Raw genomic sequence first — 55,619 nt, 5'->3', positions numbered from 1 at the left:
CACTACGATCGGCGGGTCCGTCCGGCGTACGGGGGAAGGCGAGGCCGTGCGGACGTCAGGAGCAACGTGAGGACCAACGACGCATGACCAACCGCCCCGAGGGTGACGCACGCGCCGCGCGCAACGAACGACGAGAGGCCGCACGGCAGCGGGCCCAGCGAGCACGGACCCAGCAGAAGCGCCGGCAGCGCGGCACACGCCTGGGACTGCAGATCGGGCTCGGGGTCGTGCTCCTCGCCGCGGTGGCGGTCGTCACGCTGGTGCTGGTCGACTCGGTGAAGCCCGCCGGCCCCGGACCGTCCACGATGTCGCAGGGCGGCATCACGATCGGCGAGGGCCTGCGCCCGGTCGGGGCGTCCTCGTCGTCCCCGACGCCCGACGCGACCGACGCGTCCGACCCGGTGCGGATCACCATGTACGTCGACTACCTCTGCGACACCTGCGCGCAGTTCGAGGACGCCAACAGCGAGTACATCGCGAGCCTGGTCGACTCCGGCGCCGCGACGGTCGACATCCACCCGGTCGCCGTGCTGACGAACCGGTCGCAGGGCACGAAGTACTCGCTGCGCGCCGCGAACGCCGCGGCCTGCGTTGCGGACCGGTCGCCCGACCAGTTCTACGCCGTGAACCAGGCGCTCTTCGCGCGGCAGCCCGACCAGGGCACCTCCGGCCTCACCGACGCGCAGCTCGAGCGGCTCGTCACCGGGGTCGACGGCGTGCAGGACGCGGCTGCGATCCGCGACTGCATCCAGGACCAGACCTACGCCAAGTGGGTCGACGAGCGCACGGCCGACGTGACCGGCGGCGACATCCCCGGTTCGTCGCTCGACGAGTTCCCCGGGCCGCCCCTGGTGCTCGTGAACGGCAAGCAGTACGAGCTCACCGCGCCGATCACCAACGACGACTTCCGCACCTTCGTGGTGTCGGCGGCCGGGGCGTCGGACGCGACGCCGTCGCCCACCGCGACCCCGACCCCCTCCGCGAGCGCGTCCGCCGGCTGACGTCGCGACCGGTCGGCAGACCGACGGACGGGAGGCTCCCCACCGGACCGGTGGGGAGCCTCCCGTGCGTCCGGGGGCGGCTCGTGACCCGAGCGTGCGTCCGCGGCCCGCGGATCAGAGCTGGGAGCCCGGCACGCTGAACGTGTCGCAGGCGGTGGCCCCGCGCTCGTAGCCCCGCGTGAACCACGCCTGGCGCTGGGCGCTGGACCCGTGCGTGAACGAGTCGGGGTCGACGCGACCCGTGGCCCGTTCCTGGATGCTGTCGTCGCCGACGGCGCTCGCTGCGGACAGCGCGTCGGCGATCTGCGCCCGGGTGACGGGTTCGAAGAACGTCTCGCCGTTCGCGTCGCGGGTGGTCGCGGCCGAGCCCACCCAGGAGCCCGCGTAGCAGTCCGCCTGCAGTTCGACGCGGACACTCCCCGAGGACGCGCCGGTGCCGGAGCGGTCGGTGTCGGCGAAGGTGCCCTCGAGCTGCTGCACGTGGTGGCCCCACTCGTGCGCGACGACGTACATCTGGGCGAGCGGACCGCCGGACGAGCCGTACCGGGACTGCAGGTCGTCGTAGAACGCCGTGTCGAGGAAGATCGAGCGGTCCGGCGGGCAGTAGAACGGGCCGGTCGCCGCCGAGGCCTGGCCGCAGCCGGTGTCCGTCGACCCGTCGAAGAGCACGAAGCCCGGCGTCGTGTACGAGATCCCGAGGTCGGCGGCCTCGGCCGTCCAGTAGGCGTCGAGCGACTCGGCCGCGCCCTCCATGCGGCACTCGACCCGCTGGTTCGCGTCACGGCCGGTGCGGCACTCCTCGGCGGGCTGCACCGTCTCGTCCTGCTGCTGGATCTGGGTGGTGCCGCTGCCGTCGCCGACGATGCCGCTCAGGTCGACCCCGGTGAACTGCGCGATGAGGAACACCACGATCGCCGCGACACCGACGCCGCCACCACCGATCGCCGCCGTCCGCCCGCGGCGCTTCACCTTCCCGCCGCTGAGCTGCGAGTCCTCGTTGAACGTCATGCCGCCGACCGTACCCGCAGCCGACCCGCGTAGCGTCCGGTGCGTCGGCACCGCCGACACCTGTCGTACAACAGCACGATCCACCCGGAAGGAAGCAGCACCATGGCCACTCCGATCAGCACCGTCATGAGCCCCGCCCGCTACGTGCAGGGCAAGGACGCGATCACCCGCGTCGGGGAGTTCGTCGCGCCGATCGGGAAGCGTCCGCTGCTCGTCGCCGACGACGTGGTGTGGGGCATCGTCGAGGACGCCGTCCGCACGAGCTTCGACGCCGCCGGCCTGCCGGTCGAGCGGGTCGGCTTCGGACGCTTCGCCACCCCGCAGGCGATCGACGACCTCACCGCGAAGATCCGCGAGACGGACTCCGACGTGGTCGTCGGCCTCGGCGGCGGGTCCGCGATCGACGCCGCGAAGGCCTCCGGGCACCTCGCCGGGATCCGCTGGGCGAGCGTGCCGACCGCCGCGAGCACCGACGCCCCGACCTCCGCGCTCGCGGTCGTCTACTCGGAGGAGGGGGAGTTCATCGAGTACCGCTTCTTCCCGCACAACCCGGACCTCGTGCTCATCGACACGAAGCTCGTCGCGAACGCCCCCGTGCAGTTCCTCGTCGCGGGCATCGGCGACGCCCTCGCGACCTGGGTCGAGGCCCGTGCCGCGAAGCGCGCGAACGCCGACACCATGGCCGGCGGGCTGCAGACCGAGACCGGTGTCGCGCTCGCGGAGCTGTCGTGGGAGCTCCTGCACGACAACGCGCTCCAGGCGATCGAGTCCGTGAAGGCGAAGGTCGTCACGCCCGCGCTCGAGAAGGTCGTCGAGGCGAACACCCTGCTGTCCGGGCTCGGCTTCGAGTCCGGTGGCCTCGCCGCGGCGCACGCGATCCACAACGGCCTGACCGCGGCCCCGCAGGCGCACGGCCTCGCGCACGGGCAGAAGGTCAACGTCGGGACGATCGCGCAGCTCGTGCTCGAGGGGGCGCCCGCCGACGAGATCGAGGACTTCGTCGTCTTCACGACGAGGGTCGGACTGCCGAACACCCTGACCGAGATCGGGCTGACCGTCGACGACCGGGACGTGCTCCGGGCCGTCGCCGAGGCCGCCACCGTGGAGAGCGAGACGATCCACAACATGCCGTTCCCCGTGACCGCCGAGGCCGTGGTCGACGCGCTCGTGGCGATCGAGGGCATCTCGCGCAGCATCCGTGCCGCCCACGGGCTGCCGGAGCCGGAACTGTACCGCGCCCACTGAGCGCGGACGGAGGGGGTGCGAGCAGCATGGCGGCATGGCCGACCTCGATGAACAGCACCCCCTCTTCCTCCTCGCGATGGACCAGCGGTCCTCGCTCCTGGAGCACACCTACGGCGACGAGTCCGGCGAGCCCGCGGACGAGGCCGACGCCCAGCGCGTCCGTGCCGGCAAGCAGCTCGTGTACCGCGGTGTGCTCACCGCGCTCGCCGCAGGGGCCTCCCGCGCACGCACCGGCGTGCTCGTCGACGAGCGCTACGGCGACGACGTCGCCCGGCTCGTCCGCGAGGCCGGGCTGCAGCTCGCGATGCCGATCGAGCGGTCCGGCCGCGACTGGTTCGAGCTCGAGTACGGCGACGACTGGCTCGCGCACGTGGACTCGTTCGACCCCGACTTCGTGAAGGTCCTCGTCCGCGACAACCCCGCGTTCGACGCCGGTGACCGGCAGGCCCAGGCCGAGCGGCTCGCCGAGGTCTCCCGCGCCCTGCACGACGCCGACCGTGCGTTCCTGGTCGAGCTCCTCGTCCCGGGCACCGTCGACCAGCAGGCGCAGGCGGACGACTACGACCGCGACGTCCGCCCGGGACTCGTCGTCGAGACCATCGGGTACCTGCAGGAGCACGGGGTCGAGCCGGACGTGTGGAAGCTCGAGGGCCTCGACCGCACCGAGGACGCCGAGCGCGTCGTCGCCGCCGTGCGCGCCGGAGGTCGGGACCACGTGCAGTGCATCGTGCTGGGCCGCGACGCCCCCGAGGACCAGCTCGACCGGTGGCTGCGCGTCGCAGCACCCGTCGACGGCTTCGTCGGCTTCGCCATCGGGCGGAGCAACTGGGAGGACGCGCTCGACGACGTCGTGCAGCAGGGGCTCGACCACGAGGCGGCCGAGCAGGTGATCGCCGCCAACTACCGGCACTTCGTCGACACGTGGCTCGAGGCGCGTCCCGACGTCGTCGACGGGGTGGACGCCGGCGCGGCCTGATCCCGTTCCCGTCGACGCCGGGTCGGTGTCGGGCGCGGACCGGCGTCAGGTGCGGACGAGCGGCTCCATCGTCGCCAGGTCCGCTCCGATGCCGACGTCGACGAGCTCGATCCGCCCGGCGAGCGTCGCCCCGGGGCCGGTGAGCAGGCCCGCCTTGACCCCGCCGAAGGTCACGGTGACGTCGGCGTGGAGCACGTGGTCGTCGGCCACCGCGCCGGTGTCGACGTCGATGCCGCTCGGCACGTCGACGGCGACGACGAACGGGGCGCGCTGGTCGCGGGCGAGCTCGCGGATCGCGTCGACGACCTGCCGAGCGGGGGAGCGCAAGGGGGTGCCGCCGCCGGCACCGATGCCGAGGATGCCGTCGAGCACGAGGTCGGCTCCCGCGGCGGCCTCGGCGGCGACCGCCGCCAGGCGCTCGGCGTCCGGGGTCGCGGCGGCCCGCAGGACGTCGGCCGCACCGGCGTCGTCAGGGTCCGTCGGGCCGTCCGGGGCCCACGCCGCCGGTTCCGGAGCGACGCGCCAGCGGCGGTCCGGCCGTGCCGGTGGGGCGAGGCGCGACCCGGCGTCCAGCGCCGCTGCCAGGCCCGCCTCGTGGACACGTGCGCCGACGCGCAGCACCGTCACCTGCCTCCCGTCCGACGCCAGGTGCGCGCCCGCGAACAGGGCGTCACCGCCGTTGTCGCCGCTGCCCACCAGCAGCAGGACCGACCCCGGGCCGTCCTGCGGGCGGACCGCCGGGTCGTCGAGCAGCTCGCCGACGATGCGGGCCAGCCCCGCCGCCGCGCGCTGCATGAGGGGTTCGCCCGCCTCGAGGTGCGGCCGCTCCGCCGCCCGGACCTGATCGCCGCCGTAGCCGTCCATGGCCACCACCATGCCCCGGTAGCCTGGTCGCGCCATGTCACTCGTCCCCGAAGCGCCCCGTCCCCGTGCCGTGATGTCCCCGGACGGCCTGAAGCTCGCGACGTACGACTTCGGCGAGCCGGACGCCCCCGTCGTGGTGGCCGTGCACGGCTTCGCCTCGGGCGCCGTCCTGAACTGGCACGCCTCGGGGTGGACCCGTGACCTCGTCCGAGCGGGCTACCGCGTCGTCGCGCTCGACCAGCGCGGGCACGGTGCCTCGTCGAAGCCGCACGACCCGTCCGCGTACTCGATGGACCTGCTCGTCGCCGACGTCACCACGGTCATCGACACCTACCTGCTCGACGACGTCGCGTTCCTCGGGTACTCGCTGGGCGCCCGTGTCGGCTGGCACACCGCCGAGCAGATCCCGGACCGGATCTCGCGGGCCGTCCTCGGCGGGATCCCGGACGCCGACCCGATGCGCCGCGTGGCGGTCGACCAGGCGAAGGCGTACATCGCCGACGGCACCCCGGTCGAGGACCGGGTGACGAACGGGTACCTGCAGATGGCGGCGAACGTCGAGGGGAACGACCTCCGCGCGCTCGTCGCGATGGTCGAGGGGATGCGGAACAGCGTCGAGCCGACGCCGGAGAACGCCCCCGCGCAGCCGATCCTGATGGCGGCGGGCAGCGAGGACGGGATCCGGGACAGCGCCGTGCGGTTGGCCGAGGCGGCGCCGGACGCGTCGTTCTTCGAGATCCCGCGTCGGAACCACTTCAACGCCCCCACGTCGCGCGACTTCCGTGAGCGGGCGATCGCCTTCCTGTCCGAGGGACGCTGAGGGGGCGGTGCGCACCCCTGACGGGTACTGGCAGGTCCCCGCTGGCGGAGGAGACCGGGCGTAGCGTCCCGGCCATGGACTACAGACTCCTCGGCAACAGCGGGACATCGGTGTCGACGCTGACCCTCGGCACCATGACGTTCGGCAGTGAGGCCGACGAACCCACCTCCCACCAGATCCTCGACACGTTCGTCGCAGCGGGCGGCACGCTCGTCGACACCGCGGACGTGTACTCCGGCAACGAGTCCGAGCGCATCATCGGCCGGTGGCTCGCCGCCCACCCGACCGAGGCGCAGCAGGTCGTCCTCGCGACGAAGGGCCGGTTCCCCCAGGGTGACGGCCCGAACGACCTCGGCCTGTCCCGCCGTCACCTGCGCGTCGCGCTCGACGCCTCGCTCGAGCGGCTCGGTGTGGAGCACATCGACCTCTACCAGATGCACGCGTGGGACGCCCTGACGCCGATCGAGGAGACCCTGCGCTTCCTCGACGACGCCGTGTCCGCCGGCAAGATCGGCACCTACGGGTTCTCGAACTACCTCGGCTACCAGGTGACGAAGGCCGTGTACGAGGCGAAGGCCCACGGCTGGGCACCGCCGGTGACGCTGCAGCCGCAGTACAACCTGCTCGTGCGGGACATCGAGCACGAGGTCGTGCCCGCGTGCCTGGACGCCGGCATCGGTCTGCTCCCGTGGTCGCCCCTGGCCGGCGGCTGGCTCTCCGGGAAGTACCAGCGCGACGAGGCTCCGACGGGCTCGACACGTCTCGGCGAGAACCCGCAGCGCGGCATGGAGGCGTGGGAGGCCCGCAACGGCGACGAGCGCACGTGGAAGGTGCTCGACGCGGTCTCCGCGGTCGCCGACGCGCACGGTGCCTCGAAGTCGCAGGTCGCCCTCGCCTGGCTGCTCGCGCGGCCCGCGGTGACGAGCGTCATCCTCGGCGCCCGGACGGTCTCGCAGCTCGAGGACAACCTCGGCGCGGCCGACCTCGTGCTCACCGACGACGAGCTGCAGGCCCTGACGGACGCGAGTGCCCCGCGGGTCGACGACTACCCCTACGGCACCGCCGGCGTCGCCCAGCGCGAGCGCCGCATCACGGGCGGACGCTGACCGCGGTCGGACACTGATCGCGGTCGGACGCGGAGCACGGCCGTGCGCGTCGGGCATCCGCCCGGCGCGCACACAGCGGGGACGCAGTCCGACCGGCCGGTTCCTGCACATCCGTGCGGGTTCGCGTGGATCGGACCGCAACCGTGGACACGTCACCGGGTGCGGTGACACCATCGAGGGACGACCGGCTGGTTACCGCGTCGAGCGCTCGGAACGCCTCCTGATCCGCGTTCCGCGCGCCGGAGGGCCCGGGACGTCCATCGTCCGGGCCCTCCGTGCTCCCGCCGGAGGGCGGCGGCTCCCGCCGTAGGATCGTCCGGTGCCCAGTCGACGCCACGCCCTCGTGCTCCAGGACCGCCGAGCGGTACGGATCGTCGCCCTCGTCCTGCTCGCACTGGCGGCCGCCTACCAGTGCTTCTGGCGGATCGCGGACGAGAACATCGGCGGCGACGAGTCCACCTACGTCCGCGCCGGCTTCGCGTACGTGCACGGCGCGTTCGACCAGAACCGCGAGCACCCGCCGACGGCGAAGTACCTGTTCGGGCTCGCGCAGCTCGTCGGGGGCGAAGGGGCCACCGCGCCCCGGGTCCTCGTGAGTGCCCTCGTCGTCCTCGGCGCCGCCGTCATGTTCGTGTGGCTCCGCGCCGAGGTCGGCTTCTGGGCGGGGTGGACCGCCGCGGCGCTCTGGACGCTGACGCCCCGGGGTGGATCCGGTGCGCGGCTCGACCGTGTCGCGCTCCTCGACCCGGTGATGGTGTTCTTCGCCCTGGCCGCGCTCTTCGCCGTGTGGACCTGGACACGGACCGGCCGGTGGTGGTGGCTCCCGCTGTCCGCGGTGCTCATGGCCGCCTCGGTGACGTCGAAGGCGTCGACGCTCGTGCTGGTGCCCGTGTTCCTGCTCGCCCCGCTGCTGTTCCGGCAGTGGCGTCGGCTCGTCGTCGGCGGCGTCGTCTGGGCCGTGGTCTTCACGGTGACGGTCGTCGCGCTGTACGCCCCGATGGGCATACGGTCGGCGGTGCTCTACATGCTGGCCTTCCAGGAGGGGCAGAACGAGAACGGCCACCTCGCCGTGATCGCCGGGCAGACCCACCAGTTCGCACCGTGGTGGGGGAACTGGTGGTTCCTGGCGCAGGGCGTCGGCCTGCCGGTGCTCGTCGTCCTGGCCGCCGGGGTGCTGCTCGCGGTCGTCGTCCGTCCGGACCGGCTGGTGGTGTTCCTCGCCGCACCGCTCCTGCTGCTCGTCGCGTTCTACTCGGTGGCGGCGAAGATCGCGCTGCCGACCTACTACAGCGCGTGGACGCCCTGGATCGTCCTGCTCGCCGCGGTCGGACTCGGTCGGCTCGCGGTGCTCCGCCCCCGGCCGCTGACCGGCGCGCTCGCCGCACTCCTCGTCGTCGTCGCACTCGTCGGCAGCATCCCGACCGCGCGGGCGGTCTGGCAGACACGCCCCGAGGGGGTCGCGCGCCTCCTGCCGCTGCTGCGGAGCGAGGGCATCCGGGACGGCCGCATCTTCTTCGGCGCGATCACCCCCAGCGACTACGACCAGTACGTCGGTGCGCGCGGCGTGCGCGACGTCGACGATGCACCGTTCGAGGCGATCGTGGTGGGCCGCGACCAGCGCTTCCCGCTGCCGCAGGAGGTCACGGACCTGCTGCGCGACGAGCGGTCGTCGTTCGAGCGGGTGCGCCTGGACCGCATCGTCGTCTGGATCCCGGACGGCGAGATCGAACGGGACGCGGACGGCGAGCTCGACGTGCGGTGACGGCTCCGCCTCGGGCCGCACGAGGAGCCGTGATCTGGGGCCGGCAGCGGGACTCGAACCCGCAACCCCCGTATTACAAGTACGGTGCGCTACCAATTGCGCCATGCCGGCTGACGCGCCCATCCTACCGGCGGACGCGTCGGGGTCTCATTCGCCCTGCTCGGAGAAGTTCAGCGACAGCGAGTTCATGCAGTAGCGGTCACCCGTCGGGGTGCCGAAGCCGTCGGGGAACACGTGCCCGAGGTGCGAGCCGCAGTTCGCGCAGCGGACCTCGGTGCGGACCATGCCGAGGGACTTGTCCTCGATGAGCTGGACCGCCTCGGGGCGGACCGACTCGTAGAACGACGGCCAGCCGCAACCGGAGTCGAACTTCGTGCCGCTCTGGAACAGCTCCGCGCCGCACGCCGCACAGGTGTACGTGCCGGCGCGCTCCTCGTCGAGCAGCTCACCCGTCCACGGGCGCTCGGTCCCGGCCTGCCGGAGCACGGCGTACTGGTCCGGGGAGAGCTCCTCGCGCCACTGGGCGTCCGACTTGTCGACGTTGTACGCCATTGCTTCCTCCTGCTTCCGGTCGGGGCTCGATGGTGATGCCCGACCCCTTCAGTAAACTCGCGACGATGTCCGAGCATTCCGTCCGCCACGCCCGCTGGACCCGCCTGACGACGGACGAACTGTACGGCATCGTGCGGCTGCGGAACCGCGTCTTCGCCCTCGAGCAGCGGGTCACCGCCGACGACTTCGACGGCCGTGACCGCGAGCCCGACACCGAGCACTGGTGGTTCGGAGCCGACGACGATCCGGTCGGGTACCTCCGCCTCGTCCGGCCCGCCCCGGACGAGGACCACCCCGCGGCCAGCGAGCCGCCGGCCTGGGTGATCGGCCGGGTCGCCACCCACCCCGACCACCGGGGGCAGGGGATCGCCGGACGGCTGGTCGCGGGGGTGCTCGAGACGCACGGTCACGAGCCGTTCGTCCTGCACGCCCAGGAGTACGTCGCGGGCCTCTACGAACGCCACGGCTTCGTCCGGTTCGGTGCGCCCTACGACGAGGCCGGCATCCGTCACGTCGGCATGCACCGCCCGTGACCGTCACGCGCGAGCGGTACGCCACCTACGCGGCGCGCATCGCTCCGGCCTCGCCGTCGTACGCGGCCTGGGCACGCTCGGTCGACGACGACCTGGTCGCGCTCCTCGACGCGGTCCCCGAGCAGCAGCGGCAACCGGAGCTGGTCTTCGCCGTCGCACGTCGGCTGGGTGCCGACCCGTCGGACCCCGGAGCGCTCCGTGCGCTCGGCCGGGAGGCCCGTGCCGCGTTCGTCACGGCGCTCGCCGCCGCCACGGTGCAGGCCAACGACCCGCGGCGGCTCGGTCCCGTCGTCCCGCTGTTCGCGGCGCTCGCCGCGGCGGACCCGCGGCCGCTCGGCCTCGTCGACGCCGGGGCCGCCGCCGGGCTCTGCTCGATCCCGGACCGGGTGACGCTCGACCACCGGACCGGGGACGGCACGGTCCGGGTGCACACCGCCGTCGCCGAGCCGTCGGTGCACCTGACGGTCGACGCCAGCGGCGCGGTCCCCGAGTCGGCCGGCACCCCGATCCGGATCGGCGCGCGGGTCGCCCTCGACCCGAACCCGATCGACCTCGCCGAGCCCGGTGCGTTCGACCGGCTGGTCGAGGCCGTCCCGCCCGAGGCGACGGACCGCACCGCCCTGATGCGCGAGGCGGCGCGCGCGACGCTCGCCGTGCCTCCCGTCCGGATCCGTGGCACGCTGCCCGGCGACCTCGACCGTGCACTGGACGCGTTGCCGGACGGCGTCCGTCCCGTGGTGCTCACCACCGGGACCCTCGTCTACGTGCCGGGCGCCGACCGCCAGCGCGTGGTCGACCGGCTGGCGGAGCGTGGCGTGCACTGGGTCGCGGTCGAACGGACGGGCATCCTGCGCGGGGTGGCCGCGACGCTGCCCGACGACGTCGACCCGGCGGACCCGGACGCCTTCGCCACGGTGTCGCTCGACGGTGTGGCGACGGCGGTCTGCGACCCGTTCGGCGTCCGGGTGCGGTGGTTCCGGCGGCCCGCAGCCTGAACCGGGCTTCGCGACAGTCCAGCCGCGTGCCAGGGTCGGACCGCCGGGCACCCCTACGATGTGCGAGACCCGTGACCGAACCGTGACCGGAAGTGCCGTGACCGCCCTCCCCACCGACGAGCTCAGCGAGCTCGACCAGCGCGTGCTCGCGTTCGAGCACGACCGGGCGCGGCACGACCGCACGAAGGAGGCGGAGATCCGGGTCGAGTTCGACATGTCGCCGGCGCGCTACTACCAGGTGCTCAACCGCGTGATCGACCTGCCCGCCGCACTCGCGCTCGACCCCCAGCTGGTCGGTCGGCTGCAGCGGCTCCGGCACGCACGCACCCGAGCACGAGCGGCGCGCGCGTTCGTCGCCCCCGCGCCCGATCCCCGTGAAGAGGAACGATGACCGAGAGATTCCCGCGAGACCGGTTCGACGACGTCACCGACGGCCCCCGGGTCGGAGCGCACCGCGGTGCCCGTCGTCGTGGACGCGGGTGGATCGCGTTCGCCTGGGGCGCCCTCGCGACCGGTGTGCTCGTGCTCGTCGGTGTCCTCGTGCTCGCGCTGCTGAACGGCAGCTACTCGTTCCCGGGGTCGACCTCGTCGCCGCGCCCCTCGTCGAGCTCCTCGGCGTCGGCCGCGCCGTCGGAGACGCCCTCGGAGTCGCCGTCGGCGCCCGCGTCCGAGGAGCCGAGCGCTGCGGAGCCCTCGGCGCAGGGCGCGACGAGCGTCGTCGTGCTGAACGGCACGACGACGACCGGTCTGGCCGCCCGCGCCAGCAGCGCACTGACCACCGCGGGCTGGCAGGTCGCCTCGACGGGTGACGCCGGGACGACGGGGACGACGACCTCGGTCGTGTACTACCAGCAGCCCGAGCAGCAGGCCGTGGCACAGGGTGTGGCGAAGGCGCTCGGCATCGCGACGGTGGAGCAGTCGGCGGCGTTCCCGAACGCCGACGTCAGCGTCGTGCTCGGCGCCGACTACGGCGGCTGACGCGCGCTGTGTGACGGAGGTGTTTCGGGCACGTTGATTTCTGACGCGATCGGCGTGCAAGAACGTCACACCTCTTGCCTTGCCGCCGTTGTTGCACGAGAGTCATCGCCAGACGGCGATGGCGTCGTCCGCAACTGCAGCACCAGGGAGCAAGAGATCATGGCCAACGGAACCGTGAAGTGGTTCAACGCCGAGAAGGGCTTCGGCTTCATCACCGTGGATGGAGGGGGCCAGGACGTGTTCGTGCACTACTCGGCGATCGACATGTCGGGGTACAAGGTCCTCGAGGAGGGCCAGGCGGTGACGTTCGACGTCGGCACCGGGTCGAAGGGCCCACAGGCAGAGGCGGTCCGTCCCGCCTGAGCCCAGGACCACTCGACGAACGCGCCGTCCCCTCGGGGGCGGCGCGTTCGTCGTGCACGGCGCTCCGCCCGCCGAGCAGCCACCACCCGGGCCTGAGCGTGCCGGGTCCCGGCCGCAACGTGTCCTGGGAAGTCGAGCCGCGCCTCCCGACTGTGTTGCACTCACACCCGGCGAGTGCCAGAATCGGCGTTGGCACTCGCTTGCGCTGAGTGCCAGCACGACCCCCACGCACGACGTCCGGGAGGGACGAGAAACTCACATGGCTAAGATCATTGCTTTCGACGAGGAGGCCCGTCGTGGCCTCGAGCGCGGCCTGAACACCCTGGCCGACGCCGTGAAGGTGACGCTCGGCCCGCGCGGCCGCAACGTCGTCCTCGAGAAGAAGTGGGGCGCCCCCACGATCACGAACGACGGTGTCTCCATCGCCAAGGAGATCGAGCTCGACGACCCGTACGAGAAGATCGGCGCGGAGCTCGTCAAGGAGGTCGCCAAGAAGACCGACGACGTCGCCGGTGACGGTACGACCACCGCGACCGTGCTCGCCCAGGCGCTCGTCCGCGAGGGCCTCCGCAACGTCGCGGCCGGTGCCGACCCCGTGTCGCTCAAGCGCGGCATCGAGAAGGCCGTCGCCGCCGTCTCCGACCAGCTCCTCGCCAACGCGAAGGACATCGAGACCAAGGACCAGATCGCCGCGACCGCGTCGATCTCGGCCGCCGACCCCACCATCGGCGAGCTCATCGCCGAGGCGATCGACAAGGTCGGCAAGGAGGGCGTCGTCACCGTCGAGGAGTCGAACACCTTCGGCACCGAGCTCGAGCTGACCGAGGGCATGCGCTTCGACAAGGGCTACCTGTCGCAGTACTTCGTCACGGACCCGGAGCGCCAGGAGGCCGTCTTCGAGGACCCGTACATCCTCATCGTCAACTCGAAGATCTCCAACATCAAGGACCTGCTCCCGGTCGTCGACAAGGTGATCCAGGCGGGCAAGCAGCTCCTCATCATCGCCGAGGACGTCGACGGCGAAGCCCTCGCGACCCTCGTCGTGAACAAGATCCGTGGCATCTTCAAGTCCGTCGCCGTCAAGGCCCCGGGCTTCGGCGACCGTCGCAAGGCCATGCTGCAGGACATCGCGATCCTGACCGGCGGCCAGGTCATCTCGGAAGAGGTCGGCCTCAAGCTCGAGAACGCGACCCTCGACCTGCTGGGCAAGGCCCGCAAGGTGATCATCACCAAGGACGAGACCACGATCATCGAGGGTGCCGGCGACGACGAGCAGATCGCGGGCCGCGTCCGTCAGATCCGCTCCGAGATCGAGGCGACCGACTCCGACTACGACCGCGAGAAGCTCCAGGAGCGCCTCGCGAAGCTCGCCGGTGGCGTGGCCGTCATCAAGGCGGGTGCCGCGACCGAGGTCGAGCTCAAGGAGCGCAAGCACCGCATCGAGGACGCCGTCCGCAACGCGAAGGCCGCCGTCGAGGAGGGCATCGTCGCCGGTGGTGGCGTCGCGCTCATCCAGGCGTCCGTCGCGCTCGACACGCTCTCGCTCGAGGGTGACGAGGCGACCGGTGCGAACATCGTCCGCGTCGCCATCGACGCGCCGCTCAAGCAGATCGCGCTGAACGCCGGTCTCGAGCCGGGCGTCGTCGCCGCCAAGGTCCGCGAGCTCGAGTCGGGTCACGGCCTCAACGCCGCGACCGGCGAGTACGTCGACCTCGTCGCCGCGGGCATCATCGACCCGGCCAAGGTCACGCGCTCGGCGCTGCAGAACGCCGCGTCGATCGCCGGTCTGTTCCTCACGACCGAGGCCGTCGTCGCCGACAAGCCGGAGAAGAACCCGGCCATGCCGGCCGGCGACCCCACGGGTGGCATGGACTTCTAGTCCCGGTAGCCGGAAGGGCCCCGCACGCAGCGCGTGCGGGGCCCTTCCGCGTGCGGGCGCCGGCGGGCGGCCCTGGCTCGGTTTCGGTCGCAAGACTTGCCGCTCAGGTTCGACTTCGACGGCAGGTCGTGCGCCCGCAACGACCGCGCGCGGCATGTCGTGCTACCAGGACGCAGGGGCTTCTCCCGCACGGGAGGCTCGGCTGCGGTCGTTCTCCACAGGTGCGCCCGCCTCTGGCTCGGATGGTGTCGTGCGCCTCCAGGATGCGAGCATGACCACTCCGCGCGCACTGCCGAACGGCCTCGCGGAACGGGCCTTCACCGTCGCACAAGCTCGTCGGTACGGCGAGGGTACGAGCCGCATGCGCCGCGCTGATCTCCGGCGCCCCGTCCACGGCGTCCGCGTGCCTCGTGACCGCGACGCGAGCCTGGTCGACTGCATCGCCCTGGTGCTCCGCCCCGACCAGCGGTTCAGCCACACGACCGCAGTCAGCGTGTGGGGAGCGCCGGTGCCGAGGGAACACCGCGAAGGGTCGCGGGTACACGTGGCGACCATCGGCGGAGGGAGCCTCATGCGGCGTCCGGGTGTCATGGCCCATCGTGTGGCCGACGACGACACCGTCGAGCAGGACGGCCTCCCGGTCAGCACGCCGGCCCGCGCCTGGGCCGAGTGCGCGACCCTCTTCGACTTCCGAGCGCTCGTCGTCCTCGGCGACCACCTCGTCGGACGGGCGAGACTCGCCACGATCGAGGATCTCGCGCGTGCGCTCCGTCCCCGCGGGCACGGGGTCGTTCTCGCGCGGGCTGCACTCGAGGCCGTGCGTCCGGGGAGCGAGTCACCCATGGAGACGCTGATCCGCCTCGACGTCGTTGATGCAGGCTTCCCAGAGCCCGAGCTCAACCACGAGGTGTTCGATGAGCGCGGTACGTTCCTCGGACGGGTGGACATGTGCTGGCCACAGCTCCGTATCGCGCTCGAGTACGACGGCGACCATCACCGCGAGCGCGACGTCTTCCGACACGATCAGCGCCGAGGCAACGGGTTCGCTGTCAACGGGTGGATCGTGGTGCACGCGACGGCTGCCGACGCGGCTCGACCTGCGGTGCTGTTCGAGCGACTCCGTCAAGCGTTCGCCGCCCGTTCCTGAGCCGGTCCGGCAGCTCTGACGTCGCTCGTTCCTACAGGTCCGCGCCGTGCTCCGGTCGCACGACCTGCCGCCTGCGACCGTTCGAGTCGCACGACATGCCGCGTCGGCCGGAGTTGAGCGGCAAGCCGTGCGACCAGAACGGGGACGGACGGCGGGACGCCGGGCGGCGACGGGCGGCGGGTGGCGCGTCAGGCGGCGGGGGACTTCGGGGTGGGGGTGTAGTCGCGGGGGAGCAGGGGGAGCCAGACGCGGAAGGTCGCGCCGCCGCCCTCGGTGTCGAACACCTCGACGGAGCCGTTGTGCGCGTGCACGATGCCCGACACGATCGCGAGACCGAGGCCCGAGCCGCCGGTGTCCCGCGCGCGCGAGGTGTCCGCCCGCCAGAAGCGCTGGAAGATCTTCTCGCGCAGCTGCGGCGGGATGCCCTCGCCGTGGTCGATGACGTCGATGTGGGCCATGCCGAGGTCGTCGTCCACGCCGATGCCGATCTCGATCGGGTCGTCGTGCTCGGTGAACCGCATGGCGTTGCCCATCAGGTTCGTCACGACCTGGCGGATCTTGTTCTCCTCGGCCAGGACGATCGGCGGACGGGCCGGCAGCACGACGGTCGGCAGGGGCGTGGTCTCGTCGGTCGGTACACCGCCCTCGACGCCCATGGCGCGGTTGCGGCGGGCACGGAGGCGCGCGATCGTCTGCCGCGAGAACGCGATCGGGCCGGTCGAGTTCGCCGACGGCGGGGAGACGGGCGTCTCGCCGGTGTCGACCTGCCCGAACGCACCCGGACGGACGGCCTGCGGCACGCTGACGCCGGTCACGGCGTCCTCGACGAGGACCTGGATCTCGCGGTCGGGGTTCGACGCCATGGTGTCGAGTGCCGAGTCGCGGGCGATCGCGACGAGGTCGACCGGGCCGAGCTCGAGCGGCTTCGACTCGTCGATGCGGGCGAGCTGGAGCAGGTCCTGCACGAGCAGGCCCATCCGCTGCGCTTCCTTCTCGATGCGGTCCATCGCCTGGGCGACGTCCTCTTCCTTGCGGAGCGCCCCCATCCGGTAGAGCTCGGCGTAGCCGCGGAGCGACACCAGCGGCGTGCGGAGCTCGTGGGAGGCGTCACCGACGAAGCGGCGCATCTGGTCGATCGTCCGCTCGCGGTCCTCGAACGCGGAGTCGATCCGCTCGAGCATCGCGTTGAGCGAGCGGTTGAGGCGACCGACCTCGGTGTTCGGGGTGTCGGCCTCGAGCCGCTGGTTGAAGTCACCGGCGGCGAACCGGGCCGCGGTGTCCTCAACGTCGCGCAGCGGGTCGAACGTGGCCGTCACGAGGAGCCGTGTCAGCATCGCGCCGAGCAGGATCACCGAGATGCCGAAGCCCAGGAAGATGATCGTGAAGCGGCCGATGGTCTTGTCGGTGTCGGCGCTCGACACGGCGACGAGCACGTACCCGGTCTCCGAGGTGCCGCTCGACTGGTTCTGCAGCGACGCCGGGATGATCTGCGCGCGCCACTCGTGGTCGTGCTGGCTGTCGTACAGCGAGAACCGCTGCGAGCTCTGCGCCGCGGCGGAGAAGTCGAGCGAGCGGATGTCCGGTCGGCTCGATGCGCGGGTCTGGCAGATCTTGTCGCCGCGGGAGTCGTAGGCCGCGACGTAGGCGCTCGGCGACAGGACGATCGACAGCGTGCAGTACTGCTGGCCATCGCTGATGTTCTGCCCCTCGAGCTGCTCGGACGTCTGCTTGACCGTGTTGTCGAGCTGCTGCATGAGGTACGTCGAGAGCACCGTCATGGTGCCGAGCCCGGCGACGAGCAGCCCGAGCGCGACGAGCAGCACCGTGATGCCGGTGATCTTGGTGCGGAGGGAGATCCCGTCCCACCAGTGGCTCATTCGCGTGTGCATGCTGCCCCAACGATAAGCGGCGACCGCCCGGTGAAACCGGACGGTCGCCGTGTGCCCGGCGTCAGGACGCCTTGGACGCCTTCAGCATGTAGCCGAACCCGCGCTTCGTCTGGATGATCGGCTCGGTCGAGTACTGGTCGAGCTTGCGGCGGAGGTACGAGATGTACGACTCGACGATGCCCGCGTCGCCGTTGAAGTCGTACTCCCACACGTGGTCGAGGATCTGCGCCTTCGACAGCACGCGGTTCGGGTTGAGCATCAGGTAGCGCAGGAGCTTGAACTCGGTCGGGGACAGCTCGATCTGCGCGTCGCCGATCGTGACCTCGTGCGTGTCCTGGTCCATCGTGAGCTCGCCGGCGCGGATGATCGCGTCCTCTTCGTCGTTCATGGTGCGACGGAGGATCGCCTTGATGCGCGCGACGATCTCGTCGAGCGAGAACGGCTTGGTGACGTAGTCGTCGCCCCCGACGGTGAGCCCGGTGATCTTGTCCTCGGTGTCGTCCTTCGCGGTGAGGAAGAGGATCGGCGACGTGTACCCGGACGAGCGGAGGCGCTTTGTGACGCCGAAGCCGTTCATGTCCGGGAGCATCACGTCGAGGATGATCAGGTCGGGCTCCTCCTCGAGCACGGCGGAGATCGCCTGGGCCCCGTTGCCGACCGCACGGACGGCGAACCCGGCGAAGCGCAACGAGGTCGTGAGGAGGTCGCGGATGTTCGGCTCGTCGTCGACGATCAGGATCTTGGGGCCATCGGTCATGGACCCATCCTCTGACCGTTCCCTAGAGGTTTCCTGGGAGCGGGTCGTGTGGTGGCTACGCGGCCGCCAGCACCTGGTCGGCGTCGAGGATCGTGTACGCGTACCCCTGCTCGGCGAGGAAGCGCTGCCGGTTCTGCGCGAAGTCCTGGTCGACCGTGTCCCGCGTCACGAGCGTGTAGAACGACGCCGGCAGGCCGTCCTTGTTCGGGCGGAGCAACCGGCCGAGACGCTGCGCTTCCTCCTGTCGGGAGCCGAACGACCCGGACACCTGGATGGCCACGGTCGCGTCGGGGAGGTCCACCGAGAAGTTCGCGACCTTCGACACCACGAGCACGTCGATCGAGCCCTCGCGGAACGCCTGGAACAGCCGCTCTCGCTCGTCGACCGGTGTCGACCCGGTGATCTCGGCGGCGTCGAGTGACGCGGCGAGGTCGTCGAGCTGGTCGATGTACTGCCCGATCACCAGGATCTGCTCGCCGTGGTGCTTCTCGATGAGCTCGCGCACCACCGGGGTCTTCGCCGGCGAGGTCGCCGCCATGCGGTAGCGCTCGTCGTCACCCGACGCCGCGTACTCCAGGCGGTCCTGGTGGGGGAGGTCGATCCGCACCTCGTAGCAGGCCGCCGGGGAGATGTAGCCCTGCGCCTCGATCTCCTTCCACGGGGCGTCGTAGCGCTTCGGCCCGATGAGCGAGAACACGTCGCTCTCGCGGCCGTCCTCACGCACCAGGGTGGCCGTGAGCCCGAGCCGCCGCCGTGCCTGCAGGTCGGCGGTGAGCTTGAACACCGGCGCGGGGAGCAGGTGGACCTCGTCGTAGACGATCAGGCCCCAGTCGAGGGCATCGAGGAGCGACAGGTGCGTGTACTCGCCCTTCCGCCGAGCGGTCAGGATCTGGTACGTCGCGATCGTGACGGGACGGATCTCCTTCGTGGTGCCGGAGTACTCGCCGATGTCCTCGGGGGACAGGGTCGTCCGGCGCAGGAGTTCGTCCCGCCACTGCCGGGCGGACACGGTGTTCGTCACGAGGATGAGCGTCGTCGCCTTGACGGTCGCCATCGCCCCGGCGCCGACGAGCGTCTTGCCGGCACCGCACGGCAGCACGACCACGCCGGAGCCCTGCGCGAAGAAGGTGTCGACGGCCTGCTCCTGGTACGGCCGCATGTGCCAGGACGCCGTGTCGAGGTCGATCGGGTGCGGCTGCCCCGGTGTGTAGCCCGCGAGGTCCTCCGCCGGCCACCCGAGCTTGACGAGCTCCTGCTTGACCTGCCCGCGTGCCCAGGGCTGCAGCTCGATCTCCGAGGGGGAGCGCTGGTCGCCGAGCAGGGGCTTGATGCGCTTCGACCGGGTGACCTCGGCCAGGACCGACGGGTCCTCGGCGGTGAGGAGCAGGAGCGGCTGGCGCTCGAGCTCCTCGCTCGGGGAGTTCGCGATCGCCGGGGCGTCCTCGCGCTCCTCGCGCCGGATGACGAGCCGCCCGTACCGCGAGACGGTGTCGCGGATGTCGACCGTGACGCTCTGCGGGACCGGGAACTTCGCGAACCGCTCGAGCGTGCCGATCATCGACTCGGCGTCGTGCCCGGCCGCGCGGGCGTTCCAGAGCCCGAGGCGCGTGATCCGGTAGGTGTGCACGTGCTCCGGGGCGCGTTCGAGCTCGGCGAAGGCCGCGAGCTCGTGCCGGGCGTCCTCGGCCTGGGGGTGGGCGACCTCGAGGAGCACGGTGCGGTCACTCTGCACGATCAGCGGTCCGTTCATGACGGATCAGCCTAGGCGGCGCGGCTGCGAGCCGCCGCCCCCGTTGCGCAACGGTGGAGAACCGGCTCGCGGGGCACGGTTGTGCAGGGACGCGCGGCTCAGGCCTCGCTCTCGACCGCGACGACGAGCGACAGCGGCAGCGTCCGCTCCACGTCGACCGCGGTGTCACGGCCGCGGACCCGTCCGGCGGCGACCGACGTCGGCACGATCGAGATCGGTCGCTCCGACCCGTCCGGCATGCGGACGGTCAGCCGGATCGGCGTCTTCCCGCGCACCGCCAGGTCGATCTGCCGCCCGAGCCACTCCTGCTCCGGCTCCGCGTCGCCGCGCTCCGTCGTCAGGCGCAGGCGTTCCACGAGCGCGTGGGCGGCCTGTTCCGGCGTGCGACCGGCGCCACCACGCCGACGGCCGGGAGGCGCGTCCGAGGCCACGGGACGGGCGGCGGCCGTCAGCACGGCCGGGTACCGCTGCTCCTCGAGCGCCGCGTGGACCACGTGCGGCGGGTGCGGGGCGGTGAGCGTCGTCAGGTCGGCGCGTTCCCAGGTGAGCTGGCGCAGCTCGGCGTCGACCCCGACCAGGTCGAGCTGGTCCGGCGTCCCGTGCACGACCGCCCCGCGACCGTCCGGCGCGACGTCGACCACGAGGCCGCCGTCCCGCGACGCCACCTGGTCGACGAGGTAGGTGAGGGGCTGCGGCACGTCGGTCGCCGAGAGTCGGTCCAGCAGCGCGAGCAGGTCCTCACGCGTGCTGCCGGCCCGGACCGCCCGCCGCACGGAGTCCTCGGAGACGCGGTACCGGGCGGCCAACCCCGGTGCCTCGAGGTCGGCGACGCTCCGGAGTGCGTCGTCGTCGGCGGGAGTGAGCGGCCCCGGGGCGATGACCGTCAGGTCGTGCTGCAGGTAGACGCCGTCGACGGTCGGCGGCAGGTCGTCGGCTGCGGCGTCGGCATCGCCGTCGAGGACCGCTCGGCCCGTCGCCGTCACCGTGCCGTCGACCGCGAGCCCGAGGACCTCGGCGGTGCCGGCGACGTCGAGCAGGACGGCGTCGAGCCACCGGGCGCCCGCCGGGAAGGCCCAGCGTCCGACGGCGACCAGGTCGTGCAGGTCGTCGTCGGCCGCCCGGAGCACGTCGTGCACGGCCGGGTCGAGCGAGCGCCACCACCGTCCGGCCAGGTCCACCCAGCGGTCCGGCCAGGCCGCGAGGAGCCAGGTGCGCCCCTCGGAGGACACGGCCCAGCGCCCCTCGCCGGGGTGCGCGAGGCCGGTGCGGTCCAGCAGCGTGAGCCGGTCCGGCACGACGTCCGGGTCGGTGCCGACGCGCTCGCCGAGGGTCCGGGCGAGCGGCGTGCCGATGCCGCCCTTGACGAGTTCGCGGACCTCGCCGGCGTCGACCGCGCGGAGCAGCTCGGCGAGCACCGTCATCGTCGTGAACGCACGCTCCGCGCCGGTCGCGCGGGCGCGCTCCTGGTCGGCCACCTGCTCGTCGGGCGCGGCGGGGCGGACCGGCGCCGTGCCTCCCGGCCGGAGGTCGGCGACCTCGGCGTGGGCGGCCAGTCGTCCGGCGACGGCGTCGTCCACCGCGCCCGCGTCGTCGGCGAGGCCCAGCGCGACCGCCGGGGCGAGCGCGTCGGCGTCAGCCGACCCGTCGCGGAGGGCGAGGAGGGTCGCTCGGGGCAGGTGCTCGAGCGCGGCGTCGACGGCGTCGTCGGTGCGCAGCGCCTCGGCGAGGTCGAAGAAGTCGGCCGCGTGCTGCGGGCCGGACTCGGCGAGGACGGCCGCGGGCAGACGGCGGGCGACCACGAGCCGTTCCAGCTCGTCGTCGGACATCCCCCGCAGCCGGGCGGCGAGGTCGGCGGTGGTCGTCATCGTCCGCCGCTCCGGTCCGCGCGGGTCCTCAGCGGTCCGACCGGTTCTCGCGGGCGCGCTTGGTCCAGGTCAGTCCGAGCAGGACGAGGACCAGCACCATGCCGATGGGCAGACCGATGAGCGGGACCGCCATGATCACCGGCCAGGGCATCGATCCGTTGGCGCTCGGGACGGTCAGCCACATCACGACCATCGCGATGATGCAGAGGAGACCGGCGATGAAGATGCCGCCGATCATGAACCCGAGGACGCGTTCGGTACGATTGAACGTCACCGGGGTGTCCGCGGGTTCGCGCGTGTTCCCGGTGGATCGGGTCGGCTTGGCCATCGGCCCAGGATATCCGACGCACCACGGCCGTTCCACGACCACGAGGAGTCCACGCATGCCCACCGGCAAGGTCAAGTTCTACGACGACCAGAAGGGGTTCGGGTTCATCACCGGCGACGACGGTGAGCCGGTCTTCCTGCACGCGTCCTCGCTGCCGGACGGCGTCACCTCGGTCAAGGCCGGCACCCGCCTCGAGTACGGCGTCGTGCAGGGCAAGAAGGGCTCGCAGGCGCTGTCCGTGCGGCTGCTCGAGCCGGCGCCCTCGCTCGCGAAGATGTCCCGCCGCTCCGCCGACGACATGGCGGTGATCGTCGAGGACCTGGTGAAGGAGCTCGACCGGGTCAGCGGCGACCTGCGCCACGGGCGCTACCCGAAGAACGGCGAACGCCTCGCCGCGATCCTGCGCCACGTCGCAGACCAGTTGGACGCCTGATGGTCGACCACACGGAGCTCGCGCGGAAGGCGCTGCTCGAGGTCACGCCGGAGTCGACGGTCGGCCAGCCGGTCGGCACCGTGGACGAGGGTGACGGCGTCGTCTCGGTCCTGTTCTCGAACCGGATGCCCGGTTACCCCGGGTGGCGCTGGACGGTCTCGATCGCGCAGGTCGAGGGCGACGAGCCCACCGTGCTCGAGGTCGAGCTGATGCCCGGCGACGGCTCGCTGGTCGCTCCGGACTGGGTGCCGTGGGCGGACCGGATGGCGGAGTACCGCGCCGGCCAGGCGGACGAGGACGTCGACGACGAGTCGGACGACGAGGACGACGACGAGTCGGACGAGGACGACGACCTCGACGACGCCGAGGAGTCCGACTACGACGACCCGGACGACGACGAGGCAGACGACGACGCCTCGGACGACGACGACGACGAGTTCGAGGACGACGAGGACGACCTCGCGGAGTCGGACGACGACGAGCTCGACGGCGTCGACGTCGACGCGGCGGACGACGACTCCGATGACGACGCGGCGGACGACGTCGCCGAGGACCCCGCTCCGGTGCGCTCCCGCGGCTCGCGTCGTCGGGCGTCCCGCGTCCGGCCGACCGACCCCGACCAGGACCTCGAGCTCGACCGGCTCGACCCGTCCGAGACGGACCCGGAGCGCCACGGCGCCTGACGCGCCACGGACGGACGGGAGGCGCGGTGCCAGCTGGCACCGCGCCTCCCGTCCGTCCGTGCTGGCGCCTCAGCCGCGCAGCTCGCCGATGACGAAGTCGATCGCCCGCACGAGCTTCGCCACGTCGTCCGGGTCGATCGCGGTGAACGTGGCGACACGGAGCTGGTTGCGGCCGAGCTTCCGGTACGGCTCAGTGTCGACGATGCCGTTCGCGCGGAGCGTCGCGGCGACGGCCTTCGCGTCGATCGACTCGTCGAGGTCGATCGTCGCCACGACCTGCGACCGGTGGGCGGGGTCGGTGACGAACGGGGTGGCGTGGTCGGAGGCCTCGGCCCAGTCGTAGATCGTCGACGACGACGTCTTCGTGCGGGTGTCGGCCCACGCCAGACCACCGGACTGGTTGATCCAGTCGACCTGGTCGTCGAGCAGCAGCAGGGTCGCGAGCGCCGGGGTGTTCAGCGTCTGGTCGAGCCGCGAGTTGTCGACGGCGTTCTGCAGGGAGAGGAACTCCGGGATGTAGCGGTCCGAGGCGGCGATGCGCTCGACGCGCTCGATCGCGGCTGGGGAGAACAGGGCGAGCCACAGCCCTCCGTCCGAGGCGAAGTTCTTCTGCGGTGCGAAGTAGTAGACGTCGGTCGCGGCGACGTCGAACGCGGCACCACCGGCGGCGCTCGTGGCGTCGACGACGGTCAGCGCGCCGTCGTCACCCGCAGCGCGGACGACGGGCGCCATGACGCCGGTCGAGGTCTCGTTGTGCGGGTAGGCGTAGACGTCGACGCCCTCGACGGGCTCGAGCGCGGCGAGCGAGCCGCCGGGTGCCTCGACGACGTGCGGGGTCTCGAGCCACGGGGTGTCCGTGGCCTTGGCGAACTTCGAGCCGAACTCGCCGAAGGACAGGTTCTCGGCACGACGTTCGACCAGCCCGAAGGCGGCGGCGTCCCAGAACGCGGTCGAGCCGCCGTTGCCGAGGACGACCTCGTAGCCGTCCGGGAGCTGGAAGAGGTCGGCGAGGCCGCGGCGGACGCTGCCGACGAGGTCCTTCACGGGCTTCTGGCGGTGGGACGTCCCGAGGATCGTCGCCCCGCGGGTCACGAGTGACTCGAGCTGCGCGCCGCGGATCTTGGACGGGCCGCAGCCGAAGCGTCCGTCGGTCGGGAGGAGTTCGGCGGGGATGACGATGTCTGCCATGCGCCGATCCTAGCGAGCGGTATCCCACCGTCACCGACCCTGGACCGGCCGGACGGGGCGGACCCGACCCGCGCCTCCAGGCCGTGGAGCGCGCCCGTCGGTGCGGTCTTGTCGCACTGCTCAAGTAGGGTGGATCGGGCTGGGCCCAGACATGAGAGGCGGACCGTGACCGATCTCGTCGACACCACGGAGATGTACCTGCGGACGATCCTCGACCTCGAGGAAGAGGGGATCGTGCCGCTGCGCGCGCGCATCTCCGAGCGTCTCGGACACTCCGGTCCCACCGTCTCCCAGACGATCGCGCGGATGGAGCGCGACGGTCTGGTCGTCGTCTCCGGTGACCGCCACCTCGAGCTCACGGGCGAGGGTCGCTCGCGGGCGACGCACGTGATGCGCAAGCACCGGCTGGCCGAACGGCTCCTCGCCGACGTGATCGGACTCGACTGGGCCTTCGTGCACGACGAGGCCTGCCGCTGGGAGCACGTGATGAGCGAGCAGGTCGAGGTCCGACTGCTCGAGATGCTCGGCAACCCCACGGAGTCGCCCTACGGCAACCCGATCCCCGGGCTCGCCGAGATCGGTGGACCGACGGCGGGGCAGTTCCTCGACGGTGTGCAGAACATCGTCGCGGCGACCGACGGCACGGACGCCGTCGCGGTCGGCGTCGTGCGTCGCCTGGGTGAACCGGTGCAGTTCGAGCCCGAGCTGCTGCACCAGCTGCGCACCGCCGGCGTCATGCCCGGCCGTGTCGCCCGGGTGCAGCGCGCCGGTGCGTACGTCGCGGTCCGGGTGGACGGCGAGGACGCCGGCATCGAGCTGCCGACCGAGGTCGCGCAGCACGTCTACATCGAGCGGGACTGACCGTCGGGGCGCCGTCCGAGCCTGAGAATCGGCACAAGGTCACGAGGGTCGATCGCCGCTGATCAGGGGTTCGTGATCGTTCCGTTACCGAACCGTCGTTTCATCTCGACAAGGTAACGGCCCCCACGTACACTCGTCGAGTCCCCGGGCCGCCCACGAGGCCCAGGACCCGTGGCAGGACGTCTCGAACCCGTCTCCTGCCTCGATCGGAAACGATGACGAACGGATGGGGTCCGCCCCTCCGCCCTGACCCAGGCGGAGACGGTGACGAGACGCCGGAGACACCACCCTTGACGCAGACCGGTTCCGCCGCGGACGACCAGACGCCCGCCAACCCGACGAACACCGCGAACGACGCCCCGCTCACCCGGCGGGCCGCGCGCCAGACCGAAGCCCCCGCCCGTCGCATCACCCCCGTCCGCGACGCACCGCTCCCCGGCGGCCGTCGCGCTGCGCAGGCCGCCCGCGCCGCCGAGACCGCCAAGGCGAGCAGCTCGGCCCGCAAGCGCCGGTTCCTCGCCCCCGTCGTGCTGACGGTCGCCGCCGGCATGTTCGGCACCGTGGCCGTCGCCCCGGCCTTCGCCGCGACGCAGCAGACCGGTTCGACCGCCGCCGACGCGCAGCGCCAGGTCCGCACGACCCAGGCACAGCAGTTCTCAGTGTCCGACGCCGTGGCCCTCGCCGGGACGTCGCGTGACGGCTACGGCGCGACCGCCCAGTCCACCCTCGACGCCGAGGCCGCGCAGAAGGCCGCCGCCGAGCAGGCCGCGGCTGCGCAGGCCCAGGCCGCAGCGACCCAGGCGGCGCGCGCGCAGACCGCGAAGCAGTACTCGTCGTACAGCGGCCCGTCCGCGAACGAGATCGCCACCACGGCGGCCGCCGCGAACACTCCGTTCTCGCTGCCGGCCGTCGTCGCCACCGCGAAGCAGTACATCGGCACCCCGTACGTCTTCGGCGGCGCGGACCCGTCCGGCTTCGACTGCTCGGGCTACATCATGTACGTCTACGCGCAGTACGGCATCAGCCTGCCGCACTCGGTCCCGCTGCAGGACGCCGCGGGCACCACGATCCCCGAGTCCCAGGCGCAGCCGGGCGACGTCGTGATCTTCAACGACGGTTCGCACGACGGCTTCTACATGGGCAACGGCATGATCATGGACGCGCCGAAGCCCGGTGGCTCCGTCTCGATCCGCCCGATCTGGACGAGCAGCTACCACATCGTGCGCTTCGGCATCTGACCCGAGCACCCGCACGACGGTGACGACCCTGGTGTCGTTCCCGTGAACACTCCCGGAAACCGGTCCGCACACCCTCGTGTCGGGCCGGTTTCCGACGTACCCTGGTGCTGCACCGGTCCGATCCGGCCCGAACACGGGAGACCTCATGTCAGCGTTCCGCACGACCCGCACCACGGGTCGGCGCGCGCTCGTGGACATACGGTCGACCGCCCCCTGCGTGCACCATCACGCCCCTGTCTGACGAGAGCACTGCCCATCCGGGTGGTGCTCTTCGTGGTTCAGGGCGTGGTCACAGGTCGCGGTCCCCTGTCGACGTCGATCGACCCGACGCACCCGCAGCGCCTGGAAGCCGTCCAGGCACCGTCGGAAGGGAACCCATGCGCACTCTCGTCCTCAACGCCGGTTACGAGCCCCTCGCGGTGATCTCGGACCGACGGGCCCTCGTGCTGGTCATGAACCAGAAGGCCGCCGTCATCGCCGCCGACCTCGACCACCCGGTCTCGGGGTCCTCCGCGAGCTTCGATCGTCCGTCCGTCATCATCCTGACCCGCTACGTGCGGATCCCGCACGCGAGACTCGTGCCGGTCTCGCGCCGCGGGGTGCTGCGGCGTGACGCCAACCGCTGTGCCTACTGCGACCGGCACGCCACCACGATCGACCACGTGCAGCCCCGGTCGCGCGGCGGCCAGGACTCGTGGGAGAACCTCGTCGCCTGCTGCCTGGCCTGCAACAACACGAAGGGCGACCGCACCCCGCAGGAGATGGGGTGGCGGCTGCGCTTCCGGCCGAAGGCGCCGCACGGTGCGTCCTGGGTGGTGCGGGGGATCGAGCGCCCGCAATCGGAGTGGGACGAGTACCTGGTGGCCGCGTAGCGCCGGCTCGGCGTCGCGACGGACGGGAGGCGCGTGGCGGGGCCGCCCCGTGCCTCCCGTCCGTCGCGTAGTCTGGCCGCAGTGATCCGCTCATCGCTGTGACCCAGCTGCTTCGTCGCCTCGTCCAGGAGGCGGTGGTCGCGTGTGCCCTGCGGGTGGACTCCTCGGGAGTCCCCGCCGTCGCCACCTCCACCTCGACACACTGGACGACCACCGATGACCTCTTCCTCGTTCCCCGGACCCGACCGCGCCGACCTGCGCGCCGACTGCGGGTCCTGCGCGGCCCTCTGCTGCGCCGCGTTCGGCTTCACGCGGTCCGCTGACTTCCCCGTCGACAAGGCGCCGGGCGACCCGTGCCGGAACCTCGCCGACGACTTCTCGTGCACCGTCCACGAGTCACTCCGGCCACGCGGGTACCGCGGCTGCACCGTCTTCGACTGCGCCGGTGCCGGACAGCGCGTCACCGGACAGCTCTACGGTGGCGTGGACCGGCACCAGCGCCAGGACGTGCGGGTCGAGATGTTCGCCGTCTTCCGTGTCGTCCGACAGCTCCACGACCTCCTCTGGTACCTGGCCGAGGGCGCGGTCCGCAGGTTCCAGCCCGAGGCGTCGGCAGCGTTGGTGGAGCGGATCGAGGACGCGATCGGGCAGGGGCCGACCGTGGTCCTCGGGCTCGACCTGGTCGGGCTGCACGAGGAGGTCCGCGCGGTCCTGGTCGAGGTGAGCGCCGAGGTGCGGGGCGGGTACGCGACGGTCCTGCCCGCGGTCCTGTCGCCCGGGGCCGACCTGATGGGTCGGCGCTTCCACGGCGTCAGCCTGTGCGGAGCGGACCTCCGCGGCGCGTACCTGATCGGCGCTGACCTCTCGGGGGCCGACCTCGACGGAGTCGACCTGCTCGGCGCGGACCTGCGTGGTGCGCGCGTGCACGGGGCGGACCTCTCGGGCTCCCTCTTCCTGACCCAGATGCAGGTCAACGCGGCGCAGGGCGACGAGCGCACGCGGCTCCCAGTTGACGTCGTCCGCCCGTCGCACTGGGGCAGCGGCGGCGCGTAGCGTGCGAGCCATGAGCGAGACGCCCGTGATCGACGACGCCACGATCGGGGACCTCCGTGTCCGACTCCGCGCCACCCGCTGGCCGGACGCGCCCGCCGGCACCGGGTGGTCGCTCGGCGTCGACGTGGACGAGCTCCGGTCGCTGGTCGAGTACTGGGCCGACGGGTTCGACTTCGACGGGCACCGGGAGCAGCTCGCCGCGCTGCCGTCGGAGCGGCACGTCGTCGACGGCGTCCGGGTGCACGTGCTCCACGCGCGATCCGGCCGTCCCGACGCCCTCCCGCTGCTGCTCGCCCACGGGTGGCCGGACTCCGGGTGGCGGTACCGCAAGGTGCTGCCGATGCTCGTCGAGGCCGGGTTCGACGTCGTCGTGCCGGACATGCCCGGGTACGGGTTCTCGGACGCGCCACCGCGCGTGCTCGATGCCCGCGAGGTGGCGGGCATGTGGGCGACACTGATGACGGACCTCGGGTACGACCGGTTCGCGGCCTCCGGCGGGGACATCGGGACGCACGTCGTCCGGTACCTCGCACTCGACCACCCCGACCGTGTGGTCGCCGTGCACCGGATCGACGGCGGGCTGGCGTGGCCCGGGATCGACACCACGGAGCTGTCCCCGGCGGAGCGGGCCTTCGTGCAGGAGACCGAGCGGTGGCGGACCGCCGAGGGCGCCTACGCGGTGATGCACCGCACGAAGCCGCAGACCGCCGCCGTCGGGCTGACCGACTCACCCGCGGGTCTCGCTGCGTGGATCGTCGAGAAGCTCCGGTCGTGGAGTGACTGCTGCGGCGACCTGTGGTCGGTGTACACGCAGGACGAGGTCCTGGCGCTGCTGACCGAGTACTGGGCGACGGCGACGATCGGGTCCTCCATGCGGATGTACCACGCGAACGCGGCGATCCCCGCTGCGCAACTGCGTCGACGGGTGGAGGTGCCGTCGGGGTTCTCGGTGTTCCCGGGCGACATCGTGCGGGCTCCGCGGGAGTGGCTCGAGCGCACGACGAACCTCGTGCACCACCACGAACTCGACCGGGGCGGGCACTTCGCGCCGTTCGAGCAGCCGGAGCTGTTCGTGGACGAGGTCTGCGCGTTCCTGGAGCCGTACCGCCGCTAGAGTGGACGGGCCAGCCTCTGTAGCTCAATGGAAGAGCAGTTCCGTCCTAAGGAAACGGTTGGGGGTTCGAGTCCCTCCAGGGGCACCACGTCGAGATCGATTGCTGGGTTTCGCTAGAACCTTGAAAGCGGACGGGACGATCGGGCGAGCAGCAGCCATGCTTCATGGGAACTGTGATCAACATCCAGCGCATCACTCATGCGACATGAGCGCGGCCTTGTTTACTGAGCCATACTGGCCGTCTGACTAAGGGGGAGTTTTGACGAGCATTGACAATCACCGCCAAACCATTGCGGCAGCTGTGTTTCAGGTGCGACTGGGCGATTTCAAGGCGAGCGAAGTAGCGCTGACAGCCGCTATCGAAGACGTTGTGCGAAGTGTCCTCGCCGGGCATGCTCCAGCAGGTGCAGCTTCCGCTGAGTTCCGCGCAAGCGCCGAGAAGCACTTTGTGTTCTTCACGTCTGATAGAAGTTCCCTCGAATATGACGATGAGAACCTGATGTGGCAACTTGAAGCGGACATCGAGCACTTGCTCGGTCAGGAGATGTACGGCCGCCTGCGAGGAGCAAGCGTCGCGTTGTGAGCTGACTGACTCACTTCGTGGCGGTGCCGTCGTCAGGAGTCAGATGAAGCAGGCCCTGTGGCCTCGCGGGCAGCCGTCGCAGTCAATTCTCCACAACCGTCGCCCTGGACGGTAGCCCGGGCCCAGCGCCCCGTACGATTGACCCCGTGTCCAAGGTCCTGAGCAGTCTCCCCGTCGGCGAACGAGTCGGCATCGCGTTCTCCGGAGGTCTCGACACCTCCTGCGCGGTCGCCTGGATGCGCGAGAAGGGAGCGGTGCCCTGCACGTACACGGCCGACATCGGCCAGTACGACGAGCCGGACATCGACGCCGTCCCGGGTCGCGCGAAGGAGTACGGCGCCGAGATCGCCCGCATCGTCGACGCGAAGAGCGCCCTGGTCGAAGAGGGCCTCGTCGCCCTGCAGACCGGTGCCTTCCACATCCGCTCCGGCGGCAAGACCTACTTCAACACCACGCCGCTCGGCCGCGCGGTGACGGGCACGATGCTCGTCCGCGCCATGAAGGAGGACGGGGTCGACATCTGGGGCGACGGCTCCACCTACAAGGGCAACGACATCGAGCGGTTCTACCGCTACGGCCTGATGGCCAACCCGCGGCTGCGCGTCTACAAGCCGTGGCTCGACACCGAGTTCGTCGAGGAGCTCGGCGGTCGCAAGGAGATGAGCGAGTGGCTCGTCGCCCGTGGGTTCCCGTACCGCGACTCCACCGAGAAGGCCTACTCGACCGACGCGAACATCTGGGGAGCAACGCACGAGGCGAAGAGCCTCGAGGAGCTCTCGAGCGGTCTGGACATCGTCGAGCCGATCATGGGCGTCGCCGCCTGGCGTGACGACGTCGTGGTAGCCACCGAAGAGGTCTCGGTCCGCTTCGAGGCCGGCCGCCCGGTCGCCATCAACGGCGTCGAGTACGCCGACGCCGTCGCGCTCGTGTACGAGGCGAACGCCATCGGTGGTCGCCACGGCCTCGGCGCGAGCGACCAGATCGAGAACCGCATCATCGAGGCCAAGAGCCGCGGCATCTACGAGGCGCCGGGCATGGCCCTGCTGCACATCGCCTACGAGCGTCTGCTCAACGCGATCCACAACGAGGACACCGTCGCGGCGTACCACAACGAGGGTCGTCGTCTCGGACGTCTGATGTACGAGGGCCGGTGGCTCGACCCGCAGTCCCTCATGCTGCGCGAGTCGCTGCAGCGCTGGGTCGCCTCCGCCGTCACCGGTGAGGTCACGCTGCGCCTGCGGCGTGGTGACGACTACACGATCCTCGACACCACGGGTCCGGCGCTGTCGTACCACCCGGACAAGCTCTCGATGGAGCGTGTCGGCGACGCAGCGTTCGGTCCGGACGACCGCATCGGGCAGCTCACGATGCGCAACCTCGACATCGCGGACTCGCGCTCGCGCCTCGAGCAGTACGCGGCGGCCGGGCTGATCGGCGGCGCGACGGGCGAACTCGTCGGCGAGCTGCAGTCGGGCGAGGCCGAGGAGATCCTCGGCGGAGCCGTCGTGTCCAGCGAGGACGAGGCACTCGGTCGCGCGACGGACGCCGCGTCCGAGGGCGCCGCCTTCGACTCCGGTACCGACTGACACACACCGCACCGACACGAACGGGAGCCCCTGCCGCGCGCAGGGGCTCCCGTTCGTCGTCCGTGGCGTGCGTCGGGAGAGGGCGTGTGGCTCTTCCGAGCCGCGTGCACACGCGTACTTCGACGTTGCGCGCGTCGAACGACGTGCGCGGTGTCGTCCTGTGCGCCTGCATCGGTCGCGGGTGCATCGGCCGACATCGCGCGGGTCGATCGACAGGTGCTTCGGCGCGGGACGTCCCGTGCATCGGGAGTAGGGGTGGGGTCGTGCGACATCACCGTCGTCGTGCGACAGCGGCGGTGTCGTTTCGGCCGATCCGGCTCGAGCGAGGTCGATTCGTGCGACATCACCGTCGTCGTGCGACAGCGGCCGCGTCGTACGACAGCGCCGCGCTGCCGCGACCAGCCGCCGACGCGCCCACACGACGGACGGGAGGCGCGGTACCGACCGGCACCGCGCCTCCCGTCCGTCCCGTGGGACCCGCTACCGCCGCTCGGCGGTCTCCGGCCGCTTCTGGCGCCACGGCTCCGCCGGCCGGTCCGGACCGCCCCACACCTGCACGGCGCCCCAGGCCGCCGCGAGGAGCGGCACCGAGATGATCGCGCCGGTGATGCCCGCGAGTACGGTGCCCGCGGTCAGGCCGATCAGGATCACCAGGCCGTGCAGCTTGAGCGTCTTGCCCATCAGCACCGGCTGCAGCAGGTTGCCCTCGAGCTGGTTGACGAGCACCACGATGCCCACGACGATCAGCGCGGCCACGGGGCCGTTCGCGACGAGGGCGACGAGCGCGGCGAGGATGCCCGCGGCGGTGGCGCCGACGATCGGGATGAACGCGGTGATGAACACGACGACGGCGAGGGGGAGCGCGAGCGGCACCCCGACGATCGCCAGCCCGACGCCGATGCCGATCGCGTCGACCGCCGCGACGCTCGCCGTGCCGCGGACGTAGCCGCCGAGGGTCTGCACGACGCGGTCACCGACGCGGCGTGCACGCTCGTACCGGGCGCCGGTGAACGGACGGAGCAGGAACTCCCAGATCGCCGGCCCGTCCTTGAGGAAGAAGAACAGCACGACGATCATCAGCACCAGGCCGGTCAGGAAGTTCGCGGTGGCCGACGCCCCGGCCAGGGCGCCCGACCCGAACTGCGAGCTGGTCAGGAAGTCCTGGACGCCGTTCACCACCTGGTCGACCTGCTGGTCGGAGATCGAGAACGGCAGGTGCGCGACGGTGTCCTGCAGCTGCTGGAAACCGCTGATCGCCGACTTCTGCAGGTCGGGCCACTGCGAGATGACCGCGACGACGATCAGCCAAGCGACGAGGCCGAGCACGACGAGGACGCCGAGCAGGACCGCGAGGGTCGCGAGCACCGAGGGCACCTTGTGCCGTCGGAGCCAGGACACGACCGGGTGCATGGCGGACGCGATGATCAGGGCGAGGAGCACCGGGATCGTCACGACGCTCAGGGTCGCGGCGGCGTACACGATGCCGATCGCGATCACGAGCACGACGATCACCTGCAGGCACCGGGTCGCGAGACTGCCGAACCCGTCGGTCCACTTGCGGGCGAGTGGTCCCGGTGTCGCGTCGGACGTGGCGGGGTGGTTGCCGAACAGGGGCATGAGGCTCCTCGGTGGTGGTGCGGAGCCTCCACGCTACCGACGCAGCCGACCCGCGGTCCCGACGCAGCCGACCCGCGGCCGGGGACGTCCGGGGACGCCGCTAAGCGCATCGACCTGGACGCGCTCCTGTCCCGCTTCTACGCTGGGGTCACCGGGTTCACTCACAGGGTCCCGTCGTCACGATGCCCTCGCGGTCCGCGGGGTCTGGCACAGCGGGACGGCCCGGTCGGATCCGGGGTGAGCAACACCTCGATGAAGGGCTGGTCCTCATGACCGCCACGTACCCGTGCTGCACGCACCTCGACTTCCCGGCGGGGCACACCCGCACCCCCGTCTCCACCTTCGCCGCCACGACCCTGCAGGTGCTCTCGTGACGCCCCGTCCCGTCGAGGACTGGCACCGTCACGGCATGCGCTCACCCGAGGAGGTCGCCGAGCTGATCGCCGACCGCGTCGGCGGCACCTCGGACGCCTCCGTGCCCGCCGGTCCCGAGCACGACGAACCCTCGTACGCGGACTTCCTCGGCGAGCAGGTCTGACGCGGCCCCCGGACGGGGGCTCGCGCCGTCCTGCCTGCGCGCGGATGATCCTCGGCAGGGGCCGTGTGGCCCGTCCCGTCTCACCAGCGGGACCCGGATCAGGGAGGACCCGACGTGCACGACCACGACACCCATCCGTTCGACCGTCACGTCGGTCCGCCGCACGTCGAACGCTTCCGGCTCACCCGGACCGACGAGATGCTCCGCGTGGTCTGCACGTGCGCGATCGGTGCCGACCACGACAACACCATCCGGCACCCCGCTGCCCCGACGGTCGCCTGAGTCGAACGGGTGAACACCAGCCGCGTGCCTCCGGTGAATCCGGTCGTGCGCGACGGTGCGGCGGGATACTGGTCGGGTGCGTGAACTCCAAGCCACCATCGCTGCGGACCTCGACGTCCAGCCGACCATCGACCCCGAGCAGGAGGTCGCCCGCCGTGTCGCGTTCCTGCGTGACTACCTGACCACGACCGGCGCGAAGGGGTTCGTCCTCGCCGTCAGCGGCGGGCAGGACTCCACGCTCGCGGGGCGGCTCACCCAGCTCGCCGTCGAGTCCCTCCGCGCGGAGGGACGCGAGGCCGAGTTCGTCACCGTCCGCATGCCGTACCGGGTTCAGGCCGACGAGGACGACGCGCAGCTCGCGCTGCAGTTCATCGCCGCCGACCCCGGCATCGTGGTGAACATCGAGCACGGCGTCGACGGCGTGGTGCAGGACACCGCGGCGTCCGGCGTCGCGCTCAGCGACTTCGTGAAGGGCAACGTCAAGGCGCGCATGCGCATGGTCGCCCAGTACGCCGTGGCCGGGCAGCGCGGACTGCTGGTCGTCGGTACGGACCACGCGGCCGAGGCCGTGACGGGCTTCTTCACGAAGTACGGCGACGGCGGCGTCGACCTCACCCCGCTGACCGGGCTGACGAAGAGCCAGGGGCGGCAGCTCCTCGAGCACCTGGGGGCGCCGGCTCGCCTGTACGAGAAGGCGCCGACCGCGGACCTGCTCGACGACCTGCCCGGGCAGACCGACGAGGCCAACCTCGGCCTGACCTACGTCGAGATCGACGCGTACCTGCAGGGGCACGACGTCCCCGACGAGGTCGCCGAGGCGATCGAGTCGCGCTACCGAGCGACCGAGCACAAGCGTCGCGTGCCCGCGACGCCCTTCGACAGCTGGTGGCAGCAGGGCGCGTAGCGCCACAGCGCTGGACCGGACGGGAGGCGCGGTGCAGGTCCCGACCTGCAGCGCGCCTCCCGTCGTGCGTGCGACCGTGTGGCGTGGCCGGTCGGTCCTGGTGGCCGTCCGGTTCTCCACAACTCCGGTCGCCGTCCTGCCGCTGCGGTCCCCGCGCTCCTAGGATGGGCGCAACGGAACAACAGATGCGGAATCCCGGTCACGACCGACCGTGCCGGGGCCGCTGGGGGGAATCATGGAAGTCCTGCTCGCACTCGGCGCCGTCCCGCTCGTCATCGTGGGGATCATCGTCCTCGCCGTGATCGCGCTCGTGTACGCCAAGCTCGTCTACCGCAACGCCGGTGCGGACGAGGCGATCATCATCACCGGGAAGCGGTCGCGGAAGGTCAAGAACCCCGACGGCACCGAGACCGTCGAGTCCGGCATCAAGGTCGTCCTCGGTGCGGGTGTGCTCGTCCGACCGTTCTTCGAGCGGGTGGCGAAGATCTCGCTGTCCTCGCGTGCCATCGACATCAACGTGAACGCGCAGGACTCCCGCGGCGTCACGATCGACGTCGAGGCCGTGGCGCTCGTCAAGGTGGGCGAGGCCGATGCGTCGATCCGTGCTGCTGCGCAGCGCTTCCTCGGCCAGGAGAAGAAGATCGACGACTTCGCGCGCGAGGTCCTGTCCGGTTCGCTCCGCGCGTCGATCGGCGCGACCGACGTGTCGACGATCATCCGCAACCGCGACCAGCTCACGGTGGCGGTCCTCGACGTCGCCAAGGACGCCCTGCACAGCCAGGGTCTCGACGTCGACTCGTTCGAGATCAAGGGCATCTCGGACCGCAACGACTACATCAGCGACCTCGGTCGTGCCGAGCGCGCCCGCGTCCGGCTCGAGGCGGAGAACGCCGAGGCCCAGGCCGACCGCGAGGCACGCGAGGCCCGGGCCACCGCCGACCAGGCGATCGCCGAGGCCGAGAACACCCTCGCCATCCGTCGTGCGGCGCTGCAGCTCGACGCCGATCGGGCGTCGGCCGAGGCCGCAGCGGCTGGTCCGCTCGCGCAGGCTCGCGCGTCGCAGGGCGTCGTCGAACAGGAGCAGATCACGGCGCAGAAGCGCGCCGAGCTCCGTCGTGCCGAGCTCGAGTCCGAGGTGAGCGCGGTCGCCGAGGCGAACGCGCGCAAGACCCGGGTGGAGGCCGAGGCTGCTGCGGCTGCCCAGGTCGAGACGGCCCGTGCGCAGGCCGAGGCCCGACGGATCTCGGCCGAGGCGGTCGCCGCCGAGGCCCAGGCCGAGGCTGCCGCCCGCAAGCTCGCCGCCGACGCCTCACGTGCGGAGGGTGAGGCCGCGGCCGACGCCATCCGTGCGAAGGGTCAGGCCGAGGCCGACGCGACGAAGGCCCAGGCCGACGCGCTCGCACAGCACTCCGAGGCCGTGCTCCGGGTGAAGGCGCTCGAGACGCTGCCGAGCATCGCCCGCGAGCTCGCGGCGCCGATGGGCAACATCGACAAGCTGACGGTCGTGTCCTCGGACGGCGCAGGCGCCCTGTCGAAGAGCGTCGTGAGCCAGTTCAGCGAGGTCGACGCGCTGCTCGGCACCACGGCCGGCTTCACGCTGAGCGACATCGTGAAGAGCACGACGACCGGCCAGGCCGCTGCCCGGGCGGTCGCGCGTGAACAGGACGCCGCGCCGGTCGACTGACGGACACGGTCGTGCGCACGGGCGCGGTCGGGTCAGCCCCGGTCGCGCCCGTCGTCGTCCCGGTGTCGCTGCTGGCCGCCGGCGTCCTCGCGCTGGTCCTCAACCGGGTCGCTGTCGGTGGCCGGGTCGCCGTCGGTGACCGGGTCGCCGTCGGTGACCGGGTCGCCGTCGGTCGACTCCTGCGGCCGTCCCTGCAGCGCGTCCCGCTCGGCGGCCAGACGCTGCTGCCAGACGACGCTGCGGGCGGCGCCCTCGAGCACGTCCTCGACCTGCCCGCCGGTCTTCGCTGCGAGTGCGCCGCTCAGGCCCGCGGTGAGGGTGCCGCCAGCGGCAGCGAGGCGTTCCATGACCTCCTCCTGCCGGGGCGTGAGGGGTTCGTCGACCATGCTGTCCACGGTCTCGCGGATGTTCGCCTCGCTGGCGTCGAGCGAGGCGTCGTCCCCGGCGTGCAGTGCGGCGGCCTCGCCGACGACGACGAGTCCGAGCCGTGCGGCGTCGTCCTCGGGACGGGGGCGTTCGTTCTCGTCGGTCATGGCGGGGACGCTACGCCCCGGCCGATGTACGGCCGTCAGCACCCTGTCCCCCCCTGCTCGGGGTCGACCGGTCGCACGGGACGACGAAGGACCCCGGACCGTCACGGTCCGGGGTCCTTCGTGGTGCCGCTCCGACACCCCCACGTCGGTCAGTGGCGCCTGCCGGTGGTCAGCGGCGCGCGCCGCGACCCGCGAAGCGCGTGTAGAGGAACAGCACGATGACGGCACCGATGATCGAGCCGATGATGCCGGCCGGCTGGAAGAAGCCGTCCATCGGGTCGTGCTGGAAGATGAGGAACCCGAGGAAGCCGCCGACGAACGAGCCGATGATGCCGAGCACGATCGTCATGAGGATCGACATGTGCTGCTTGCCGGGGATGATCAGCCGGGCGAGGGCGCCGGCGATGAGGCCGATGATGATGAGGCTGATGATGAGACCGAGCACGGTGTCCTCCTTGGGTCAGACCTGTCGCGGTCCGGGGGTGTCCGCGATCTGGGTCGGCCCCGATTGAACACCGCTCTTCCCCAGCATGTTCACAGCCTGCATGGAGGCGCAGGTACAGGCGAGGGTCACACCGCTCCGGACGACTCCAGCTCCGCCTGCAGCTCGGTGTCCGAGGGCTCCACGAAGTGCTTGCCGTTCGGCAGCACCACGACGGGGATGTTCTTGCGGCCGCTGATGGCCTCGGCCCGGTCGGCGGCGGACAGGTCCGCCTCGACGTCCACGTAGTCGTAGTCGACCCCGAGGCGGTCGAGGAGCGCCTTCGAGCGTCGGCAGTCGCGGCACCAGTCCGCGCCGAACATCGTCACCTTGTCGAACGTCGCATCAGTCATGTCCTCACAGTACGTCCGACGGCCGCGGGACATTCCCGCGTCACCGCCCACGCCCCGACGACGTGTGACCGCGTGACCGCGTGACCGTCAGCCCGCGCGACTCCGCGCCGACCCGCACGCCCTACGATGGCCCCATGCCGCAGCGACCCGACCCCGAGCGGGCCGCATGGGCCGCGGCAGCCGTCCGACGCTTCGCCGCGGCGACCAACCTCCTCGTCGCCGGCCGCACCGTCCGTGTGCTCGGCGGCGACCCGCGTGACGCCGCGGCGCTCGTCGCACTGCTCACCGGGCTCGGTGCACGCACCGCGGCGGACCCCGCCCCCGCGGACCACGAGCCGGTCGACGACGAGCCGATCGACCAGCTCTGGTGCCTCGGCGACCCGGACGAGTCGACCGCTGCCGTCGAGCGCGAGACCGACCGGCCCCGCGGCGCCACCCTCGTGGTGGTGGACGCCGGCCGGTACGCCCCCGCGGTCGACGAGGACGCCTTCGGCCCGGTCGCCCCGGCCCGCCCCGGGGTGCTCGCCGTCCCGACGCTCTCCGACGACGTGTTCCTCGTCTCCACCGGTCGGGAGCCCGAGGACGACCCCGCCGCCGAGGACCGCATCCGCTGGGCGCGCAGGTCGATGCCGGTCGCCCGTGCCGTCGCCGCGGAGCTCCGCGACGGCGGGCTGCTCCGCGGTACCCGGATCGGCGTCGCGATGGTGCTCGAGCCGAAGACGGCCGTGCTCAGCCTGCTCCTGCGCGACGCGGGCGCCGAGGTCGTCGTGTACGCGCACGCCGACGAGACGGACGACGCGGTCGCGGACGTGCTCCGCCGCGCCGGGATGCCGGTCCACGCGGACAGCACGGCCTCGCTCGCCGAGCAGCACCGTCTCGCCCTGGCGATGCTCGACACGCGTCCGCACGTGCTCCTCGACGACGGCTCGCACCTGATCCGCCTCGCGCACCAGGAGCGGCCCGAGCTGCTGCCGACCATGCTCGGCGCCGCGGAGGAGACGACGAGCGGCCTCCGACCCCTCCGCGTCATGGCCGAGCGCGGCGAGCTCGGCATCCCCGTGGTCGCCGTGAACGACGCCCGCGCCAAGACCTGCTTCGACAACCGCTTCGGCACCGGCCAGTCCACGGTGTTCGCGACGCTCGACCTGGTCGACCCGCTCCCGTCCGCCGTGCACCGGGTCCGGCCGGGAGGCACGGCGGTCGTCGCCGGCTTCGGTCCCGTCGGCGAGGGGGTCGCCCAGGTCCTCGTCGCGCTCGGCTTCCGGGTCACGGTCGCCGAGGTCGACCCGGTCCGCGCCCTGCAGGCGCGCTTCGCCGGGCACGCGGTCGCACCGTTCGTCGACGCGGTGCGCGACGCCGACCTCGTGGTGAGTGCCTCCGGGGTGGCGGACACCGTGGACCACACGGTCCTGCGCGCGTGCGCGGTCGGTGCGGTCGTGTCCGTCGCGGGGGGCGTCGACGACGAGGTCGCCCTGTCCGCGGCGGCCTCCGCCGGTGCGGTCCGGACGGCCGTGGCGCAGCACGTGGAGCGCCTGACCTGGCCGGACGGCCACCAGGTGCTCGTCCTCGCCGGGGGCAACGGGGTGAACACGAGCGCCGCCGAGGGCAACCCCGTCGAGATCATGGACCTGTCCTTCGCGGTGCAGCTCGGCGCCCTCCGGATGCTGCTCGAGCGCGGCGACGAACTCCCGCGCGCCGTCGTGCCGGTCGACCCCGCGGTGGACGAGGCGACCGCCCGCGTCGCGCTCGCCGCGTGGGGGAGCCGGGTCGCTCCTCCCGTCCGGATCGCCGAGCAGCCCGCCGACCGCGAGCGAGACGTGCGGACGCACCGGTTCGGGACACCCCGGTGACCGCGTCGCCGGTCGTGGTGCACTCGGCGCGCGTCGTCGTGCCGATGACGGCACCGCCGATCGCCGACGGGGCGGTCGCGGTGCAGGACGGACGGATCCTGCACGTCGGCGACCGGTCGTGGGTGGTCGACCAGCTCGACGCCGCCGGGCGCACGTGCACGGAGCGGCGCTGGCGGGGCGCGCTCCTGCCGGGTCTCGTCAACGCGCACACGCACCTGCAGTACACCGGCATGTCCGGTGTCGGTCAACGGCAGTACGCGGGTTTCGAGGACTGGGCGGCTGCGTTCAACGTGGACTACGCGCTCCCGCACGACTGGCGGGCGGAGGCGTCCGCGGGCGCCGTCGCATCGATCGCGGCGGGCGTCACGAGCATCGCGGACGTGGTGACCGACATCGAGGCGGCCGACGTCCTGGAGCAGCACCGCCTCGGCGGGATCGCCTACTGGGAGGTCATGGACTGGGAGAACGCGGCGTGGGAGTCCCACGGGCGCGACCAGGTGCTCGACGAGCTCGCACGGATCCCGACCACGCCCGGGGCGGGGCTGTCGCCGCACGCGCCGTACTCCCTCGACGTGGCACCGCTGCTCGAACTGCCGGACATCGTGCGCCAGCGGGGGCTCCGGCTGCACCTGCACCTGGGCGAGGCGGCGTTCGAGGGGGAGCGGGTCTCGCTCGGGCCGGTCCCGGGGCTCGAGGGCGTCGACGGCGTCGGGCACACCGCGGACTGGCACCTGGCGAACGTGCCGTCCTTCCGGGCCATGCGGGCGCTCGGCTTCGGCGCCAGTGCCACCGCGTTCGTCGACCGGCTGGGCGTGCTGGGCCCCGACTGCCACATCGCGCACGGCGTGTACGTGACCGCGTCCGACCGAGCCCTCCTGCGGGCACGCGGGACCACGGTCGCGCTCTGCCCCCGGTCGAACGCCGTCATCGGCCTCGACCCGCCGCCCGTCGCGGACTACCTGCGCGAGGGCAGCCCGATCGCGATCGGCACCGACTCCCTGTCGTCGTCGCCGTCCCTCGACCCGATGGCCGACGTCACCGCACTGCACCGCATCGCCCGCGCCCAGGGGTACGCGCACCGCGACCTGCACGAGCGGCTGCTGGCGGCGGCGACCCTCGGTGGCGCGCACGCGATGGGGACGGCGGTCGGGCCGGACCGCGTCGGACACCTCGCCGTCGGGGCACGAGCCGACCTGGCCGTGTTCGACGTCGACGCCCGGACCGTGCCCGACGCACTCGCCGAACTCGTCGAGGACGGTGCCGGCCGCGCCGTCGCGACGATCGTCCGCGGCGTCGTGCGGGCCACCGACGGCACCGTGCACCCGCTCGACCCCGAGACAGCCCCCACCCGGGGCCCCGTCCCCCACCACGTCCGTCCCCAGGAGGAACGATGACCGACACCGCACCCCGCCCCGGCATGGTCGCCCGCCGCACCGTCGGCGGCGAGCTGATCGAGTGGCTCGACGTCCCGCAGCGCGCGGCCGCCCTCGGCATGGAGCCGCACCCGGAGGGCGGTTGGTACGTGCGCACGTGGACCTCGCCCTCGACCGTCGAGACCCCGGCCGGCGAGCGTCCCGCCGCGACCCTCATCCACTTCCTGCTGCCCCCGGGCGAGGCCTCCGCCTGGCACCGTGTCACGAGCGACGAGATCTGGATGTGGCACGGGCCGGACACCGTCGTGCTCGAGCTCGGCGGCTCCGGCGACCGGCCCGAGCCCGGGGACCGGATCACCCTCGGCCCGGACGCCGGCCGGCACCGGCTGCACGACGCCCAGGCCTTCGTGCGCGGTGGGGTCTGGCAGCGCACCCTGCCCGGCGACGGCGAGGTGCTCCTCAGCTGCATGGTGTCGCCCGGGTTCTCGTTCGACGACTTCACGATGGCGGGCGACACCGACGGCGACGCCGCGACCGCGTAGTCGACGGTCATCCGCGTCGCGGTGGTATCCCACGCGCCGGTACACTGCCTCCTGCCCGCTCCACCCCGCTCTGTCCCGCTGACGAAGGCCCTCCCGTGACCCGCACCCGCCGTCTGTCCCTTGCCGTCGCCACCGCCACGGTCGCCGCCCTCGCGCTCGCCGCCTGCTCCGCCGGTGGGAGCAGCGCCGGGAGCGACGGCACCGTCACGGACGGCAAGCTCACGATCGCGACCGGCCAGCCGGCCTACTCGCCCTGGGTGGAGGACGACGACCCGCAGTCCGGCAAGGGCTTCGAGTCCGCCGTGGCCTACGCGGTCGCGAAGGAGATGGGCTACGCGAAAGGCGACGTCGTCTGGAAGCGCAGCACCTTCGACAGCGCCATCGCCCCCGGCCCGAAGGACTGGGACCTCAACGTCCAGCAGTTCTCGATCGACGCGAAGCGCAAGAAGGCCGTCGACATGTCCACGCCGTACTACACGACCACGCAGGCCGTCGTGACGACGTCGGGGTCGAAGGCCGCGAAGGACACCACCGTCGCCGCACTGAAGGGCGACACGATCGGTGTCGCCTCGGGCTCCACGAGCATCAGCTCCGTGAAGGACGTGCTCGGCGTCACTCCGCAGGTGTTCAACTCGAACGACGACGCCGTGCTGGCGCTGAAGTCGGGGCAGATCGACGCGATCGTGACCGACCTGCCGACGGCGTTCTACATGGCCGCCGCGCAGCTCGACGACGGCACGGTCTCGGCGCAGTTCCCCGAGGACGGCTCCGGCGACCAGTTCGGCTTCGTGCTGCCGAAGGGCTCCGCGCTGACGAGCAAGGTCGACAAGGCCCTCGAGGCCCTGGAGAGCGACGGCACGCTCGCCGACCTGCAGACGAAGTGGCTCTCCTCGGAGACGAACACCCCCGTCCTGAAGTAGCCCGGTGACCGCCCCAGCAGGTGCCGGCACCCCGGTGACCGCTCCAGCGCCGAGCCAGGTCGAGCTCGAACGACGGCTCTACCGTCGGCAGCGCGGCCGCCGCTCGGTCGTCGTGTCGGTCGTCTCGACGCTCGTCGTGATCGCGGTCGTCTGGCTCGGCGTCGTGAACACGCCCGGCTGGGCCGCGGTGCAGCAGTCGTTCTTCGATCCGCAGACGGCGATCGACACCTTCCCGGCCGTCCTGCTCGGGCTGTGGCTGAACATCCGGATCCTGTTCTTCAGCGCGATCGGCGTCGCCGTGCTCGGGACCCTGCTCGCCGTCGTGCGGGGGCTGCGGAACCCGGTGTTCTTCCCGCTGCGGATGCTCGCCACCGCCTACACCGACCTGTTCCGGGGTCTGCCGCTCATCATCGTGCTCTACCTGGTCGGCTTCGGCATCCCGGGGCTCGGCATCTTCCCGCGGCAACCCCCGGAGGTCTGGGGCACCATCGCGATCGTGCTCACGTACTCGTCCTACGTCGCCGAGGTGCTCCGCGCCGGCATGGAGGCCGTGCACCCGTCCCAGCGCCTCGCCGCCCGGTCGCTCGGCCTGTCCCATGCCGGGACGCTGCGGCTGGTCGTGCTGCCCCAGGCGATCCGCAAGGTCACCCCGGCGCTCATGAACGACTTCGTCTCGATGCAGAAGGACGTCGGCCTGGTGTCGATCCTCGGCGCCGTCGACGCGGTGCGGAGCGCTCAGATCGCACAGGCCGAGACCTACAACTTCACGCCGTACCTCGTCGCGGGGCTGCTGTTCGTCGTGATCAGCCTCCCGCTCATCCGGGTGACGGATGCCATCGCTCGACGGCAGCAGCGTCGCGAGCAGATCGGGGGGACCGTGTGAGCGAGTCGGTGGTCCTGGAACTGCGCGGACTGCGCAAGACGTTCGGCGAGCACGAGGTCCTGCGGGGGATCGACCTGACCGTGCACCGCCACGAGGTCATCTGCGTCATCGGGGCGTCCGGTTCCGGCAAGTCGACACTGCTGAAGACGGTGAACCTGCTCGAGGGCATCGACGACGGCGAGATCCTGCTCCAGGGGACGGACATCGCCGACCCCCGCACCGACGTCGACGCCACCCGCGCCCGGATCGGCGTGGTCTTCCAGCAGTTCAACCTGTTCCCGCACATGCGGGTGCTCGACAACGTCACGCTCGCGTCCCGTCGGGTGCACGGCATCGCCCGGGCCGAGGCGGAGGCGACCGCCCGCCGACTGCTCGACCGGATCGGACTGGGCGACTTCGCCGGGGCGTACCCGGACCGGCTCTCCGGCGGGCAGCAGCAGCGCGTCGCCGTGGTGCGGGCGATCGCGACGTCGCCGGAGCTGCTCCTGCTCGACGAGGTGACGAGCGCCCTCGACCCGCAGCTCGTCGGCGAGGTGCTCGACCTCGTCCGCGAGCTCAAGGAGCAGGGCGCCACGATCCTGATGACCACCCACGAGATGTCCTTCGCCCGGAACGTCGCCGACCGCATCGTGTTCCTGCACCAGGGCGAGGTGGTCGAGCAGGGCGCGCCGGCCGACGTGCTCGACCGGCCGCAGCACCCGGCGCTCGTCGAGTTCCTGTCCCGCGTCCACGCCTGACGCGGGTCACACGGCGAGCAGCACCTTGCCGATGACCTCGCCGTCGCGGACCCGGCGGTGTGCCTCCGCTGCCTCGGCGAGCGGGACCACCGAGTCGACGATCGGTCGGACGCTGCCGTCGGCGACGAGCGGCCAGACGTGCTCGCGGACGGCGGCGACGATGGCGGCCTTCTCGTCGAGCGGCCGGGCTCGGAGCGTCGTCGCGCTGATGGTCGCACGCTTCCGCATCATCGCGCCGAAGTCGAGCTCGCCCTTCTGCCCGCTGCCCGCCGCGATCACGGCGATGTGCCCGTTCGGGGCGAGCACGTCGAGGTGCTTCGCGAGGTAGTCCGCCCCGACGACGTCCAGCACGACGTCGACCCCGCGGCCGTCGGTGAAGTCGCGGGCGCGCTCGACGAAGTCCTCGGTGCGGTGGTCCACCACGAGATCGGCGCCGAGCTCCCTCGAAGCACGCACCTTCCGCTCCCCGCCGCTCGTCGCGATCACCCGGGCACCGAGCGCCTTCGCCCACACGACCGCGTGCGATCCCATGCCGCCCGTGCCGCCGTGCACCAGCAGGGTCTGCCCGGGCCGGAGCCCCGCGATCATCCCCACGTTCGAGTACACCGTGCACGCGGCCTCGGGCAGTCCCGCGGCCTCGACCAGGTCCACGCCGTCGGGCACCGGCAGCACCTGGGCCGCGGGCACGGCCACGAGGGTCGCGTAGCCGCCACCCGACAGCAGCGCGCACACCCGGTCACCGACCGCGAACCCGTCCACGCCGTCGCCGAGCGCGCGGACCGTCCCGGAGACCTCGAGGCCCAGCACATCGGACGCGCCGGGCGGCGGCGGGTAGTTGCCCGCGACCTGCTGCAGGTCGGCGTTGTTGACCCCGGCCGCTGCCACCTCGACGAGGACCTCGCCCGGCCCGGCGACCGGGTCCGGGTGCTCGTCGAGTCGGAGTCCGCCGTCGTGTGCCGTGATCGCCTGCATGCCCTCGACCGTACGCCCCGCGGCAGGGCAGACCGGCACGGCTCGTGGCACGGCAGGCCCGACGGACGCCGTGTACCGTCGGTGCCGATCCGCGCCGCTCCGTCGCGCGGGCACGACCAGGGGGGACGTCCATGTCCAGGAAGACCATCGCCGTCGCGACCGCGGCACTCGCCGTCGCACTGCTCGCCGGCTGCTCGAACGGGGGCTCCGGGAACGGCGGCGCCGAGGGCTCCGGTTCGTCGTCCTCGGCAGCCTCCTCGGCCCCGAGCTCCGCGGCGCCGCAGGCCGCTTCCCAGAGCAAGGCCGAGGCGTGCAACGCGTTCCAGTCGAAGGTCGAGGACGCCGCGAAGGGCCTGCAGTCGCAGGTCACCGAGCTGCAGTCGGACCCACAGGCAGCCGTCGCGAAGCTCGAGGAGTTCGACCAGTCGCTGTCCGACGGCGTCGACGCGGTGCAGAACGCCGACGTCAAGCCGAAGGCCGAGGCGTTCCGGTCGGCGTACACCGACATGCTGACGCAGATCAAGGCGATCACGGCGGACCCGCAGTCGGCGGACCTGTCGGCGTTCTCGGACACCACGCAGAAGGTCCAGGACGCGGGGACCGACTTTCAGCAGGCCTGCTCGTCCTGACCGCCGCAGCACGACGACGCCCCGTCCACCGATCGGTGGACGGGGCGTCGTCGTGCGGGTGCTCCGGCCCGTCAGGCCGCCGGTCGAGCAGCGTCGAGCCGGGCGACGTCCTCGTCGCGGAGCTTCACCGTCGCCGCGACGACCGAGTCCAGGATCGACTGCGGCCGCGACGCACCCGGGATCGGGATCACCACGTCGCTCTTCTGCAGCTCCCACGCCAGCGCCACGACCTGCGGCGACACGTCGCGCTCGCGGGCGATGACGGCGAAGTCCTCGTACGCGGTCCCCAGGTCGGCGGCCTTCGCGATACCGCCGAGGGGGCTCCACGGCAGGAACGCGATGCCGAGCTCGTCGCACAGCTCGAGCTCCGGCTCGCTCGACCGGAACGCCGGTGAGAACTGGTTCTGCACCGAGACGAGGCGGCCGCCCAGGACCTCGTTCGCCTCACGGATCTGGTCGGGGTCGGCGTTCGAGATGCCCGCCATGCGGATGACGCCCTCGTCGAGGAGCTCCGCGAGTGCCCCGATCGAGTCCGCGTAGGGCACCGACGGGTCCGGCCGGTGGAACTGGTACAGGCCGACGGCGTCGACACCGAGGCGCTTCGCCGAGGCCTTCGCGGCCTCCTTGAGGTACTCCGGTCGGCCGTCCTGCGCCCACGCGCCCGGTTCCGGCCGCAGGTGGCCGCCCTTCGTGGCGACGAGCACCGCGTCGGTGTCGCCGTGGAACTCGCGGATCGCCTTCGCGATGAGCTCCTCGTTGTGCCCGACCTCGTCCTTGGCCGCCTGGTGGTAGGCGTCCGCGGTGTCGATGAGGGTGACGCCCGCCTCGAGGGCGGCGTGGATGGTCGCGATCGCCTGTCGCTCGTCGGGCCGCCCCTCGATCGACATGGGCATCCCGCCCAGTCCGATCGCGCTGACCGACACGTCTCCGATGACTCGTTGCTTCATGCGCCCAGCTTGCGCCGGTCGACCGGGGCGACGCCCAGCGTGCGCGGACGGGACAGGCCGACGGGACCGCCGGACGGGAGGCCCGTGGCGGCCCCGCCACGCGCCTCCCGTCCGGCGGACGCCGCGCTAGGGGAGCTGCAGTGCGGTCACCTGGCCGGCCCCCGTCGCCGGGTCGGTCGCCTGCGCGAACACGACCCCGCCCCCGGTGACGACCACGATCGCCAGGACGAACCCGAGCGCGGCGATCCACCACGACGAACGACGACGCACCCAGGCGCCGACCGCGAGCACGACCGTCGCGACCCCGATGACGAAGGACCCGCCGACCGCGATCGCGGCGCCGCCGAGGAAGCGGCCCGGCGAGCACCCCGTGGCCGCGTCGCAGCCCGCGGTGGCCGAGACGACCGCGATGATCCCGACCACCAGGGTGAGGAGCGTCAGGAGGGCACCGGCTGCGAGCAGGAGGACGGTCGACACCCGGTCGGCGACCCGGCCCGCGGGGAACAGCGTCGTGCCGCCACGCGCCCACGCGGCGCGTTCGGTGCTGCCCGGGCCGGACTGGGACGGACCCGAGGGTGAGGACTGCGGCGGACCGCCGGACGGGTGCGACCAGGTCATGCGACCGGTCTACCGTGCCTCGACGCCGAACGCCCGGGCGAGCCGCTGGATCTTCTGCGCGCGGCCGAGTCGCGGCAGGTCGGAGCCGTCGCGGATGACCTGCCCGCGGGCGTCGAAGTCGTCGAGGAAGTCCTGCGCCCAGGCGACGTCGGTCGGCGTGGGGGAGATGACCTCGTTGATGACCGGCAGCTGCTCGGTGTCCAGGCAGAGCTTGCCGGTCAGGCCGAGCGACACCGCCACCTGGGACTGCTCGCGGAGGATCGCGTGCGCCGAGCCGACCGTCGGGCCGTCGATCGGACCCGGCAGGTCGCCCACGCGCGAGGCGACGACGAGCCGGGAGCGCGGGTAGGCCATGGCGAGCGTGTCGGCCGAGGTGCCGGTGTCGCGGCGGTAGTCACCCGAGCCGAAGGCCAGGCGGAAGGCGCCCTGTGCCTTCGCGATCGACGTCGCCTCCTCGATGCCGAGCGCCGACTCGACCAGGGCGATCACCGGGGTGTGGCCGCCGAGCCGGTGCCACGTGTCGGTGACCTGCGCGGGGGACTCGGTCTTCGCGAGCATCACGCCCTGCAGGCCCGGGAGGCCGCGGAGCTCCTCGACGTCGTCCGCCCAGAAGTCCGTCGTGACGTCGTTGATCCGGACCCAGGCCTCACCGCCGCCCGCGAGCCACGAGGCCACGGTCGTGCGGGCACCCGGCTTCGCGGCGGGGTCGACGGCGTCCTCGACGTCGAGGATGATCTGGTCGGCGCGCGACCGCTGTGCCCGCTCGAACCGGTCGGCGGCGGTGCCGGGCACGAGGAGCCACGACCGGGAGATCTCGGCGGGGACCGACCGACGCCGGTCCGGCCGGGCCGACGAGGGTGCGGGGGCGGACGGGGCGGTGCGGTCGTCGATGGCCATGCCACGTTGCTACCACACCGGCCCGTCGGACCCCGTACCGGGCCCGCACGGAAAGCCGGAAACGTCGGGTCATTGCCAGGGAGGCCGCCCGCTTCCGCCTACAGTGTCGGATGTGTGGCGAGACAGGGTGACCGACGGCGCGGACGACGCGGATGACGACGTCCCCGTCCAGGGCGCCGACGCGCCCGAGGACGGGCGCGAGCAGCGGGAGGGCGACCGGAGCGACGAGCCGGACCGCACGCTGCGGCCGGAACTGCAGCTCACGAGCCCGCAGGCGATCAGCCTGGGCGACCCGCGCCTCCAGGCCGGCAACGCCGCCGAGCCCACGTGGGACGCCTGGCGGACGCAGCTGACCGGTGTCGGCGGGACGAGCCCCCTCACGCACTTCAGCGACCACCCGCGTGCCCGGATCGAGCTGTCCACCACGCACCCCGGCGGACTCGCGCAGTTCATCACCGGCAAGACGACGCTGCTCTCGAGCCTGATCCGCGACGAGGTCGCCCTGCGCGCCGCGCGTGTCGCCGCCGCCCAGGTCGAGGCGAAGGGCACCGAGCTCGCGACCGTGCGCGGGATCGACGCCGTGAAGCTCGGCATCGGCATGGCCGACTGGCAGCACGGCGACGAGCACTTCCGCGGCCCGGTGCTCCTCCGCCCGCTCGCGATCCGTCGGCACGGCCGTGACTTCGAGGTGCGCCTGCTCGGCGAGCCGGTGCTCAACCCCGGGCTGGCCGACGCGCTGCACGAGCAGTACGGCGTCATCCTCGACGCCCAGTCCTTCGTCGCGCTCGCGCAGCAGGACGGTTCGTTCACCCCGAACCCCGTCATCGACCGGCTCCGCGGGCTGACCGCGCACATCCCCGGCTTCTCGGTGCACGCGCGCCTGGTCGTCTCGACCTTCGCCGAGGTCGCCAGCGGCATGGTCGAGGACACCGGCGACCTGTCCCACCCGGTGCTCGACGCGCTCGCCGGCAACCCGAGCGCGAAGTGGCAGGTCGAGCAGTCCTACCACCCGGTCGAGCAGACCCCGTCGGACGAGCGCAGCCCGGAGACCGACACGCTGCTGCTCGACGCCGACGACGAGCAGGAGAACGTGATCGCGCAGATAACGGCGGGCAACTCGATCGTCGTGAAGACCCTGCCGGGCACCGGCGGGACGCAGACGATCGTCAACGCGCTCGGCGGCCTCGTCGCGGCGAACAAGCGCGTCCTCGTCGTGAGCCCGCGGCGGGCGACCCTGCGGGGCATCGCCGCACGCTTCGCCGAGGTCCAGCTGCCGGGCGTCGCCGTCACGCCGGGCACCCTGCGCCGTGACGTCGTCCGGGGCATCGCGCGCAACGAGAAGGCCGCGCGTCCGAACCTCCGCGAGGTCGACGACGCCCTGGTCCGGCTCCGCAAGGTCCTCACCGACTACCGCGGCTCGCTGACCCGCGTCGACCCGGACTTCGGCGTCTCGGTGCTCGACTGCCTGGTCGAGCTGTCCCGGCTGTCGCTCCTGCCGGTGCCGCCGTCGACGACCGCCCGACTGTCGAAGCGGTCCGTGACGAGCATGGTCGAGGGCCGTTCGCGCGTCGCCGAGACCATGGTCAGCGCGGCCAACCTCGGCGAGTTCCGCTACGGCCCGGACGACTCGCCCTGGTACGGCGCCAAGTTCGGTTCGAGCGACGGCGCGCAGCGGGCGCACAAGACCGCGAAGGACCTCGACGCCGACGGCCTGCCGACGCTGCTGCGCCGTGCGCACGACCTCGTGGCGTCGACCCACATGCGGCAGTTCACGACGATCAACGAGCTCGGCATCTACCTCCGCCTGCTCACCGAGATCCGGGACACCCTCGACCGCTTCCTGCCCGTCGTCTTCGACCGGTCGGTCTCGGAGCTCGTCGCCGCGACGGCCCCTCGTGGCGAGGGCGCCCCGATGTCGTCGACGAACCGTCGTCGGCTGAAGAAGCTCGCGCGTGAGTACGTCCGACCGGGCGTGCACGTGTCCGACCTGCACGAGGCGCTGACCCGCGTGCAGCAGCAGCGCGTGCTCTGGCAGCGCTACGTCGCGGCCGGCGTGAACCCCGAGGTGCCCACGGGCATCGGGGACGTGCAGGTGCTCTTCTCGAACGTCGTGCAGGACCTCGCCCGACTCGACGAGCCCCTCGGCCGGACCGAGCGGGACCGCCAGCTCGCGAACCTGCCGATCGACGAGCTCGTCCCGACGGTCGCCCGCCTGGCCGAGGAGTCCGACGTCCTGCACAACCTGCAGGAGCGCACCGAGCTCATGCAGACCCTGCGCGACCTGCAGCTCGAGCCGCTCATCACCGACCTGGCACACCGCCACGTGCCGGACACCCAGGTGCCGGCCGAGCTCGAGCTCGCCTGGTGGCAGTCCGCGCTCGAGACGATGCTCGAGTCCGACCGGGCGCTGCTCGGCGGCAACACCGACATGCTCGACCGGGTCGAGGCCGACTTCCGGCTCGTCGACGACGCCCACGCGGCCGGGGTCTCCCAGGGCCTGGCGTGGCAGCTCGCCGAGAACTGGAAGGTCGGACTGGTCGACTGGCCGGACGAGGCGACGTCGCTGAAGACGCAGCTCAAGGAGGGCGCGATCACCTCGCGCCTGCTGCAGGACTCCGCGCCGCACCTGTCCCGGTCGATCGCGCCGGTCTGGCTCGCCTCGCCGTACGAGGTCCCCGAGATCGCCGACACGATGCCGTTCGACACGGTGATCCTCGTCGACGCCGGTGCCGTCACCATCGCCGAGACCGTCGGCGCCGTCCGTCGCGCTCGCCAGACCGTCGTGTTCGGCGACCCGGTGACGCAGACCCCGTCGCCGTTCCGGATCGCGGTCGACCCCGACCACCGGGCACTGCAGGTGGACGAGGGCACGCTCGACGCCCTGCACGCCGACTCCGCGCTCGCGAAGCTGTCGACGCTCCTGCCGACCCTGTCGCTCACGCGGTCGTACCGCGCCGGCGGCGAGGACCTCGCCGAGCTCGTCAACCGCCGCTTCTACGGCGGCCGCATCGAGTCGCTGCCGTGGGCCGGTTCGTTCCTCGGCCACGGCTCCATCGCGATCGACTACGTCAGCGACGGCAAGGCCGTGCCGGACCCCGAGTCCGGGGCGGTCGAGAGCGTCGACGCCGAGGTGGACCGCGTGGTCCGGCTCGTCACCGAGCACGCCCGCACACGCCCGACAGAGTCGCTCATGGTGATCACGGCGTCGGCGAAGCACGCGGTGCGCGTCGAGCAGGCCGTCCTGACCGCGGCGCAGGGCCACAAGGACCTCACCGAGTTCGTCATCGGCGACCGCGCCGAGCCGTTCATCGTCGCGACGCTCGAGCAGTCCGTGGCGCAGAGCCGCGACCGTGTCGTGTTCTCGATCGGGTACGGCCGGACCCCGCACGGCCGCGTGCTGCGCGACTTCGGTCCGCTCGGCAAGCCCGGCGGGGAGCGTCTGCTCGCCGTCGCGATGACCCGCGCGCGCCGGTCGATGGTCATCGTCACGTGCTTCCAGCCGTCGGACATCGAGGCCGAGCGGATGGGCCACGGCACCGTCGCGCTGGCCGAGATCCTCGCCGAGGTCCGCGCGCGCACCGCCGCCGAGTACGTGCCCGACGACTCCGACCCGCTGCTCGTCGACCTCGCCCGACGACTCGAGATGCGCGGCATCCCCGTCGCGCTCGGCCACCGGGGCAAGCTCGGCCTGGTGGCGGCGCACGGCGGCGTCTGCGTCACGATCGAGACCGACGCGTCGCTCGTCCGGGGTTCGCTCCGCGAGTCGCTGCGGCTCCGTCCCGAGGTGCTCCGCCGACTCGGGTGGCACTACGTGCGGGTGCACGCGTTCCAGCTGTTCTCCGACCCGGACCGCGTCGCGGACACCGTGGCGTCGGTGCTCGGCGTCGACCGCGGAGCGACCCAGGAGATCTCGATCCCTCCGATCCCCGCACGCCGATGACCCGGTCGGAGACGCATCCCCGCGTGCCCGCTCCGGGCCCCGCTCGCCGGTGAGCGGGTCCCGGCGCGCGTCCCGCGCGGCCGGTCCGGTGACGGCGGGGACGGACCAGCTGGTGGGCTCGTGGACGCGGGCCGACGACGTGACGGATGCCGAGCCTCCCGTCCGTTCCGCAGATGACGGTGGCGGAACCGGCACCGACACGACCGACCGGCCGGGAGGCTCGCCCCGCCGCACCAGGCGCGTCACCACCGCGCCGGTCCCGGGCTACGACCCGGCCGCGCCGCCGGAACCGGCCCGCCACCGCGACGGGGAGAACGACGCCCAGCTGCTGCGCGACGTGCCCCCACACTGGTGACGGGTAGCCTGGGGTCGATGACTGACACCGCGCGACGGCGACCCGACTGGCAGACGTGGCCGAACCTGATCACGCTGGTGCGCTTCCTGCTCATCCCGGTGTTCATCGGCTTCGTCGTGGCCGGCCACCCCGGCTGGGCGCTCGTCACGCTCGTCGTCCTCGGTGTCAGCGACTGGGCGGACGGCTTCATCGCGCGTCGGTTCGACCAGGGCTCGAAGCTCGGCAAGGCGCTCGACCCGATCGCCGACCGCCTGGCGATCATCGCCATCGTGCTGTCGCTCGTGCTCGTCGGCCTGCTGCCGTGGCCGAGCGTCGCGATCATCGTCCTCGTGGACGCGGTGCTCGCGCTGCTGTCCGGCCTGTGGTTCCGCGGCGACCCGGACCTCGACGTCACGTGGACCGGCAAGATCCGATCCGCGCTGCTCTTCGTCGGTCTGCCGCTGCTGCTGTTCTCGTCGACGTCGTGGGCATCGCAGCACGACTGGATCCGGGTGCTCGCGCTCGTCTTCGTCTGGGCGGGCACGATCGGCCACGTCGTCGCCGGTGTGCAGTACGCCCGGGCCCTCGCCGCGAAGCACCGCGCGACGGCCCGCACCGCCTGACGCGGACGCGCGCGGCGCGGGCGTCCGGCCCGCGCCGTCCTGCCCGCGCCGTCCGGCCCGCGCCGTCCTGCCCCGTCGAACCAGGAAACCGACGTCGAACCGACCCCGGAGGCTGGTTCGACGTCGGTTCCGTGGTTCGGGACGCCCGCGGCTAGAGCTTCGTCGAGCCGCTGATCCCCGGTCCCTCGGGAGCGGTCGACGGGGCGACGTGCGCACCGCCGCCCGACGCCACCGCGTCGCCGTTCTGCGTGCGGAGCAGGTCGCGGATCTCGAGCAGCACCTCGACGTCGGTCGGCGGGACGTCCTGCGGCGTCTGCTGCTCGTCGTTCTTCACCCGCTCGAAGGCGAGCTTCTTGAGCCGGTTGACCGGGACGACCAGGGCGAAGTACACCACCGCCGCGACGATGACGAAGTTCAGGACCGCGCCGATGATCGCGCCGAACAGGATGTCCGCCGAGTCCCCGGAGACGGTGGGGATCGACACGACGAGTGCCTTGTCCAGGCTCGACGCGTTGAAGACCGCGCCGATCAGGGGGTTGATGAGCGAGTTCACGATCGCGGTGACGATCGCGGTGAACGCCGCACCGATGACGACCGCGACGGCCAGGTCGATGACGTTCCCGCGGAGCAGGAACTCCTTGAAGCCCTTCACGTGAGCCTCCTTCCGTGTCGAGGAGACCCCACCGTACCGACGGAGACGAGCCCTCGTCAGGAGGCGCTGGGCGCGGCCGGCTTCGACTCGGTCTTCTTCGGCTCCGCCTTCGCCGGCGTGCTCGACGACGACGAGGACGACCCCGACGACCCCTCGGCCTTCGGCGTCGACCGCGAGTCGGTGCGGTAGAAGCCGCCGCCGTTGAAGGTGACGCCGACCGGCGAGAACACCTTGCGCAGCGCACCGCCGCAGACGGGGCACTCGGTCAGGGTGGCGTCGGAGAACGACTGCTTGACGTCGAAGGCGTTGTCGCACTCGGTGCAGCGGTACGAGTAGGTGGGCACCCTAGCTCCGGAAGGTGATGATGCGCGACGGCGTGATGATGCCGTCGACGGGTTCGTCGTGGGCCTCGCGCGGGACCTCGTCGAGGTACTCCGCGTCGAAGATCACAGCATAGACGGGCGGCCGGTTCGCCATCGACCCGAGGGTCTTGTCGTAGTAGCCGCGGCCCCAGCCCATCCGGCATCCGTCGTGCCCGACCGCCGCCGCCGGGGTGAGGATCGCGTCGACGTCCCCGAGCGCGAGCGGGGAGAGCACCTCACCGACGACCTCGGGCATGCCGTGCAGGCCCTCGTGTTCGGAGACCCCGTCGTCGACCGCCCAGTCGAGCAGGCCGTCCTCGCGGGTGATCGGGAGCAGCACCCGGACGCCGTGCTCCTGCGCCCAGCGCAGGAAGGGTCGGACGTCCGGCTCGTCGGGCGCCGACAGGTAGAGCGCGAGCGAGCGCAGCTGCCGTTCTTCCACGAAGCGCTGCAGCGTCGACGTCAGGGCGGTCGTGTCGGTGTCGCGCTCCGTCGTGGTCCGGGTGCGCCGCCGCTGCCGGAGCTCGGCTCGCAGGGCGCGCTTCTCGTTCCCGAGGTCGGCGGTCATGGCGGGGAGTCTACCGAGCGCGGGTTTGCGGCTTCCCGCCGTGGGGCGCGGGATGCCGTGTCCCCCGAAGTGCCCATGCCCGGACCCAGTGGGCGTCCGGTACGTTCGCTGACATGGGCTTCCAGATTTCGAAGGCGGTGATCCCGGCCGCAGGCCTGGGCACGCGCTTCCTCCCCGCGACCAAGGCGATGCCGAAGGAGATGCTCCCGGTCGTCGACAAGCCGGCGATCCAGTACGTGGTCGAGGAGGCCGTGGGCGCCGGGCTGACCGACGTGCTCATGATCACCGGGCGCAACAAGAACGCGCTCGAGAACCACTTCGACCACGTGGCCGAGCTCGAGGAGACCCTCAAGAAGAAGGGCGACCACGAGAAGCTGCAGAAGGTCAACCAGTCGACCGACCTCGCCGACATGCACTACGTCCGCCAGGGCGACCCGCTCGGCCTCGGCCACGCCGTGCTCCGCGCGAAGATGCACGTCGGCCGTGAGCCGTTCGCCGTGCTGCTCGGCGACGACATCATCGACGCCCGCGACCCGCTGCTCAAGCGCATGATCGAGGTCCAGGGCGAGAAGAACGCCACGGTCGTCGCCCTGCTCGAGGTCCCCGAGTCGCAGACCCACATGTACGGCATCGCCACGGTCGAGGAGACCGACACCGACGACGTCGTGAAGATCACCGGCCTGGTCGAGAAGCCCCCGCAGGGCGAAGCCCCGTCGAACCTGGCCATCATCGGTCGCTACGTCATCCGCCCCGAGGTCTTCGACGTCCTCGAGAAGCAGGAGCCGGGCAAGGGTGGCGAGATCCAGCTCACCGACGCGCTCATGAAGATGGCGGGCGCCGAGGAGTGGACCGGCGGCGTGTACGGCGTCGTGTTCCGTGGACGCCGGTACGACACCGGTGACAAGCTGGACTACATCAAGGCGATCGTGCAGCTCGCCTCGGACCGCGACG

At 72.1% G+C, this 55,619-nt stretch carries 56 protein-coding genes and 2 tRNA genes (1 of these 58 cut by a window edge); 37 read left to right on the top strand and 21 right to left on the bottom strand.

Annotated features, from left to right (window positions below; genetic code table 11):
- Positions 1–83: 83 nt before the first annotated feature.
- Positions 84–1,001 carry a DsbA family protein gene (locus NI26_RS14080; RefSeq protein ID WP_066656620.1) on the top strand — a complete coding sequence of 306 codons (918 nt, stop codon included), beginning with the start codon at positions 84–86 and terminating at the stop codon, positions 999–1,001.
- Between the two features lie 114 nt (positions 1,002–1,115).
- On the opposite strand, the gene ypfJ is transcribed toward NI26_RS14080, so the two are convergent.
- Positions 1,116–2,009, bottom strand: a complete 894-nt coding sequence (ypfJ, locus tag NI26_RS14075; protein ID WP_066656617.1) for a KPN_02809 family neutral zinc metallopeptidase — start codon at positions 2,007–2,009, stop codon at positions 1,116–1,118.
- 102 nt (positions 2,010–2,111) lie between these two features.
- Between ypfJ and NI26_RS14070 the strand changes: the two genes are divergently transcribed.
- Positions 2,112–3,254, top strand: coding sequence for a glycerol dehydrogenase (locus NI26_RS14070; protein WP_066656610.1), 1,143 nt, complete (start codon positions 2,112–2,114; stop codon positions 3,252–3,254).
- A gap of 34 nt (positions 3,255–3,288) precedes the next feature.
- A complete protein-coding gene (locus NI26_RS14065) occupies positions 3,289–4,230 on the top strand; it encodes a 2-deoxy-5-keto-D-gluconate 6-phosphate aldolase domain-containing protein (RefSeq protein WP_066656607.1) in 942 nt (313 codons plus the stop codon).
- A gap of 45 nt (positions 4,231–4,275) precedes the next feature.
- On the opposite strand, the gene NI26_RS14060 is transcribed toward NI26_RS14065, so the two are convergent.
- Positions 4,276–5,130 (bottom strand): NAD(P)H-hydrate epimerase, encoded by an 855-nt coding sequence (locus NI26_RS14060; protein ID WP_144411382.1) that lies wholly within the window; start codon positions 5,128–5,130, stop codon positions 4,276–4,278.
- Between NI26_RS14060 and NI26_RS14055 the strand changes: the two genes are divergently transcribed.
- The 3 genes from NI26_RS14055 to NI26_RS14045 all read left to right on the top strand — a co-directional run bounded on the left by NI26_RS14055 (position 5,129) and on the right by NI26_RS14045 (position 8,782).
- Entirely contained in the window at positions 5,129–5,914 is a 786-nt protein-coding gene (locus NI26_RS14055) for an alpha/beta fold hydrolase (protein WP_066656580.1), read from the top strand. The genes NI26_RS14060 and NI26_RS14055 overlap by 2 nt on opposite strands.
- A 74-nt stretch (positions 5,915–5,988) precedes the next feature.
- Entirely contained in the window at positions 5,989–7,020 is a 1,032-nt protein-coding gene (locus NI26_RS14050; protein WP_066656578.1) for an aldo/keto reductase, read from the top strand.
- A 319-nt stretch (positions 7,021–7,339) separates the two neighbouring features.
- A complete protein-coding gene (locus NI26_RS14045; RefSeq protein WP_081985106.1) occupies positions 7,340–8,782 on the top strand; it encodes a glycosyltransferase family 39 protein in 1,443 nt (480 codons plus the stop codon).
- A 35-nt stretch (positions 8,783–8,817) separates the two neighbouring features.
- Here the strand turns inward: NI26_RS14045 and NI26_RS14040 are convergent.
- Both NI26_RS14040 and msrB read right to left on the bottom strand, forming a co-directional pair.
- Positions 8,818–8,893, bottom strand: a tRNA-Thr gene (locus NI26_RS14040).
- A 36-nt stretch (positions 8,894–8,929) separates the two neighbouring features.
- Positions 8,930–9,334: a peptide-methionine (R)-S-oxide reductase MsrB gene (msrB, locus tag NI26_RS14035; RefSeq protein WP_066656573.1), complete on the bottom strand. Its 405-nt coding sequence runs from the start codon at positions 9,332–9,334 to the stop codon at positions 8,930–8,932.
- 65 nt (positions 9,335–9,399) lie between these two features.
- Here msrB and NI26_RS14030 point away from each other — a divergent pair, with 65 nt between their 5' ends.
- The 7 genes from NI26_RS14030 to NI26_RS14000 all read left to right on the top strand — a co-directional run bounded on the left by NI26_RS14030 (position 9,400) and on the right by NI26_RS14000 (position 15,229).
- Positions 9,400–9,867 carry a GNAT family N-acetyltransferase gene (locus NI26_RS14030; RefSeq protein ID WP_066656570.1) on the top strand — a complete coding sequence of 156 codons (468 nt, stop codon included), beginning with the start codon at positions 9,400–9,402 and terminating at the stop codon, positions 9,865–9,867.
- A complete protein-coding gene (locus tag NI26_RS14025; RefSeq protein WP_066656567.1) occupies positions 9,864–10,862 on the top strand; it encodes a DUF2332 family protein in 999 nt (332 codons plus the stop codon). Before NI26_RS14030 ends, NI26_RS14025 begins: the two co-directional genes overlap by 4 nt.
- A gap of 97 nt (positions 10,863–10,959) precedes the next feature.
- Positions 10,960–11,253, top strand: coding sequence for a DUF3263 domain-containing protein (locus NI26_RS14020; protein WP_235426381.1), 294 nt, complete (start codon positions 10,960–10,962; stop codon positions 11,251–11,253).
- Positions 11,250–11,840 (top strand): LytR C-terminal domain-containing protein, encoded by a 591-nt coding sequence (locus tag NI26_RS14015; RefSeq protein WP_066656550.1) that lies wholly within the window; start codon positions 11,250–11,252, stop codon positions 11,838–11,840. Before NI26_RS14020 ends, NI26_RS14015 begins: the two co-directional genes overlap by 4 nt.
- A gap of 159 nt (positions 11,841–11,999) precedes the next feature.
- Positions 12,000–12,203: a cold-shock protein gene (locus tag NI26_RS14010; protein WP_066656547.1), complete on the top strand. Its 204-nt coding sequence runs from the start codon at positions 12,000–12,002 to the stop codon at positions 12,201–12,203.
- A 259-nt stretch (positions 12,204–12,462) separates the two neighbouring features.
- Positions 12,463–14,082: a chaperonin GroEL gene (gene groL / locus NI26_RS14005; RefSeq protein WP_066656544.1), complete on the top strand. Its 1,620-nt coding sequence runs from the start codon at positions 12,463–12,465 to the stop codon at positions 14,080–14,082.
- 271 nt (positions 14,083–14,353) lie between these two features.
- A complete protein-coding gene (locus NI26_RS14000; protein ID WP_066656541.1) occupies positions 14,354–15,229 on the top strand; it encodes a hypothetical protein in 876 nt (291 codons plus the stop codon).
- Between the two features lie 188 nt (positions 15,230–15,417).
- Here NI26_RS14000 and NI26_RS13995 read toward each other — a convergent pair whose 3' ends face one another.
- The 5 genes from NI26_RS13995 to NI26_RS13975 form a co-directional block, all read right to left on the bottom strand.
- Positions 15,418–17,118, bottom strand: coding sequence for a sensor histidine kinase (locus NI26_RS13995; RefSeq protein WP_066656538.1), 1,701 nt, complete (start codon positions 17,116–17,118; stop codon positions 15,418–15,420).
- A gap of 61 nt (positions 17,119–17,179) precedes the next feature.
- Positions 17,180–17,875 carry a response regulator transcription factor gene (locus tag NI26_RS13990; RefSeq protein ID WP_056120555.1) on the bottom strand — a complete coding sequence of 232 codons (696 nt, stop codon included), beginning with the start codon at positions 17,873–17,875 and terminating at the stop codon, positions 17,180–17,182.
- Between the two features lie 55 nt (positions 17,876–17,930).
- Complete coding sequence (locus tag NI26_RS13985; protein WP_066656535.1) at positions 17,931–19,625, bottom strand: DNA repair helicase XPB; 1,695 nt, start codon at positions 19,623–19,625, stop codon at positions 17,931–17,933.
- Between the two features lie 98 nt (positions 19,626–19,723).
- A complete protein-coding gene (locus tag NI26_RS13980; RefSeq protein ID WP_066656533.1) occupies positions 19,724–21,490 on the bottom strand; it encodes a helicase-associated domain-containing protein in 1,767 nt (588 codons plus the stop codon).
- Positions 21,491–21,518: 28 nt separating this feature from the next.
- On the bottom strand, positions 21,519–21,818 hold the full coding sequence (locus NI26_RS13975; RefSeq protein ID WP_066656531.1) for a hypothetical protein: 300 nt from the start codon (positions 21,816–21,818) through the stop codon (positions 21,519–21,521).
- Between the two features lie 55 nt (positions 21,819–21,873).
- Between NI26_RS13975 and NI26_RS13970 the strand changes: the two genes are divergently transcribed.
- Both NI26_RS13970 and NI26_RS13965 read left to right on the top strand, forming a co-directional pair.
- Positions 21,874–22,251, top strand: coding sequence for a cold-shock protein (locus tag NI26_RS13970; RefSeq protein ID WP_066656529.1), 378 nt, complete (start codon positions 21,874–21,876; stop codon positions 22,249–22,251).
- Positions 22,251–22,934 carry a DUF3027 domain-containing protein gene (locus NI26_RS13965; RefSeq protein ID WP_081985101.1) on the top strand — a complete coding sequence of 228 codons (684 nt, stop codon included), beginning with the start codon at positions 22,251–22,253 and terminating at the stop codon, positions 22,932–22,934. Before NI26_RS13970 ends, NI26_RS13965 begins: the two co-directional genes overlap by 1 nt.
- A 69-nt stretch (positions 22,935–23,003) precedes the next feature.
- On the opposite strand, the gene serC is transcribed toward NI26_RS13965, so the two are convergent.
- The gene (gene serC, locus NI26_RS13960) at positions 23,004–24,122 is read right to left on the bottom strand and encodes a phosphoserine transaminase (protein ID WP_066656526.1); all 1,119 of its coding nucleotides are present in this window, start codon (positions 24,120–24,122) and stop codon (positions 23,004–23,006) included.
- 165 nt (positions 24,123–24,287) lie between these two features.
- On the opposite strand from serC, the gene NI26_RS13955 reads away from it, so the two are divergent.
- The 8 genes from NI26_RS13955 to argG all read left to right on the top strand — a co-directional run bounded on the left by NI26_RS13955 (position 24,288) and on the right by argG (position 31,429).
- Positions 24,288–24,983 carry a metal-dependent transcriptional regulator gene (locus NI26_RS13955; protein WP_066656523.1) on the top strand — a complete coding sequence of 232 codons (696 nt, stop codon included), beginning with the start codon at positions 24,288–24,290 and terminating at the stop codon, positions 24,981–24,983.
- 290 nt (positions 24,984–25,273) lie between these two features.
- Positions 25,274–26,221 (top strand): C40 family peptidase, encoded by a 948-nt coding sequence (locus NI26_RS13950; RefSeq protein WP_066656519.1) that lies wholly within the window; start codon positions 25,274–25,276, stop codon positions 26,219–26,221.
- A gap of 377 nt (positions 26,222–26,598) precedes the next feature.
- Positions 26,599–27,093 carry an HNH endonuclease gene (locus tag NI26_RS13945; RefSeq protein WP_066656516.1) on the top strand — a complete coding sequence of 165 codons (495 nt, stop codon included), beginning with the start codon at positions 26,599–26,601 and terminating at the stop codon, positions 27,091–27,093.
- Positions 27,094–27,309: 216 nt separating this feature from the next.
- Complete coding sequence (locus NI26_RS13940) at positions 27,310–28,146, top strand: pentapeptide repeat-containing protein (RefSeq protein ID WP_066656515.1); 837 nt, start codon at positions 27,310–27,312, stop codon at positions 28,144–28,146.
- A gap of 10 nt (positions 28,147–28,156) precedes the next feature.
- Complete coding sequence (locus tag NI26_RS13935) at positions 28,157–29,260, top strand: epoxide hydrolase family protein (protein WP_066658732.1); 1,104 nt, start codon at positions 28,157–28,159, stop codon at positions 29,258–29,260.
- 13 nt (positions 29,261–29,273) lie between these two features.
- A tRNA-Arg gene (locus NI26_RS13930) sits at positions 29,274–29,348 on the top strand.
- Between the two features lie 171 nt (positions 29,349–29,519).
- Positions 29,520–29,843 carry a hypothetical protein gene (locus NI26_RS16670; RefSeq protein ID WP_144411381.1) on the top strand — a complete coding sequence of 108 codons (324 nt, stop codon included), beginning with the start codon at positions 29,520–29,522 and terminating at the stop codon, positions 29,841–29,843.
- A gap of 146 nt (positions 29,844–29,989) precedes the next feature.
- The gene (gene argG, locus NI26_RS13925) at positions 29,990–31,429 is read left to right on the top strand and encodes an argininosuccinate synthase (protein ID WP_066656513.1); all 1,440 of its coding nucleotides are present in this window, start codon (positions 29,990–29,992) and stop codon (positions 31,427–31,429) included.
- Positions 31,430–31,909: 480 nt separating this feature from the next.
- Here the strand turns inward: argG and NI26_RS13920 are convergent, their stop codons facing one another.
- Complete coding sequence (locus NI26_RS13920; RefSeq protein WP_066656511.1) at positions 31,910–33,046, bottom strand: AI-2E family transporter; 1,137 nt, start codon at positions 33,044–33,046, stop codon at positions 31,910–31,912.
- 409 nt (positions 33,047–33,455) lie between these two features.
- On the opposite strand from NI26_RS13920, the gene NI26_RS17295 reads away from it, so the two are divergent.
- From NI26_RS17295 to NI26_RS13910, 4 genes are all read left to right on the top strand, one after another.
- Entirely contained in the window at positions 33,456–33,584 is a 129-nt protein-coding gene (locus NI26_RS17295) for a hypothetical protein (RefSeq protein ID WP_268746754.1), read from the top strand.
- Between the two features lie 114 nt (positions 33,585–33,698).
- The gene (locus NI26_RS16965) at positions 33,699–33,866 is read left to right on the top strand and encodes a hypothetical protein (protein ID WP_158407773.1); all 168 of its coding nucleotides are present in this window, start codon (positions 33,699–33,701) and stop codon (positions 33,864–33,866) included.
- A 76-nt stretch (positions 33,867–33,942) separates the two neighbouring features.
- Positions 33,943–34,770, top strand: a complete 828-nt coding sequence (gene nadE, locus NI26_RS13915) for an ammonia-dependent NAD(+) synthetase (protein WP_066656508.1) — start codon at positions 33,943–33,945, stop codon at positions 34,768–34,770.
- A 235-nt stretch (positions 34,771–35,005) separates the two neighbouring features.
- Positions 35,006–36,454, top strand: coding sequence for an SPFH domain-containing protein (locus tag NI26_RS13910; RefSeq protein ID WP_066656505.1), 1,449 nt, complete (start codon positions 35,006–35,008; stop codon positions 36,452–36,454).
- Between the two features lie 32 nt (positions 36,455–36,486).
- Here NI26_RS13910 and NI26_RS13905 read toward each other — a convergent pair whose 3' ends face one another.
- From NI26_RS13905 to NI26_RS13895, 3 genes are all read right to left on the bottom strand, one after another.
- Complete coding sequence (locus tag NI26_RS13905) at positions 36,487–36,987, bottom strand: hypothetical protein (protein ID WP_066656496.1); 501 nt, start codon at positions 36,985–36,987, stop codon at positions 36,487–36,489.
- A gap of 169 nt (positions 36,988–37,156) precedes the next feature.
- Positions 37,157–37,432: a GlsB/YeaQ/YmgE family stress response membrane protein gene (locus NI26_RS13900; protein WP_066656492.1), complete on the bottom strand. Its 276-nt coding sequence runs from the start codon at positions 37,430–37,432 to the stop codon at positions 37,157–37,159.
- Between the two features lie 125 nt (positions 37,433–37,557).
- Entirely contained in the window at positions 37,558–37,821 is a 264-nt protein-coding gene (locus NI26_RS13895) for a glutaredoxin family protein (RefSeq protein WP_066656489.1), read from the bottom strand.
- A gap of 134 nt (positions 37,822–37,955) precedes the next feature.
- Here NI26_RS13895 and NI26_RS13890 point away from each other — a divergent pair, with 134 nt between their 5' ends.
- The 6 genes from NI26_RS13890 to NI26_RS13865 all read left to right on the top strand — a co-directional run bounded on the left by NI26_RS13890 (position 37,956) and on the right by NI26_RS13865 (position 44,126).
- Positions 37,956–39,671 carry an adenosylhomocysteinase gene (locus NI26_RS13890; RefSeq protein ID WP_066656486.1) on the top strand — a complete coding sequence of 572 codons (1,716 nt, stop codon included), beginning with the start codon at positions 37,956–37,958 and terminating at the stop codon, positions 39,669–39,671.
- The gene (locus NI26_RS13885) at positions 39,668–41,065 is read left to right on the top strand and encodes an amidohydrolase family protein (RefSeq protein ID WP_326998614.1); all 1,398 of its coding nucleotides are present in this window, start codon (positions 39,668–39,670) and stop codon (positions 41,063–41,065) included. Before NI26_RS13890 ends, NI26_RS13885 begins: the two co-directional genes overlap by 4 nt.
- Positions 41,062–41,586 (top strand): cupin domain-containing protein, encoded by a 525-nt coding sequence (locus NI26_RS13880; RefSeq protein ID WP_235426380.1) that lies wholly within the window; start codon positions 41,062–41,064, stop codon positions 41,584–41,586. The genes NI26_RS13885 and NI26_RS13880 overlap by 4 nt, the downstream gene beginning before the upstream one ends.
- 95 nt (positions 41,587–41,681) lie before the next feature.
- Positions 41,682–42,506 (top strand): ABC transporter substrate-binding protein, encoded by an 825-nt coding sequence (locus tag NI26_RS13875; RefSeq protein ID WP_066656483.1) that lies wholly within the window; start codon positions 41,682–41,684, stop codon positions 42,504–42,506.
- Positions 42,507–42,510: 4 nt separating this feature from the next.
- Complete coding sequence (locus NI26_RS13870) at positions 42,511–43,389, top strand: amino acid ABC transporter permease (protein ID WP_066656480.1); 879 nt, start codon at positions 42,511–42,513, stop codon at positions 43,387–43,389.
- On the top strand, positions 43,386–44,126 hold the full coding sequence (locus tag NI26_RS13865; protein ID WP_066656477.1) for an amino acid ABC transporter ATP-binding protein: 741 nt from the start codon (positions 43,386–43,388) through the stop codon (positions 44,124–44,126). The genes NI26_RS13870 and NI26_RS13865 overlap by 4 nt, the downstream gene beginning before the upstream one ends.
- Positions 44,127–44,132: 6 nt before the next feature.
- On the opposite strand, the gene NI26_RS13860 is transcribed toward NI26_RS13865, so the two are convergent.
- The gene (locus NI26_RS13860) at positions 44,133–45,098 is read right to left on the bottom strand and encodes an NAD(P)H-quinone oxidoreductase (RefSeq protein WP_066656474.1); all 966 of its coding nucleotides are present in this window, start codon (positions 45,096–45,098) and stop codon (positions 44,133–44,135) included.
- A gap of 131 nt (positions 45,099–45,229) precedes the next feature.
- On the opposite strand from NI26_RS13860, the gene NI26_RS13855 reads away from it, so the two are divergent.
- The gene (locus NI26_RS13855; RefSeq protein ID WP_066656471.1) at positions 45,230–45,727 is read left to right on the top strand and encodes a hypothetical protein; all 498 of its coding nucleotides are present in this window, start codon (positions 45,230–45,232) and stop codon (positions 45,725–45,727) included.
- 71 nt (positions 45,728–45,798) lie between these two features.
- Here NI26_RS13855 and NI26_RS13850 read toward each other — a convergent pair whose 3' ends face one another.
- The 3 genes from NI26_RS13850 to NI26_RS13840 form a co-directional block, all read right to left on the bottom strand.
- The gene (locus NI26_RS13850; RefSeq protein ID WP_066656468.1) at positions 45,799–46,674 is read right to left on the bottom strand and encodes an aldo/keto reductase; all 876 of its coding nucleotides are present in this window, start codon (positions 46,672–46,674) and stop codon (positions 45,799–45,801) included.
- A gap of 126 nt (positions 46,675–46,800) precedes the next feature.
- Positions 46,801–47,292: a DUF6264 family protein gene (locus tag NI26_RS13845; protein WP_066656466.1), complete on the bottom strand. Its 492-nt coding sequence runs from the start codon at positions 47,290–47,292 to the stop codon at positions 46,801–46,803.
- A 9-nt stretch (positions 47,293–47,301) separates the two neighbouring features.
- Positions 47,302–48,189 (bottom strand): HpcH/HpaI aldolase/citrate lyase family protein, encoded by an 888-nt coding sequence (locus NI26_RS13840; RefSeq protein ID WP_200884115.1) that lies wholly within the window; start codon positions 48,187–48,189, stop codon positions 47,302–47,304.
- 112 nt (positions 48,190–48,301) lie between these two features.
- Between NI26_RS13840 and NI26_RS13835 the strand changes: the two genes are divergently transcribed.
- On the top strand, positions 48,302–52,129 hold the full coding sequence (locus NI26_RS13835) for an ATP-binding protein (protein WP_081985099.1): 3,828 nt from the start codon (positions 48,302–48,304) through the stop codon (positions 52,127–52,129).
- Between the two features lie 372 nt (positions 52,130–52,501).
- A complete protein-coding gene (locus NI26_RS13825; RefSeq protein WP_066656458.1) occupies positions 52,502–53,086 on the top strand; it encodes a CDP-alcohol phosphatidyltransferase family protein in 585 nt (194 codons plus the stop codon).
- A 151-nt stretch (positions 53,087–53,237) separates the two neighbouring features.
- Here NI26_RS13825 and mscL read toward each other — a convergent pair whose 3' ends face one another.
- The 3 genes from mscL to NI26_RS13810 are packed head-to-tail and all read right to left on the bottom strand — an operon-like array spanning position 53,238 to position 54,668.
- Positions 53,238–53,738, bottom strand: coding sequence for a large conductance mechanosensitive channel protein MscL (gene mscL, locus NI26_RS13820; protein ID WP_066656454.1), 501 nt, complete (start codon positions 53,736–53,738; stop codon positions 53,238–53,240).
- A gap of 56 nt (positions 53,739–53,794) precedes the next feature.
- Positions 53,795–54,082: an FmdB family zinc ribbon protein gene (locus NI26_RS13815; protein WP_066656452.1), complete on the bottom strand. Its 288-nt coding sequence runs from the start codon at positions 54,080–54,082 to the stop codon at positions 53,795–53,797.
- A gap of 1 nt (position 54,083) precedes the next feature.
- Positions 54,084–54,668, bottom strand: a complete 585-nt coding sequence (locus tag NI26_RS13810) for a 5-formyltetrahydrofolate cyclo-ligase (RefSeq protein ID WP_066656450.1) — start codon at positions 54,666–54,668, stop codon at positions 54,084–54,086.
- A 113-nt stretch (positions 54,669–54,781) separates the two neighbouring features.
- Between NI26_RS13810 and galU the strand changes: the two genes are divergently transcribed.
- Positions 54,782–55,619, top strand: partial view of a UTP--glucose-1-phosphate uridylyltransferase GalU gene (gene galU, locus NI26_RS13805; RefSeq protein WP_066656448.1) — the 5' portion only. Its footprint extends 53 nt past the window's final position; the window shows 838 of its 891 coding nt (coding positions 1–838); the start codon lies at positions 54,782–54,784; its stop codon lies off the right edge, out of view.

It is taken from the genome of Curtobacterium sp. MR_MD2014, from assembly GCF_000772085.1.
Lineage (GTDB): Bacteria > Actinomycetota > Actinomycetes > Actinomycetales > Microbacteriaceae > Curtobacterium.
The sequence above is the reverse complement of the archived record's forward strand: the minus strand, read 5'-3'. Positions and strand labels throughout refer to the sequence as shown.

Excerpts from the sequence above, each read along its gene's own strand:
- NI26_RS14080 (WP_066656620.1), top strand. The coding sequence starts at position 84 with ATGACCAACCGCCCCGAGGGTGACGCACGCGCCGCGCGCAACGAACGA.
- ypfJ (WP_066656617.1), bottom strand. The coding sequence starts at position 2,009 with ATGACGTTCAACGAGGACTCGCAGCTCAGCGGCGGGAAGGTGAAGCGC.
- NI26_RS14070 (WP_066656610.1), top strand. The coding sequence starts at position 2,112 with ATGGCCACTCCGATCAGCACCGTCATGAGCCCCGCCCGCTACGTGCAG.
- NI26_RS14065 (WP_066656607.1), top strand. The coding sequence starts at position 3,289 with ATGGCCGACCTCGATGAACAGCACCCCCTCTTCCTCCTCGCGATGGAC.
- NI26_RS14055 (WP_066656580.1), top strand. The coding sequence starts at position 5,129 with ATGTCACTCGTCCCCGAAGCGCCCCGTCCCCGTGCCGTGATGTCCCCG.
- NI26_RS14060 (WP_144411382.1), bottom strand. The coding sequence starts at position 5,130 with ATGGCGCGACCAGGCTACCGGGGCATGGTGGTGGCCATGGACGGCTAC.
- NI26_RS14050 (WP_066656578.1), top strand. The coding sequence starts at position 5,989 with ATGGACTACAGACTCCTCGGCAACAGCGGGACATCGGTGTCGACGCTG.
- msrB (WP_066656573.1), bottom strand. The coding sequence starts at position 9,334 with ATGGCGTACAACGTCGACAAGTCGGACGCCCAGTGGCGCGAGGAGCTC.
- NI26_RS14030 (WP_066656570.1), top strand. The coding sequence starts at position 9,400 with ATGTCCGAGCATTCCGTCCGCCACGCCCGCTGGACCCGCCTGACGACG.
- NI26_RS14015 (WP_066656550.1), top strand. The coding sequence starts at position 11,250 with ATGACCGAGAGATTCCCGCGAGACCGGTTCGACGACGTCACCGACGGC.
- NI26_RS14010 (WP_066656547.1), top strand. The coding sequence starts at position 12,000 with ATGGCCAACGGAACCGTGAAGTGGTTCAACGCCGAGAAGGGCTTCGGC.
- groL (WP_066656544.1), top strand. The coding sequence starts at position 12,463 with ATGGCTAAGATCATTGCTTTCGACGAGGAGGCCCGTCGTGGCCTCGAG.
- NI26_RS14000 (WP_066656541.1), top strand. The coding sequence starts at position 14,354 with ATGACCACTCCGCGCGCACTGCCGAACGGCCTCGCGGAACGGGCCTTC.
- NI26_RS13995 (WP_066656538.1), bottom strand. The coding sequence starts at position 17,118 with ATGCACACGCGAATGAGCCACTGGTGGGACGGGATCTCCCTCCGCACC.
- NI26_RS13990 (WP_056120555.1), bottom strand. The coding sequence starts at position 17,875 with ATGACCGATGGCCCCAAGATCCTGATCGTCGACGACGAGCCGAACATC.
- NI26_RS13985 (WP_066656535.1), bottom strand. The coding sequence starts at position 19,625 with ATGAACGGACCGCTGATCGTGCAGAGTGACCGCACCGTGCTCCTCGAG.
- NI26_RS13980 (WP_066656533.1), bottom strand. The coding sequence starts at position 21,490 with ATGACGACCACCGCCGACCTCGCCGCCCGGCTGCGGGGGATGTCCGAC.
- NI26_RS13975 (WP_066656531.1), bottom strand. The coding sequence starts at position 21,818 with ATGGCCAAGCCGACCCGATCCACCGGGAACACGCGCGAACCCGCGGAC.
- NI26_RS13970 (WP_066656529.1), top strand. The coding sequence starts at position 21,874 with ATGCCCACCGGCAAGGTCAAGTTCTACGACGACCAGAAGGGGTTCGGG.
- NI26_RS13965 (WP_081985101.1), top strand. The coding sequence starts at position 22,251 with ATGGTCGACCACACGGAGCTCGCGCGGAAGGCGCTGCTCGAGGTCACG.
- serC (WP_066656526.1), bottom strand. The coding sequence starts at position 24,122 with ATGGCAGACATCGTCATCCCCGCCGAACTCCTCCCGACCGACGGACGC.
- NI26_RS13945 (WP_066656516.1), top strand. The coding sequence starts at position 26,599 with ATGCGCACTCTCGTCCTCAACGCCGGTTACGAGCCCCTCGCGGTGATC.
- NI26_RS13940 (WP_066656515.1), top strand. The coding sequence starts at position 27,310 with ATGACCTCTTCCTCGTTCCCCGGACCCGACCGCGCCGACCTGCGCGCC.
- NI26_RS13935 (WP_066658732.1), top strand. The coding sequence starts at position 28,157 with ATGAGCGAGACGCCCGTGATCGACGACGCCACGATCGGGGACCTCCGT.
- NI26_RS13920 (WP_066656511.1), bottom strand. The coding sequence starts at position 33,046 with ATGCCCCTGTTCGGCAACCACCCCGCCACGTCCGACGCGACACCGGGA.
- NI26_RS17295 (WP_268746754.1), top strand. The coding sequence starts at position 33,456 with ATGCGCTCACCCGAGGAGGTCGCCGAGCTGATCGCCGACCGCGTCGGC.
- NI26_RS13910 (WP_066656505.1), top strand. The coding sequence starts at position 35,006 with ATGGAAGTCCTGCTCGCACTCGGCGCCGTCCCGCTCGTCATCGTGGGG.
- NI26_RS13905 (WP_066656496.1), bottom strand. The coding sequence starts at position 36,987 with ATGACCGACGAGAACGAACGCCCCCGTCCCGAGGACGACGCCGCACGG.
- NI26_RS13895 (WP_066656489.1), bottom strand. The coding sequence starts at position 37,821 with ATGACTGATGCGACGTTCGACAAGGTGACGATGTTCGGCGCGGACTGG.
- NI26_RS13890 (WP_066656486.1), top strand. The coding sequence starts at position 37,956 with ATGCCGCAGCGACCCGACCCCGAGCGGGCCGCATGGGCCGCGGCAGCC.
- NI26_RS13880 (WP_235426380.1), top strand. The coding sequence starts at position 41,062 with ATGACCGACACCGCACCCCGCCCCGGCATGGTCGCCCGCCGCACCGTC.
- NI26_RS13860 (WP_066656474.1), bottom strand. The coding sequence starts at position 45,098 with ATGCAGGCGATCACGGCACACGACGGCGGACTCCGACTCGACGAGCAC.
- NI26_RS13855 (WP_066656471.1), top strand. The coding sequence starts at position 45,230 with ATGTCCAGGAAGACCATCGCCGTCGCGACCGCGGCACTCGCCGTCGCA.
- NI26_RS13850 (WP_066656468.1), bottom strand. The coding sequence starts at position 46,674 with ATGAAGCAACGAGTCATCGGAGACGTGTCGGTCAGCGCGATCGGACTG.
- NI26_RS13845 (WP_066656466.1), bottom strand. The coding sequence starts at position 47,292 with ATGACCTGGTCGCACCCGTCCGGCGGTCCGCCGCAGTCCTCACCCTCG.
- NI26_RS13840 (WP_200884115.1), bottom strand. The coding sequence starts at position 48,189 with ATGGCCATCGACGACCGCACCGCCCCGTCCGCCCCCGCACCCTCGTCG.
- NI26_RS13825 (WP_066656458.1), top strand. The coding sequence starts at position 52,502 with ATGACTGACACCGCGCGACGGCGACCCGACTGGCAGACGTGGCCGAAC.
- NI26_RS13810 (WP_066656450.1), bottom strand. The coding sequence starts at position 54,668 with ATGACCGCCGACCTCGGGAACGAGAAGCGCGCCCTGCGAGCCGAGCTC.